The following is a 47668-nucleotide window of genomic DNA, read 5'->3' on the forward strand; positions in this document are numbered from 1 at the left end:
GGTTTTCTTGGAAACACTACTGGTAACCTTTGCTCCTAGCCTCTCCAATTTTGCCTTAGCATCATTACGATTCAGTTTCTCTAACTTTCCTGTTAATACAACAGTTAAACCAAAAAGTGCTGCGCTGCTATCCATTTTTTGCCCTAAATAAGCCAAATTAACACCAGCCGTTTTTAATTCCTGAACTAAAATTATGGCTGCCTCTTGTTGGAAATACTGAACCAGTGATTTCGCAATAACAAGACCAAGCCCATCAATCTTAGCAATATCGTCTATCTCAATCGTCAAAAGTGTTTCCAAATCGCCACAAGTGGCTAAAATCTGACGACTAGCCTTAGCACCAACATGGCGAATACCTAAACCAAACAATAATTTTTCAGCCGAATTAGCCTTAGATTGTTCAATAGCTGTTAGTAATTTATCAGCTGATTTTTCCTTGACTCCTTCCAATTTAAGGAGATCATCTTTTGTCAGACGGTAAATATCTGCCACATCATGGACAAGACCTGCAGAAAACAATTTCTCCACAATAGCAGGACCCAAACCAGAAATATTCATCGCATTACGACTCGCAAAATGCTCTAAACCACGTTGAATCAAACTTGGACACAAAGGATTAATGCATCGAAGGGCAACCTCATCTTCAAAATGAACTAAATCCCCTTGACAAGACGGACATTGGGTTGGTATCACTAGCGGTTCTTGCTCATCTCGGCTATCAAAAACCACTCGCAAAACAGCAGGAATAATATCTCCAGCCTTATAAACAATGACAGTATCACCTACACGAATATCTTTTTCAGCAATATAATCCACATTATGTAAAGTGGCACGACTAACAGTCGTTCCAGCCAACTGGACTGGTGTCAAATTAGCCGTTGGGGTAACCACACCTGTTCGTCCCACTGTCCAATCAACAGAAATAAGCTTCGCTTCTTTTTCTTCAGCTGGAAATTTGTAAGCAATCGCCCAACGTGGTGCCTTTACAGTGAAACCAAGTTCTTCTTGCATGGCTAACTGATTAACCTTGATAACGACCCCATCAATCTCATACGGCAGCCGATCCCTATCTGCTTCAACCGATTGAATAAATGCCCAAATCTCGTCCATGGAAGAAGAGAGATAGTGCCTATTGTTCACCGAAAAACCCAAATCTGCCAACTCTTTTAAAACCTTATCCTGATGACTGCTTATTGTTGGGCTAGCTTCTTGATATAAAAAAGTTGCCAATTGACGTTTCGCAACAATTGCTGTATCTAACTGTCTCAAAGTTCCTGCAGCAGCATTTCTAGGATTAGCGAATTCTGCTTCACCGTTTTCCCGACGCTCTTCATTAATTAGTTTAAAGGACTGACGAGACATATAAGCCTCTCCACGAACCGTGATATCTAGTGGCTGGTCAAGTTTCTGGGGAATATCTTTAATTTTCTTGATATTCTCAGTAATATTTTCACCGATATGACCATCTCCACGTGTGGCACCAACTTGTAGGATACCTCTCTCATAAACGAGAGAGATTGATAAGCCATCAATTTTGAGTTCTGCTAAATATTGAGCACTCGGAAATTCAGCTTTAACCCGCTTATCAAAAAGTTCTAATTCATTGCGCGAAAAAGCATCCTGTAAACTAAATAGTGGGTACTGATGCTGGTATTTGTCAAAACCGGTTAATATGGTTCCACCAACCTGCTGGGTCGGGCTATCTTGCAGCACATACTCTGGATACTCTTTTTCCAAAGCCACCAACTCATGATAAAGCTGATCATAATCACTGTCAGAAACCGACGGAGCATCATTGGTATAATATTCTTGACGGTAGCGATTTAATAAATCTGTCAATTCTCTTATGCGTTTTTCCATACCCTTATTTTATCACAAAAGAAGCCAAATAAGCTATTGCCTAATTGGCAGAAAAATAAAAAAGCCTACCCCTAAGTAGACGTTAGTCATTATCCTTTAAAAGCGATGCGCTTTGCTACCTTATCAATAACCATAGCCCCAACAAGAAGTGATACCAATTCTCCCGTAGCAGTGGTAAACCAAGTTAATAAAAAAGGTGCTCCAAAGAAATACAATTCCATCGCAACTGTAACCATAGAGGTTGCAAAAAAGAAAGAAAAGTAGAAGAAAGCTTTGTTAAGCATGCCGTTGAATAAATAATCCTTTTGATATTTTTCAAACAACAACACACCTAATGTGACAAAAACTAGAGTTGATCCCCCTCCAACAATAACATCAATCAAACCGAAACTGTAAAAATTAGCAATCATACAGCCTACAGTCACTCCAATAATGTACTTGCGATGATAAAAAGCTAGAAAATTCATCATTTCAGATACCCTAAACTGGTACATCCCATAAGAAATAGCATTCAAAGGCGGGGTAATGGTTAAGACCACATAAAGAGCAGCCACCAAAGCAATGTGAACATAGTCACGCACAGTAAGTTTTATCATTTTTTCTCCTTTAACGTCAGGATAACAACCTAAAGGTTTATCTACGTTTCGAATATGCTTGATGAAAGGGAACTAAGCACCAAGGGTTGCCAAGCAACTTCTATATTTTATCACAAAAATGGATGCATGACAAAGTCAATGCTAGTAACATCAGCTACCCTAAAACAGCAGCTAATAAGGATTTTCTGTGGTTTTCCAATACCAAAAGATTATAGTTATTATCGCATTAGAACTACATTATCACAGCTTTCTTGTGAACCATAAGAACGTTCAAAAATTGATGAAGAATTGATTTATACTCGTCTTATGAGGGGTGAGAAGGTAAGAATTAAACATCAGTTTGAAGCCTCTAAAGCTTATGAGAAGTGTTATACAGTGGTGACTGAATTTGCTTTGCCAGATGGAAATCATATCTGTCACTCGTTCTTGATGGGATTAGTCGTGATATTATCAACTTTACATGTCATGGTCACCAGATTTGAAACAAGTTACAACCGTGCTTGAGAAAACATTTCCAGCAAAAACTTACAAGGAAACCTGATAACCAAGAGTAGCAATACTAACATCAGTCTTATCATTAACCTTTATTCCATATTACACAAAGGCAACAGCCCAGATAATGCCACGACGGAAAGTTCCTTTGGTATTTTGACATCTGAGATGTTTTAGGGATATGAGGATACTTTTAAATTTCTCGATGGGCTAGAACAAGCTATTACAGATTATATTTTTCACAGTAACAAATCAGCCAAACCAAAACGAAAAGGACTTAGCCCTGTTCAATGCAGAACGAAATCCTTTCAATAATTATTTATCCAACTTTTTTGGGGAGTACACGTTCTTCGTCTTTTTATTCCTTTTCATAGCGCTTAATAAAAAGTTTAACAGAAGTAACTAAGCTAGTCATTCCTAAAATCGTCAAAATACTACCAACGTTTTCACCGACTTTAGGTAAGGGGTTGCTTTTTGATTTTTGATAAGCAGACAATAATGGTTTTGGAGTCTCTACTTCTTGTTTCTTCTTTATATCTGATATTGGATCCATTGGGCTTGTGGATACTTTACTTTCTTTTTTAAACGCTAATTGAAGCAATAATGGGTCATGGTCAGAGGCACGACCATGCGCTTCCATAAATGGTGAATTAACGTGGACCATGTCAAATTCATAGTGACCAAGCAAATGGCGTGACACCAACATATTATCTAGAGTTTGATTATTCCCTTGGTAGAAATAAGAATAACGGTCAGAAAGATCATGTCTACTAACCAAATTAACCATATTCCCTTCTTCAATCAGTTGAATGGTTTTAGTGAATTCATAATCATTAAAGTCACCCAACATGACAATATTAGCTTGATGTTTAGCCCCTTCTTTGGCAAATTGACTTAAAAGATTAGCTAACACATGCCGCCTTTTTTCTGATTTAAAGGTTACCGGCTGAACTCGTCCATAAAGGGCATTATCTCCACGTTTAGAATTTAAATGATTCGCCACTACAATAACCTTATTGCCTTGGAAAATAAATTCTGCTGCCAATGACTTGCGGACATCTTTCCAAGCCGCATTAGTTGGATCAATACGACCAACACTAAGATTTAATTCCCCATTTACCCAAGAAAGAGCATCCTTAGCACCACCTTTTGGCTTATCAGAAAGGCTAACACGCTCTGGCTGATAAAGAAAACCAGTACGAATATTCCCGCCAGGCTGACCACCATCATCATTATTTTCAGGAGCAATATCAACATAACGGTAAGTCGGACCACCTAATTTCTTAATAGCATCAATCAAACGTTGCGCACTTTGACTTGCATCTGTTGTGCCATCGTTTGTTGGTCCATTATTATCTTGTACTTCAATTAATCCAATAATATCTGGTGCATTTAAATCATGGATAAAGGATTCAGCAATCCGTTTCACTTTCTCATCCTTTGTCGTAGAAGGATTGGCTGAGAAATTTTCAATATTGTAAGAAGCAATGCTTAACTTGCTTAAATCTTTTTGGAGAATTGTTTTTTCAGGCTTTAGATGACCATCGTTTAAGATTGGCATCTTTTGACTATCATCAACAAACACTTTGTAATTGCCATAGCTATATGACACCGGACCAACTAATCTTCCTGTATAGAAATCACCTGCTTTAATGATTTGTTTGCCTTTTTTGAAGAGGACTGGAATAATATCCGTATTGTAGGCGGCGGCTGGAAGCAATACACCACCTGAATTATTCAAGGTTCTTGTACTAAAACCAGGCAAAACATAAATTTCTTTATTTTTCATTGGACCAAGAACTTTGGCATTATTCACTGCAACCAGCATACCTTCCATAGACTCCCAATAATCAATAGCATCTTCATGTGGATCAAAAACACGTAACCCATCATTATCAATAATATTAGCGGGAGCTATACGATCTTTGCCTAGAATTACAGGCTCTGGGACTTGAGCGGTTCCAGTCTTTGTCACCGATGTTGCAGCTATTTGTGTAATACTAAGATCTGTTTCTTGGCGATCCTCATAACCGCGACCAAAGTATTCTTCTACTTCTCCCGAAATAGTTAAAACATCACCAACTTTAACATTGGCATTTTTAGCAAAGACACGGATACCGTCTGAAGTTGCAATGTTACCATCACCCTTAAGATCTTGAACATAAAAATGAGTTGAGTCATCTAGATAAGTCACCACTACTTGCTCAACTGTAACCTTCTTTTTCAAAAGCGGAGATATGTGACCAGTTCCTTGAATATCACCAATTTTGACAACTTGACTAGCTAAACTCATGTCTTTTTTTCGAATAGCTTGCTTAGCAACTTCAAATTGTTCGAGAGCAAACGGTTTTAATTGCAATTTTCCTTCAAAAGTCGAATGAATAGCTGTTAAATGAATAAGATCCCCTTCACCAATCTTGGTTAGTAAATCAGAAGTCTTAATACCCGTCCGATTATCCAAACGTACCGCGACACTCTTCCCATTCCCATCCGTGACCTCAAAGGATGACGTTCCGTATTTATCTGACAATATTTTCCCAACTTTTACATGTGACAACTTGACTAAGGTTGAGGGATTTGTATTTTCTAATTCTGAAATAGTTGTTTCTTTAACAGGAGTAGGAAGCTGACCTGATAATTTTTTATGTGCAGTGATATTTTTCAACTGTAACTCACCCTTGAAATTAGTGAGTGCACCTGTTAATTGAATAATATCTCCACTGACATAACCCAGATTTTTCTCAGGGTAAATGTAGAGCCCTGTACCATTACTGTCTTGGATATAAAAGCCATTACCTCCCCAACCATTGACCACACTAATAATCTTGCCCGTAACAGTATAAGACTTACCTTCTGAACTGGTTCTTACTTCAGCAATTGGTCGACTACCATTAGCAGTTGCCAACACAGTAGGACTAACTTGTCGTTGTCTATCTGTATCTACAGGTTTCATCGTTTCAGTAGTTACTGTAGGCGTTGGCTTCGTATTTCCTATAGTATCTGCTATACCTTCTGCAATAGGCGATACCTCTCCTACACCATTAACAATAGACACATCCGTTCTAGAAGCTACTATCTCGTCAGCATAAACTGGACTTTTTTGCAGAACAACTTTCTCAATTACCGTAGGAGCAGCGACCATCGCTAGCAATGAAGCATAGGTGAAAATTTTCCTATTTAACATAAAAACTCCTTTTGTTTAATACACGCCTATTGTAACAAAACTGATAATTAAAATAAATACATTTTGAAACATTTTGTTGTCAAAAGTTAATGTTATGCCACATTGTAACCGCTGTCTCTTAAATTGATTTGTATATTTTAACTAAAAAACAAACATTAATCCCTTGGATACTCTTAAAAAAGCGATTTTTCTTATCATTCAACCTTTATTTTAGAAAGTTATCTGTTTTTCTCTCAAAAAAGCATTGATCTTATTGACTCACGATAAATGAGTCAATAAGATCAATGCTGTCTTTATTATCATGCCTTCTTTGTAGTAAGAAGACCTAAATTCTTTTATTTTTCAAAACCTTTATGGTTGGTTAGGTTTTAATAAGAAACTCGAAAGGGTTATAAAGGCTAGCGCCGTTAATAACAGAGCTAAGAGATATGGCCAGACTTGCGCAAGCCCCCCACCACTTTGGAAAATGGCTATGGTTGAGAGAACCCAGTTTTGCGGTAGTAATTTCCCAATAGCTTGCATGTATGAAGGTGTAATGGACAAAGGCCATAAACAGCCAGCCAACATGGAAGTTGGCATCACGATCAAGTTAGCCAACTGGCTACTTTGTTGCGTATTTTGTGTGACTGCACCAATCATTAAACCAAAACCTATCGCCAATAAACTAAAAAGTAAGAAAATTACTAAAAGCATCGGAGTAGGAATATAAAAGCTGACGTTAAAGACCTTCAACAAGCTAAACATAATCACAATTTGGATAGCAAAAGCGACAAGTCCAACACATACATAACTCAGCATGTACTGGAAGCGTGACAAGCGTGACAAGATTAAACGGTTGTAGATTTGACTAGACTTATCTGTCAAAATCCCCCCGTAAATCACACTAGTACTGCCCAACATTAAAATGAGCAAGAAACCGGTAGTGGTGGATGACACCGATTTACTACGTGAGCGGTCTGCCAACGTCTCTTGTTGAACATGGTAGTTTAAGCTCTTGTTTTTTTGTAAAAGCCGATCAAAGATGGTCTGATTCCCTGCAGCTACGTCACCCATGATATTGTAGTTTTCCAAAAGATAATTGGCTTGCGCCTTCACCCATTCTGTAATCTCGCTATTAGCAATGGCGCGAAGCTTGAGTTTTTGCGCTTTACCTGTCAATACTTTCTCCGAAAACCCTTTATCAATGGTCAGCACAGCCTCTAAAGACTTAGCTTGAAGGTAACTGTCAATGTGTTTTTCCTTTATTTTGGTAAAAACATCATACTTTTTCGTGTGTTTAAGCTGGGCAACAAATTGCTTCGAAATCTGACTTTGATCCTTGTCTAAGATACCAATTTTAGCCTGATTATTTCCCGAGAAACTCAAAGATAAAGCTAAAAGTGTTGTTAAAATAGGCAACAAAAGGAAGGTCACATAACTGGTTTTTTTCCGTCGTATTTTAACAAATAAAGTTTTTATAAAACGAATCATGTGGTCACCTGCTTTCTCATCCCTATCAAAGCAATTAGGACAAAGGCTGTTCCAAGACCAATATTAACCATCAACGTCACAGGGATTGGATTGGATTGCCCACCAAAAATAAGATAAAACAAACTATCATTAACCCATTTGATTGGAGAAATATTAGACAACTGATTGATAAAAGGACTATTTAAAGTTGCCAAAGGGACGTAACTACCTCCCAAAAAGGCAAAAATAGGGATAACCGCATTTGAAGCTACCGTCAAGAAAGCTTCATTCCTAATGCTGGTAGCCATTCCGATACCAATAGCCACGGATAAGTAAATCAAGGAAGCTGTCACACCAATAATCTGCCAATCATTAGTTCCCCAATTGACTCGCAACACAAATCTGGTAAAGATATAAAGGATGCCCAACTGGACTGTTGTAGCTAACATTGCCCCTATCAATTTCCCAAAGACGAGAAGACTAGGAGAAACACCTGTAAGGTGAATGCGATTGGTTGTACGTTGTTGACGATCTGATAGAACAAGATTCATCGCTGACATAATGCTATAAAATGTAATCATGGTGAACATAGAAATGGCATAATAATCAGCTGAGGTCATGCCCTTACTCGTTTGAACAGAACTTACCTTAATAAAATCCACCTTCCGCTTCTTAACCGCCTTTAACCGTTGAGGATACAGGTCCGCTATAGAATCATAAGTCTTCGCATTGTCCACGTAACTGGTCACCAACATATTAATCAAGTCAGCATTCTGCTGGTTAATCGCATTAGTTGTTACTTTGATGGTTTGATTGCTCTTTACTTCCAAAGTGGCTGTCAAAGCCCCTTCGCTAACTTTCTTTTTATCCACTTTAAGCGACTTACTAGGCTTAGCTTCTAATTTCAGCTCCTTATTTAAGACCTTTAAAAAGGCAAGAAAATTCTTCTGATAATCTGTTTTTTTTCCTTCCAAGTGGTAACGCACCGTTAACTTAGGAACTGTTGTCGCCTTATTAAAACTTGATTTAAAGGCAAAACTTAAAATCACAATCATTACAATTGGAAAAATAACCATCATCAACAAGGCGGTTCGATTTCGAAAAATCTGCAAACTCTCTTTTTTGATTAAATGTAATAAAACCATGATAACCTCTAATCTCTTAACTTCTTACCGGTTAAGTGCAAGAAGATTTCTTCTAAATTCAAGTGGTTATGTTTAATCTCACTAAATCCAATATTAGCCTCCGTCAATTGACGGACCACTGTCGCAATGTCACCATCTTCAATCACTAGAACAACTTCATCATCAGCAGTTACCAAGCTCCAACCCGGTTTATCAGACACATCCAAATCTTGAGAATCTGTCAAGGTTACCATAATCTGATTACTCAAGTTTGCAGCGTAGCGTTTTTCAAGTTCAACCTTATTGCCTTCTTCAATAATCTGACCGTGATCCATAATAAAAATATGATCACAGAGGGCTTCGACTTCTTCCATGTAATGGGTGGTATAGATAACCGTAGCTCCTTCTGCATTTAAGAGACGGATAGACTCTAAAATATGATTCCGAGACTGCGGATCAATGCCAACAGTTGGTTCATCAAAAATAATCAACTTAGGAGAATGAACCAGAGCACAAGCAATGTTTAAACGCCTTTTCATTCCTCCTGAAAATTGGCTAGGGAATTGTTTGGCCTGCGCCTGCAAACCAACAAACTCTAGACTCTTTAAGACCTGTTCCTTTAGCTGGCTTCCTTTCAAGCCATACAGGGAACCAAATAATTCCACGTTTTCATAAGCTGTTAGGTCAGGATAGACAGCAATGTCCTGAGGAACATAACCAATCTGTGAACTAATTTTTCGGATGGATTTCTGAGACTCTTGTAAAACTGTTACATCACCAGAACTCAAGGGAATCAGTCCCAAAATAAGATTAATCAAGGTTGATTTGCCAGCACCGTTTGGTCCTAATAAGCCATAAATATTACCTTCTTCAATTGTCAATGAGACATTGTCGACAGCTTTTTTGCCACCTTTATAGACTTTAACAACATCTGTTAATTGCACAAAACTCATATATTACTCCTTTTTTCAATATTACTGTTGCTCTTTAAAACTAATCATCAGATAAGTCAAGGTCAATAGTAGCAAACTAGCTAACCAACCATACAGTAGCGTAGCAGTAACTGCCCATAGCCCAATAACGGCAAAAAGACAGAAAGCCAGCAGCCAATTTAACCAACCTGAATAGCGACAAGCCTTGACCAAAGCATAGCCCAAAACAAGTAGCAGCACACTGATCGGTGTGCGTGTTCCTAAAAAGACTAGCAGACCAAAGTAAAAGATACTATCAACCACTGTGATCAGACTAATTACCAGTAAACTAGTCATTGGTCTATCTTTTTTAAAGGCCAACCAAGTTAGCTTTTTAAAGAGCAAACGACTATCCTTTTGGAGCACAAAATCAAAGAGAAGGACCAAAACCAAGAGTGTCATTTCAATCAATGCTAACAGGTATAAGACCATATAGCACAAGAGCTGCCATTGCCAGCTTAAGTGTCCCAAGAAAGACAGCAACTCCTCTAGAGTAAACTCAGCGGAATGCCATAGCAAGACTAAAGCAACAACCCCAAACTGAATCACACTCAACAAAACATCTAGCCAATCTTGGTAGGACAAGGCCCTTATCCATTTAAAGTGCCATCTCACTAAACGACGTCTCCGATGACTAGTCAACCAAAGAGTGATAAGACTTAAAATTGTTAGCAAGGCTGCTATCATCATTAATCCACCACCTTCTTATGTCTTGCTTGAAGATGACCAAGGCACTCCACCAACAAATTACTCGTAACATGAATGAGCATAACCAACCAGAGACTTCCCGTAAGATGATAAAGACTACCATAAATAAGCCCCGTTACCAGTTTGGCATAGAAAATAGACTTCCCCATCAATAAATGGTTTAAGGCATAACAACAACTTGTGGCGGCTAATACCACGATTAAAGGCAACTGCCATTGGACAAATAAGACATGAAACCATAAAAAACGATAAGTAATTTCTTCACAAACAGCTAAGAGTAACGGATAGCCCAGTTTGTCCCATTCTTGTGTCGTTCCAACAAAGGACAAATTCAATGGAAGCCACTGTTGCTTTTGCCAACAACGAAGCCCATGCAAGAAGGCTACTTCAATCACTAAGATCAAAACACTCAATCCTAGCCCCATGAAAATGAGTTTCCCATTAATTGCCCCAAAAGATAAACCTAGCTGAGGTGACAATAGATAGATACCCATTAAAGCGATCAAGTAGTAAACAAGAACCGCTCTTAGAAAACCAATCAGGTTAAACCCATAGCCGCCACTCACTTTCCCAAAAATAGCTTGCATCGGAATTGACGGGCAAACGGTTACTAGTAATAGGCAAAGGTTAAGGCATTGGGTGAACAAAGGCATTTGTGACACCTCCAAACTGTTTCATTCGCGGATGATTAGCAAAAGGAAAAGCTGGAATGCACATTTCGAGAAGTTCAGGGGTTAACACACGGGTCACATACCAACCTTTTTCTGATGCCTCAGGAGGGGTAATATCGAGAAAGACTGCATTTGGACTAACCTTTTTAGTATAAGCTAATAATATCTTCAAGTCCTCTTTCTTATCCTTACCAGAATGGTCTTCCAAGTCGCTAAGCAAGACTTCTCCTGAAATTAAAGGTTCAAAAGCCTGCCATTTATAGTTCTGATCTTTTGGATGGGCGTAATAGAACACATTGCTATCCAAATCTAAAAAGAGAGGCGCTTCACTTTCAATGTTTTGGAGAGCATCCTTTTTGTACAAGAGGTTATAGTAATAACTATAACTAATGGCTGCCGCTTCCATAATTCCTCTTAGCAAGGTATGTTTGGGATCTAAGCCTGCCTGCACACCAAACAAGAGATATGGACCTTCATTGTATTTATTTTTGAGGATAATCCCAAAGGTGTAAAGCGGGTTATCATCCCCTACGGTCATATCAATAGGAATAATCTCGTATAAACTTTCTTTTCCCAACCTAGCTTCTTCCAGAATCGCCTGAATGTCTGGGTCATCAATAATAATCTTAGGACAAGGCTTTTTCGTATGCCAACTCAGCATCATAGAATCAATTTGAATATATTCAATCACACTATTACACATAGCTGCTTCTAGGCTGGTATGAGATGCCGTCCCCGTTGAAAATCCTGGAATAACATGCTTTTCTCCCACAGCCTCATTAGTCTTATAACCAATGCAAAGCATTTGAGCCGGAACGTACATGTCTTGGTCTTCAAAAAACATAGGGCACTTGACCCACCCCAAGACATCATCTTCAGTCACCATTTTATCACACATGGTCATGTGCAAGTCTAGGCAGCGGTCAATTTGATCTTGGGTAAAGACTTGCAGGTATTCTAAAGGCATGACACGATCTGTCTGGCTCAATTCCTTATAGGAAGCATAGACAATCCGATCCGATAACAAATCACCAGAAATAATACTAGCATAACGTTCAATACTTTCCCCTAAGTATCTAATGAGGGCTTCTTCGTAATGGCTACCATAACCGATAATGTGATAACTGACCCGACTTAATTCCCCAATAAATTGCTTATGGTAATCAGGCATCTGACCAGTCACACTCTTTAAGTAAACATCGTGAGGATGATTACAGACAGGAACTTGCGATTGATTTAAAATACCTGTTCTGTTACCACTTAGACCTTTGAGTTCACCAAAAATATGATTAAAAGAAGGGTAATACTGTAACATCACTCTACCTCCTTATTCTTCACTAAGGAGTTTTCTAACAATCTCACGTGTTGAAATTTGCTGATCCTCATATTTTAACCTTGCTAGACTACCTTGTGCTTGGGAGTTTGACATTTTCAGAATGTCTTGAACCTGAATTTCAAGCGTTGGCAAATAAATACTTAACAAACGACCTTCAAATTTTGAACTTCCTGTTTGAGCAATAATAAACGCTTCGCTAACAACCAAATTCATCAAGACATTGAGCAAAGGAAGATAAGCTTTGCTGACCGCCTGTGTTGGTGGCAAGACTTGCTTAGCAAAGTGCTGGTAGAGAGCATGATCTTGTAAACGTGCCAGCACACGTCTTTCCAAGCTATCAAAATCAGCACTATGAGGAGGATTCAGAGTACAAGCATGTAAGAAAGGTCCATCCACAAAACCAAGCACTAATTGCTTGTTGAGGGATACGCTGATTTCGTTCAGATGACGTAACATCATGATATTCAAGCGCTCTTGACAAACGACAATGCTTTGATAACTTTCCAAAGCTTCAGATAAACATTTCATATGACGTTGATGGGTCAAGGCGTCCAAGCGAGACGTCACATCGGTTTGTTGAATCAGCATTTTCAAGTCGTCACTAGCCACCTGCAAATGCAACTGCAATTGATCAGCCAGTAACTTCGCTGACTCATTAACATAGGTTGAATCACTGATAAAGAGGACGGGAGCGGTATTTTTAGTGTGCCCTGCTTCTGCCATAAATCGAAAATTACCCATTAACACTTTCATGACATTTTCTTCAAGGGCATAATCATCTTCCAGCACAAGCACATCATTGTAATATAATGCTGTGATGACTTCCATTAACTTTGCAAATAAGTCGGCATCCAAGTCATTCTCATAACGCTCAGTATCAAGAATGCCTCCCTCAATCAAAGTTGAAACTATTTCTCGATAAGCCGTTTGTAATTCTTGAGGTTCTTGCGTGACATCTAGGACAGCTTCATTAAAATCCCAGATACCTTTTCTAAAACAAAACGTATCCTGAAATTGGACGATACGAACATTACTATTTAATTGGTATTTCATTGAGACTCCTTATTTCCTACAAGCGTCATGTGAATCACATGTTGACTTAGACCATCTAACCCTAATTTTTCTTGGAGGTATTCCTTGTTATAACCTCCAATATCAATACTGCCATAAACAAGAGCAGTTGCTGTCAGTTGAATATTTTGAGCTATCTCACCTGATTCAATAAAAGCATAGGCAGTCGCCTGATTGCCATATTTGCGCGTGTTTTTGAGGTAATGATACACATAAATGATGACAAGATTACAGTTCTCAGCATTAATAGCACCGAATTCTGCAAAGGCCCTAATATTCTCTTCAGAGCTAATATGGTAGCACCTTAACGCATGTTGATAAGGCAAATATTCATAGAAACCATCTTCGAGCTTACTGATGTTTCTAGCATAAAAAACCAAGGTAATTGGGTATAGACCACCACCAGAAGCACAGTTTCTTAGACTAACCTTATCTGACATTCCATCTTTAATTGTCGCTTCAGCACTAACACCACAAGCATAATAAAGGAGATTGGCCAGATCTTGGAAGGGCATTTCTCTATCGGAGAATTGCCGATGACTTCTTCTTTGAGTAATACAGGTAGAAAGTGCTGTTGTTACTTTCGTTGCTTTAGGTAAGGGAATAATGCCCTCCCTACTTTCAAAATAAGCACTACTTGAAAAAGTTGTTACCGCAGAATCTGTAAAAAAGTCGGCGACACTAGCTTGAAAGCCCAAATAATCATTATGAGCCTTATAATTCATCAAAAAACGTTGACTAAGGTTATCTGTCTCATTAGGCATTAAGTGCTGAGCAACTAACTGCTTTGACGTCTTTAGTACCGTTTGACGATGATAGCCTGATAAAGATAGATGATTGGTATTAAATTCAAATAATTGCTTTGCCTTTTCTGAAGTTAATGGGGGACGATCGTCTAAAACAGGTTTTTCTTTCGTAAAAAATGGCATCGTAATCTTTCCTACCTCATTCCACTAAACATATAGCAATTAGCAGGTACTGCTTAGTACCTGCTAACCACCTCGAGACATTGGAATCAAGACGATTACCACTATCTCATGTCCTAATACCCCTATTAATATCAGCCACATCAGCGGTTACTAACCGTAACTTAGTCGCTAGCAAACTAATCACACCGATGCCACCGTCAAATAGAGATATTAAATAGATTATTTACCTGGTGTAGGGGCTCCGCTACCGCCTTGAGCACTACCAGATCCAACATTCACTGAGAAGCAACAAGTACAACAGCAACAGCAGCAGCCTCCAGGCGCAACTTGAGTTGTTTCGGCTACACTAGTAGCTAAAATGTTTGAAGTAAATTGTAACATAACGCTTACCTCCTTATTCAACAAATAAACAACCGATAAGAATGCAAATAGCTTATCTTTTAAGCTAGGTTAAAAGAGTTATTACAGGACAAGGCTAGCTAATTTGTACTACTGTAATGGAACAACTATCTAATTCTTATCATCTATATTATAGTAAAAAAAGATTTAAATGTAAACCTTTTCTATATTAATTTAGAAAAAATTAAGCAAAAAATAATAATTTGAACAACCTCTCTTATAATAGACAGTAGAAAAAGCACTATGCTGTTCATATAAGGAGGTTCTTTTGTTAGGGCTAAAAAATCCACAACTCGAAGAAAATAATGCAATACATGCGCATTCTAAGATTGGTATCTCCTATTCGGAAGAAACATTATCAGCCTTGCACTCAACAGGGATAAACGAAAAGGCAAGACACGTCCACTACAACGTACTTGCCCAATAATTTAAAGCAGAACAGCCTCTCCAGAAACTAACAATAGAGGTCAGTTACGTTTACCACAATGTTCCTAAGTTCATGACAACTCTATTGTATGTTTATAAGCTATCAGACTTCAATGACAACCAACTAGTTTTTTAACAATCTAGACTTATTATTCAATGATACTTGGGATTCTACACGAATTTGTGTTCTTCATTCTGATCAAATACGATTCAACTCTATCTCAAAAAAGTTAGACCAGTATGCCATTACGATTTTTCATTCTGATAAGAGGAATTGTTATGACAATGCCTCCTGTGAGAATTTCTTCTCCCAACTCCAAAGTGAGCATTCACGATTACTTCCACCAAGTAGCAGAGAGGAGTTGATACAGCAAGTGAAAATTACATTGAGTGGTATAACTTTAGAAATATTAAAAGGTATGACTCCTATGGAATATAAGGAGACATACCTAACAAATTAATCTACTTTTTTACTGTCCATTTTACCTGGCTCTTGATAATTGGAACTGTCTTTTCTTAGCAATACCAGTTAAACCAGTTGAGTAATAATACCTTAGATTATTTTTTAAGGTTATCCCAATATCAAACAGTTCAATAAAATACACTAAATTATTAACCCACTTTTTACCTTTTTCATTCTAAAATGTAAAGTACAAACAAGTACAATATATTAGAGGGGCAGTAAAAAAGGTATTAAGTTTATGAGTTCAACAGGCAAGAAAACAGCACCTTAACGGGTGCTATGTTTTTATGCTTGTTCATGCTCCAAAGGAACAACAGCTAAGGTCTTACCAAGACTTGCCAATACTTTTAATACTGTATCAAGTTGTGGGCTTGTCTTTCCTGTTTCCATTCTAGCGATAACTGGCTGACTAACACCGCTAAGCTCCTCTAGCTTCTTCTGACTAATGCCCCTTTCATTTCTAGCCTCGATAAGCTCACTCATGATAGCCACGCGCATATCACTTTCCAAAATTTCTTCTTTGCTGAATAATTCAGCTCTTACATCTTTCCAGTTACTACCAATAGCATTATTTTTCATTGTCTAAACCTCTTTCTTTTAAATCTGCTAGCTCACGTTTAGCTTGCTCAATTTCTCTTTTAGGTGTTTTCTGTGTCTTTTTCATAAAATGATGCAGTAAAACAAAACTACCATCAATCCAAGCCACAAATAAAATTCTATCTCTAAGTGGTCTTAGTTCCCAAATTTCAGCATCTAAATGCTTAATATAGGGTTCGCCTGCGCGTGTTCCATGCTGGCTTAGTAGCTCAATATAATCATTGATTTTATTGAGCTTAATTCTACTATCTTTCCCTTTTTTACTGGCAAGCTCTCGCATATAATCTAAAACAGGCTCATTCCCATTCTTATCCTTATAAAAATAGATATTATGCACTATTAGCACCTCTTTCTAGGAACTATTATAACCTAAAAGTTATTATTTGTAAATACTTTTAAGTTATTAAAGCAAAAAATCAATTACTTAATACCAAAAACTATATAAAAAACTCCCTCGGTTAATTCCAAGGGAGCGGTATGATACTGAAAAGTAAAAGGCTGGGCGGCGTATCCAGCATCTCAGGTACCGCATCGGGTGTGTCGGGAGCCTTTCCGACCTCAATTACCATATTAGATTATACCAATAAATCGCATTTTTGTCCACTTTTAAAATAAAAGCACCTAGTTTCCTAGATGCTAGCACAATAGCCCGGATTCGAACCAGAATCTCCTCCATCAAGGCGTAATCCCTATATACTACTCCTTGTGCTTTAGAATATTATACCACACAATCAACTAGATACCTACCATCTCATGATATATTGCCATATTAGGTAAAGGCACAATGCTAAAATACAAATCAGAATAGGTATCAAACCACTTATTCAGCTTAATATAGGCTGATGATTGAGTAAGAAATAGTATCCTCTGACAAGCTCCAATAACATTCATACGATTATATACATAAACCTCTTTTACAGTCTCTAGCACATCCTCTAGGCTTGTCTGTACCCTAATATCTGTTATCTGCTTGATAGTAGCATATTTTTGATAAGCTAGCATATCTTGGTTTTTAGCAGCATCAAACATTTTACGCTCAAGGACACTATACTTGGGTTGTTCTTTATCTCGCATGAAATACCACTTGAGCCATAAAATCTTTTCTCGATGTATTACAGAAATACGCTCAATTTTCTTCTTGGTCATCTATACCTCCTAAGTTATCAATCTAACAACTCTAGCCATTCACTTTTAGAAATTGTCACATAGGGCTTGCTTAGCGCATGATACAAAGGTTCTAGACCTTTGTTAACCCTAATATAGTCCATATTGTCCTCATGGGTAGGAAAGTATAGTATTTCCGTTTCATCCTCGCTTAACGTGCGGTTAGCATCATCAATAATAACTGCAACTTCCCACTCACGCCATTTTTTAAGGTTCTCTAAAAGTTCAATATCACTAAATAGCTCGTCATCAATTCGAAAAAATTCCCCTAAGTCATTGTTACCTTCAACAATAATAAACTCTGGCAAATTTCTATTACTCAATAAATCCCTTAGTTCTTGTAACTCTTTGATTTCCTTTAGATACTTCTTCAATTTCCAACCTCAATTCTTCAATCTGCCTTACAACTCCAAAAATTTCATGGGTCTTATAAGATTGTTCAAGTATAGCCTTTGCTGCTTGAGTTCTTATAAACGGATTAACCTTGCTATCCATCATAATATCATTGAGTACAGAAACAGCGTTAGATGATGCTAAATAAAGCATTTGAGTTGTTTTATCCATCATCTCATCTTGCTTTATCCTCAATGTCTTTTTAACTGCTGCAACTTTTAGATACTTATGACCTGTTGCGCGTGATACCCCTGCTTTTTCGCAAGCTTTTTCTATCGTTGGCTCGGTAAGCATGGCATCTATGAATTTAATTTGCTTGGATGTAAGGCTATCATTTTCATTTTTTGCCATCTATTACCTCCTCATTATCAAAATAAAGGGTTGCCCCTTTATTTCCCTATGCTAGATAGTTCTGCAATTCTGCATCCATTGCCTCTGAATTACCCTCAACAATCATTTCATGCTGTACTAAATCAATCTTATCTCCATTAATAATTAAACCACCATGGAAATAATCAATTTTTCTATTAAGGAAATGTACTAGCTTTTCAAGGCGTTGTTGCTGGTTGAATTGCTCCATGTCAATTTCGATATATGCAAGGGTGGTATCGTTTTCCATAATATCCTCTAGTTTTCTAAGGGCTAAAGGTTTATTCTTATACTTTTCTAGGTATTCTCTCATTTCTGTCGCTGTTAATTTGATACTAGATAACAACGTTAACTCAGCTGCATCATCTGCTGTGATAGGTTCTTCTTTTAATTTATGGTTTGCTAGTTCAGCATTTTTCTCTTTTTCTAGTTGCTGATATAATAGCTGAACAGTATTTTGGGAATAGTTTTCGCCCTCTTTTTTATATTTCAAAAGTTCTTGTTCTGCATACACTTTCCCGATCAATTGTTTTTGTAACTTATCTTGAAAATCTTCCTGCATAGCGATATAACCACGCATATATTCTAATTTTTTCTTTCCAAATGCCTTGATGTCATTCTTAATTGTTGTTAGTGTCATGTTTTTCCTCCTTATGACAAAATAAAAAGAGGTATGACAAACAGACTACTAAAATCTGTATATCATACCTCTTGTTTATTCAAGTCAGTATTAAACTTTATTTGATATTGAAACTTCTTTCCAAACAATTTTGCCATCTTGTGCTTTTAGCGTGATTATACCATGTTTAGGAATTTCAATATACTTAATTGTACCATTTTTTGAGAATAAAACAAAGCCTTTTTCCATTAATTCTAATAATTTATTATCGTCATTTTCTGTCATTATAATCTCCTTTATTTGATTTTATTATAATCTGATAGTAGGTAGATGCTTGATACTACTGACTTTTCAATAAATACAAAGCCAACTTACTACCCTTTTTGTTACCCTGTTTGTAAGAATTCGATAGTTTTTTCAATTAGTTTTTTTATACCAAGTACCCTATGCTTAATGTTTTGTTTGGCGATGGAAAGCATAGGGGTTTAGGTAGGGTTCTTTTAGTTGTTTTCAAATCGGTTAGATTGCCACGCTTGATTTATTTGGTCAAGGTAAGCATGGCATTATTTCTCAAAGGGGCAATTTCTCCCCCCATGAAAAGTGTCTATTTTTGTTTAGGTTTGTAAGTTGGTTCATTATCAAGTATTACTTTTTAGCTGATTTATTGAGTACCGCTTATCTTTGATACTAAATACTTTAAAATAGTTATCCTCTAATCCTGTGCGGACACGACTTGCGACACGTTCGCTATAAAGGTTTGCTATTTCGTTATTGCTTAAATTGGTGGTTATGATAGTATTATTTCGATGACTAAGTACATCAAAAATAAACTCCTCCTCCCATGCTGACTTAGATTGACCCGAGGCGTTGCCAAGTTTGACCCCTAAATCATCCAAAATCAGATAATCAACCTCTTTTAGCATCCGCGAATAATAACCCTCTTTGCTAGTAAACTTAAAACTCTCTCGGATTTCTCTTAGTATCTCAGCAAGGTTAATAAACAATACACTTTTAGGCTCTCCTTTGGCTCTATACGCCTCGTTTAGCTCTTTGGCAAGAGAAATAACTAGATGAGTTTTTCCGACCCCTGTAGTGCCCGTTAGCAAAGTATTTCCATTCATGCCATCAAGATATTTCTGAGTTTGATTTTTTACAAAATCTAACAGCTGTTTTTCCTCTGGTGTCTCAATAATGAAATTATCAAAAGATACCCCTTTTAAATCTTCTGGGATTGTACTGTCACGCATAAGCACATTATAGGTTTTCTGATAGATACTAGCGTTTAAGTGCTTTTCTACCTCTTCCTGTTCCTGTTTGTCTATCTGCTCCTGGGCACATTCAGGACAAAACGGAGACGGCTTACGAGGTTTATCTTCCCCAGCGATTTTAACAACTCTATCAAGTTGCATTAACGGGATACCATGAATGGGGCAAGTCTCTGCTAGTGTCTTTGTGTTTGCGATAAATTCAGCTTGTGTTAGCATGTTTTAACTCCTCTTTCTAAAATGGATTTTCTTCTGACCAGTTCGCCTCCCATTCTTCACGAGTAAGCGGAACTGATTGTTTTGGTTGTTGTTTCTTAGCCTCACGCGCCTGTTTGGCATTTCTAACGAGTTCAACCGTTAGCAAGCCGTCTTGTTCCCAGCGTTTGAGAATAGCTTCAATATAGGCGAAATTAGCCTTTCCTTGACCTACTGCCTCTCTCAATGCCTCATGAATAACATCAGCGCTAAAATCTTCTAGCATATATTGCAATTCTTGTTGCTGAATGGGCGATAGGGCTTTGCCAGTTTCAGCCTCAAATGATTTATAGAGATTTACAAAATCTTGATTAAGGATAGGGGGAGTGGTAGGTGGTTGATTTTGTTCTTTTTCTACCTCTACTCTTTCTCTATCTCTACTCTTTTCTTCTCTACTCTTCTCTACGTAACCATCTTGTAACGGGGTTACGGTTTGGTGTAACATTGTTACGTCATTATTCTGCTTTTTCCTTTCTCTCATCCTTTCCATCCTTACTGCTGATTGAGTTTTTGAGCCTATCCGCTGCACTGCGCCAGGCAATGAAACTTCATCCTCTGATATTTCAACCAGTAGTCCTTTGCGTTTTAGAAAATCAAACACCGCACCAACATCCTCTACTGTCTCATCAATATCAAATGCAAGCTCTGATACAAAATCATCCTCAATACTTTCAAAATACAATGAGCCATTATTTTTTAGACTTTTCAGCAACAGTTTTAGATAAATAGTGGTATATACATACCCTGCTGCCATCCTTTTCAAGGCTTTCATTTCTTTTTGTTCAAAAAAATCATGCTCCATCTTCAACCACCAATAGCGTTTCTCTTCTGCCAAGTTTACTCCTCCCCTGTCGCTAAAAATTTCATTTTGTCTAGTTTCATTTACTTTACCTCCAAATCGTTCTATGACTTGATTTCGTTACACGCTCAATCAGTTCATTGTGCGCGTGTTTATCCACTTTGTCACTGATAAACACAATATCTAAACTAGGTGAATAATGCGCCTTACCTCTCCACGCATCACCATCAATAATAAAAACTTCCACAATAGACCTCCTAGCGTATTGTAAGAAAGTTAATCACATCAGAAACCTTAAAATAAAGTTTCTTACTACTCTCAAAGGGGGATTGATACGATACAAGTCCAACATCCATCCAATTTTTTAATGTTGTTCCGGAAATATCCAGCTCATCCTTAAGTTCCTTAGCCGTGATTAGACCGGTTTTCTTTTGCAACTTCTTCTCTAGCTCTAGTTTTTGTTGTGCCAGCTTATCAACCCTATCTAATAAGCCATGTTCAAATTCAACCGAAAATGTTCCCATACTCACCTCCTAGTTAAATTTCCTACCAGCAAGCCATACACAAACCCCATAATGCTCTTTTACGTGGTCTATGGTGTTTTCCTCCACCTTGTCAGTTTGTGGGCTAATATCAAGCTCTATATAGCTCTCATAACGCCATAATAAGAATAGAATAACCAAGCATACGATAATCAAGATAATACTTTCGGTAGGGGTTAAGTTTAACTCATTCATTCTTAGACCTCCTCATATAGCTTGTCATGTAATTCTTGTAAATCATTTGATAAACATTGGTTAAGGTCATACGCTGCATTCAGTGCTTTTACAGCTGCCAAATTTCTAATAGAGTTATCCTCTATGCTGATAATTGCATCGAATGCAATAGATTGTAAATCTAACGCTTTCTTTACAGCCTCTGCCATATCTGCTAAATCAGCAAACTTCTTTTTCTCATTTTCTAGTTCCTGTTGTGATTTAATTTCTTGCATTTTTGAATTTCTCCTTTATACTTAATTTGTTAGTTCTGCCATCATATCATCAGATAGTTTTTGCAATGCTTTTTGTTGTAACTCAATAGCTTTCAATTTATCTTTTACGCTGATAGCTGGTGTTGCTATAATCAATTCAATTTCAGTTACCTGTTTAAAATAAATTTCAGCTTTTAGCTTACGACCTACTGCTATATTTTTTCTTTCGTTTATCGTACCTTTTAACTCTAGGTCAGTAAGTTCAAAATTACTATAAATCCCCCTTGGCATTTATAATTGATTTTTCCATTCCTTTTCCAGTAAGCTAAGCCACCTTTAGCGGTTTCTTTACTTCTGAAACCTATGATATTTGTCAACTCTGCCAATGTTTTCCCCTCTGCTAGATGGATTTTTTCAGCAAAATCTAATAAAGTTACTCTAGTTTGTTTTTTCGTCATTTTTGATTTTCTCCTTTGTTTTTGGTAGAATTAAAATAAATATATTTGACAAGGGGTCTCTGATTTTTTCGCCCTTGCTAAATACCTAACAAAACCACGCGCCTTGCCTTTGCTTGAGTTTTGTTATTTTTCCTTAGCCGTGTACGTTGGTTTGGTCGCCTGTACATGGCTTTTTTGTTTGACTTAAATTTCTTCTACTAGCCAAGTCATCACGCTTTCATAGATGCGTTTGGGGCATTTATACTGACCTTGTTCGATTTTTACCAGTGTTTGCCTAGCAATTCCAAGTTTTTCAGCTAGTTTTGTTTTAGTCATTGAAAGCCGTGCTCTTTTTATTCTGACTTTTTCAGCAATCTCGATAGTAATAATCATTGATAACAGCTCCTTTCTTAACTTTCATTTTGAAAGTAATTAAATTATATACTTTCGTTTTAGAAGTGTCAACAGTAATATACTTCTTTTTTGAAAATTTTTTTAAACAAATATTATCAAATTTGTGTTATTATGGTATTAGGAGGTCTCAAAATGGGAAATCAATTAAAATCTTTAAGAGAAAAAAATGGTCTAACACTTAAGGAATTGAGTGCTAGACTAGAAAAAGATAAAGAATATGTTGTAAGCGATGGACAGCTTTCTTTGTATGAAAATGGTAAACGCTCACCAAGAAATGATGAATTTTGGAATATAGTGGCAGACTTTTATGATGTTCCTGTATCATATTTAAGAGATGGGGAGCAAAATAAATTTAACCCTTTTGGTTTATTCAAGCTAGGTCTTAAAAATTTAACAGCACCTATTGAATTTAAAAATGAAAATTCCGAAGAATACAATATTGAGTGGATGGTTGAGGCAAAAAAAGAATATAAAAATCTTGGTTTAGAGGATACTTTAATTGACTTAGAAGATTTTTACACTTTCTATGCTATGGAATTAAAAAAACCACTAAAAGAACTATTGGTAAACTTTGCTAAATCACCTAAAGAAAATCAAGAGGCAGTCTTATCCTTATTGAAAACAACAGCACAAAATCACAATAACTAACAAACCCCATGTATAAATACCTGACAAAACCACGCGCCTTGCCTGCTGATGGAAAGAAAGGTACAAATACATGAAAATCAAAGATAAAATCAAAAAGAACGGTCAAAAAGTTTACTATGCTAGTGTTTCTCTAGGTGTTGACCAACTAACGGGCAAGAAAGCCCGTACAACTGTTACAGCAACTACTCAAAAGGGGGTTAGGGTAAAAGCGCGTGATGCTATCAATGCTTTTGCTGCTAATGGCTATACAGTTAAAGACAAGCCGACAATTACAACATATAAAGAGCTTGTAAAAGTTTGGTGGGATAGTTACAAGAATACAGTTAAGCCAAATACTCGCCAATCTATGGAGGGATTGGTTAGGGTGCATCTATTGCCTGTATTTGGCGATTATAAGCTATCTAAACTCACTACGCCTATTATCCAACAACAAGTAAACAAATGGGCTGACAAGGCTAATACAGGGCAAAAAGGGGCATTTGCTAACTACTCCTTACTCCATAACATGAATAAGCGTATTTTGAAATACGGTGTTTCTCTACAAGTGATAACGTATAACCCAGCTAATGATGTTATTGTGCCACGTAAACAGCAAAAAGAAAAAGCTGGTGTAAAATACCTAGATAACAAAGAACTAAAACAATTTCTTGATTATCTCGATACCTTAGACCAATCAAACTATGAAAACCTGTTTGATATTGTCCTATACAAGACTTTATTAGCTACTGGTTGCCGTATCGGTGAGGCTCTAGCTCTTGAATGGTCTGATATTGACCTAGACAATGGTATTATCAGCATCAACAAGACAGTCAACAGATTTCAAGAGATAAACTCACCTAAATCAAGCGCTGGTTATCGTGATATACCAATAGATAATGCTACGTTACTGATGCTCAAGCAATACAAAAATCGCCAACAAGTGCAATCATGGCAACTAGGGCGGTCTGAAACGGTTGTATTCTCTGTATTTACAGAAAAGTATGCTTATGCTTGTAAATTAAGACAACGCCTAAATAAGCATTTTAAGGCTGCTGGCGTGACTAATGTATCATTCCATGGTTTCCGTCACACACATACGACAATGATGCTCTACGCTCAAGCTAGCCCTAAAGATGTACAATACAGACTAGGACACTCTAATTTGATGATGACAGAAAATGTTTATTGGCATACCAATCAAGAGAACGCAAAAAAAGCTGTCTCAAATTATGAAACAGCAATCAATAGTTTATAAGGGTTTCCCCATCTTGGGTTACCCTCTTACTATACCTAATTTTCACTAGGGGTAGTACAAAGGGTAGTAAATTCTAAAAAAGCACCTTGGGACGATGCCCCAAAGCGCTTAATATCAAGGGTTTTAAGCCCCTAACCCCATAAAGAGATTATTTTTTAAGGTTATAGAATGATTTGATACCTTTGTATTGTGCAACTTCACCAAGTTGGTCTTCGATACGAAGCAATTGGTTGTATTTCGCAATACGGTCTGTACGTGACAATGAACCTGTTTTGATTTGACCAGCGTTTGTTGCCACTGCAATGTCAGCGATTGTTGAATCTTCAGTTTCACCTGAACGGTGTGATACAACTGCAGTGTAACCAGCTTCTTTAGCCATTTCAATAGCTTCAAATGTTTCAGTCAATGTACCGATTTGGTTAACTTTGATAAGGATTGAGTTAGCCGCGTTTTCTTTGATACCACGAGCAAGGTATTCAGTATTTGTAACGAAGAAGTCGTCACCAACTAATTGAACACGTCCGCCTAGGCGTTCAGTAAGTGCTTTCCAGCCATCCCAGTCGTTTTCATCCATACCATCTTCGATAGTGATGATTGGGTATTTGTTAACCAATTCTTCAAGGTAGTCGATTTGTTCTGCAGACGTACGAACAGCAGCGCCTTCACCTTCAAACTTAGTATAGTCATAAACTTTACGTTCTTTGTCGTAGAATTCTGATGATGCGCAGTCAAAACCAATCATGATGCCGTTTTCGCCAGCTTCGTAACCAGCAGCCTCAATAGCTTTAAGGATAGTTTCCACACCATCTTCAGTTCCTTCAAATTTAGGAGCGAATCCACCTTCGTCACCAACAGCTGTAACAAGTCCGCGTTCTTTAAGGATTTTCTTAAGAGCGTGGAAAACTTCAGCACCCCAACGAAGACCTTCTTTGAAAGTAGGTGCACCAACAGGCATGATCATGAACTCTTGGAATGCGATTGGAGCATCTGAGTGTGACCCACCGTTGATGATATTCATCATAGGAGTTGGAAGAACTTTAGTGTTGAACCCGCCAAGATACGTGTAAAGTGGCACTTCAAGGTAGTCAGCAGCTGCACGAGCAACGGCAATAGAAACCCCAAGAATAGCGTTAGCACCAAGTTTACCTTTGTTAGGAGTACCGTCAAGTGCGATCATTGCACGGTCGATAGCTTGTTGATCGCGAACATCGTAACCGATGATTGCCTCAGCGATAATGTTGTTAACGTTATCAACAGCTTTTTGTGTACCAAGACCAAGGTAACGAGATTTGTCACCATCACGGAGTTCAACGGCTTCATGCTCACCAGTTGAAGCTCCTGAAGGAACCATACCACGTCCGAAAGCACCTGATTCTGTGTAAACTTCTACTTCAAGTGTTGGGTTACCGCGTGAGTCAAGGACTTCGCGAGCGTAAACATCAGTAATAATTGACATTATAATACTCTCCTTATGAGTTTTTATATTTTACATGCTAATAATACCACAAACGAGTGCCTTAATCAACTTAAAAAGCAACTTTATGAAAGGGAGATTCCGGTTTCAATTTCACATTCATTGTTTTTCGTTTATTTACAGAAAGTTTACAAACAGGACTAAATTGGTATTTTTACTCACATATGGGTATAATAAAAGAGACTATTAAGAAAATGAGAGATTTTTTTATGAAAACACTCGATGATAAATTGTTAAAAAGTGCTTTAGGTGAAAAACGTTTAAACCCTGATCAGCAGCGGTATTATTTAGGAACATATGCTGAAAGAGTCGTCCTAAACGCCCCACTAAAAGGAATTACACAAGAAGAGGTTAAGGCTTATTTAGAAAAAGAACTACCAATTCTTAGTATGCGTCACAAGCCTTTATTCCTAAAGATTTCCTCAAAATTAGATACCAACTACCAAATGGTTTACATGAAATTAGCCAAGCAAAATGACTTGCCTGCAACAATCATCACTGAAAAGAAGATGACATCTCCGTTTGCTCTTGTCCTTCATACAGATCATGCTCTAAACCTAGAAGAAACACGAATAGAAGTCCTATTAAGCCAAGCAAAAAAAGAAGAGGCTCTTACACCTCAAAAATCCGAAAAACCAAAATCATTTTGGCAAAAACTCTTTAACGTAAGATAAAACACAGCAGTAACGCCTGTAACTATCGCATTTTTGGTCAAACCTGTTCCTTGTTCTTACCCCTAAAATTAAAGATAATTCTGCCTAATTTATTGAGACTAGCTGAGACTTTGACTGATTGGTTTAATAAAAAATGCGCCCAATTCCCACTTCGTTAACACACAAAAACAAGATAAAACAACCCAATTCCTCTCTAAAATTTAGCTTTTCACCACTTACTCCAATAGCCGCAATAAACTAAAAATCCGCAACAGAGTTACGGATTTGAGAACTTAAAAACGAATACGTTCACGTGTTTTTTCATAGGAATTAACAAAACGTTCTGTAACCCCTGGCTCTACTGTCTCAAGTGCATAAGAAATTTCATCAAAGGAAGCCTGATAATCATTATCTACTTCAAAAAGTCTCAAAGCATGTTCAAAACTATTTTGAACACCTGCCTCAAATGAGCGATAGCGGTTAGAATACTGAAGTAATTGTTCTGTCAATATTGCATTTTGGACAACTTGATAAGTCAATTCCTCTAAATTGGCAATAGCAACAGTTGCCACTTCCGATAAGCGCGAAACAGCTTCAATATTAATCCGCCCTCTACTCAATTCATCCATCAAAGCTTCTAACTGAGAACTTGTTGTAAAGAAGGTGCTAAGGAAGTCTTGTGGAATTCCTGGTAAATGACGCTTTTCCATGTAGCGCTTAATCATATGAAGTTGTGTCACATACATTTCAAGATTGTGTCGCGCCTGAGAGTCTATTTTTTCAATATCTTTTAACGCTTCAAAAACATCAATTTGACCTGATTCGACTGATGATAAAGTCTTAATACTACGTTCAAAAATCACCTGTAATTCTGAAAAGGGTTTTTCTTGTCTTTCAAATTGTTCGGCAATTTCAAGTGTATTTTCTTCAATCTCCTTAATATCTTTATCAAAAGCTTTAACATTAAGTTTTCCACTTTCACTTAAAACATATTTGCGTGATAAACGAGAGATTTCATTTTTTAGTTGTTCGTTGTTACATTTCGCATGAGTTAGATATTTCGGCAAGATTTTACTGTTTTTAGCGGCTACTTTGTAGGCTACAATCTCACGCTCAAAAAGTTCATAAAGAGAATCAATACGTTCTTGAATATGGGTGTTTTCATCTTTCGCACGGTCTAAATCTAAAGTGACCAGCTCAGAAGCATTGGCACGGATAGATTCACGAATTTCTTGGAAACGCGCTTCAATGTTTTTTTCCGGGAAATGATAATTTTCTTCTAGCAACCGGCGATAACCTGATTCCAAATCATCTAGTTGATCTGGGAAATCGTCTTCAAGTTTAGCAACAATTGCTGGAATTTGTTCGGTAATTTGCCCTAGAGCAATGGTATGCTCTTCCGCTCGATCTAAAACTTCTGAAGCTTCCACAGGGTCACCCGAAGAATTGAGAGCAACAAATTGTGAAAACTCAGTCTCAATATTCTTCATTTGCTTATCAATTTCAGCCATTGTGGAGCCAAAATTATCTTCATTTTCCGAAATAGAGGCTTGCAATTTTTCATAAAGATCTAGAGCATGAGTCACACGAGCACTATTTTTCTCTTCTTGCTCTTTTAAAATACCAAGGGCTTCACGAATAGAAGCAATATCTTCTTCTACCAGATTCAGCTGACTCTCAACACTATTGATTTCATGCTTAGCACGGATAAAATTAAACGTATCATTTAAATTTTCAGCTTCAAAAATATGATTTTCAATATCGGCAAAAGAATTTAAGGTTAAATCGACCCACTTTTGATTCCACTCTCGAAAAGAGGTTTGGCTCTGACCAATCAAATGAAGCGATTTAACATCTTCAATTTCGTCATTAACAGGCAGGGCAAATAATGCTTGTTTTCTTTCTTCTAGACTGGCAATTAACGAACCATTACGTTTTCGTATAATGACACCAACTAGATAGGCAATAATCACTAATAGGACTATGGCCACAATCAGCAAGATAATTCCGCTTGACATCTGAATCTCCTTATTATTAAATGCGATTGATCAATGTCTACTTCAATAAAATCTGAAGCCATTTAATCGCCTTTTATTAAATTTTATCAAAAATACAGTATAGCGTTACGATTATAGCATACTTTCAAGTGCTTTTCAAAACATAATTGACTAAATATCAAGCGTACTATAAACAGCATTTTCCTCGATAAATTCACGCCTTGGCTCTACTCGATCACCCATTAACATGTCAAAAACTTTATCAGCTTCTGCAGCATCATCAACAGTGACACGTGCCATCAAACGATTTTCAGGATCCATTGTTGTCTCCCAGAGTTGATGATCATCCATTTCTCCAAGCCCCTTGTATCGCTGAACCGTTGGTCTTGAGCGTCCCTGACTATATTTTTCAAGAGCTGTTCTTAACTGTTCTTCTTGGTCAACACCCGGTTGAATGTATTCTTTAATTTCACTACCAACTTTGACACCGTAAATTGGTGGTTGAGCAATATAAACGTAACCTGCTTCTAAAACCGGTCTCATGAATCGGTAAATTAAGGTTAAAAGTAAGGTTCTGATGTGGGCGCCATCGACATCGGCATCTGTCATGATGACAAGTTTTTGATAGCGTGCTTTTGACACATCAAAGTCTGCTCCAAAGCCGGTTCCCATAGCTGTAAAAAGGCTTCTAATTTCCTCGTTAGCCAAAATTTTATCCATCGTTGCTTTTTCCACATTAAGAATTTTACCACGAATTGGCAAAATGGCTTGAAACTCCCGATTTCGCCCTGATTTAGCAGAACCGCCTGCTGAATCCCCTTCGACAATAAAAAGCTCGTTTTGACTAGCATCATTCGATGAACAATCTGCCAATTTACCCGGTAAGTTAGAAATCTCTAAGCCAGATTTTTTACGAGTGACTTCCCGTGCACGTTTAGCTGCAATCCTAGCTTTAGAAGCTAAAATCCCTTTTTCCACAATCTTGCGAGCAACTTGCGGGTTTTCCAATAAGAAACGTTGAAAAGCTTCACTAAATAGACGATTAGTGATTTTTACAACTTCAGAATTTCCTAATTTTGTTTTAGTTTGACCTTCAAATTGCGGGTTTGGGTGTTTAACAGAAATAACAGCCGTCAATCCCTCACGAACATCCTCACCCGTTAGGTTATCATCATTTTCTTTTAAAATCTTATTCTTTTTAGCGTAGTCATTAATCACTCGAGTGAGGGCCGTTCTGAAACCTTGTTCGTGTGTTCCGCCTTCATGAGTGTGAATGTTATTCGCAAAACTCATAACGGTCTCGTGGTAACTCGTTGTGTATTGCATTGCAACTTCTACGACAACACCCTCTAACTCACCATCTGTATAAATAGGAGTGTCAAAAATAACGTCTTTTTTATGATTCAAAAATTCAACATAGGAACCGATACCACCTTCATAATGGAAATGTTCTTCTTGTTCCATACCTGATCGTTTATCTGCAATCGAAATTTTCAGACCACGATTTAAAAAGGCTAATTCTTGAATACGTTTTGCTAAGACCTTGTAATCAAACTCGGTAGTTTCTGTAAAAATTTCCGGGTCTGGTGTAAAGTGAACAGTTGTCCCAGTTAAATCTGTTGTGCCGATTATGGCTAAATCATCCACAACGGCACCACGCTTAAACTCTTGGTAGTAGATCTGACCATTTTTATAAACACGAACATCTAGCTGAGTTGATAAGGCATTAACGACAGATGAGCCTACACCGTGTAATCCACCAGATACCTTATAACCACCGCCGCCAAATTTACCTCCCGCATGCAAGACAGTAAAGACGGTTTCAACCGCAGGTCGACCTGTTTTGGCTTGAGTATCAACCGGTATGCCACGACCATCATCCACAACGGTGATTGAGTTATCTGTTTCAATAAACACTTTAATATGGGTTGCAAAACCAGCTAAAGCTTCATCAATCGAATTATCGACGATTTCCCATACCAAATGATGCAATCCTTCTTTGGCGGTTGACCCAATATACATTCCTGGACGCATACGAACCGCTTCGAGGCCCTCTAAGACTTGGATTTGGCTTGCGTCATATTCTTGTGCTTTCTCTTCAACTTGGTTATTTTCTTCAATCATCTACGTTACTATCTCCAATAGGTTTTTTCTACCATCAACAAGCAAGGTATCAAAACCAGCTGCTTGTCCCGCCTGCTTATCAAGATCACGATCTCCAATAACCAAGCCACTACTAATATCATATTTCTCTTTTAAATAAAGCAAACTCTCTGGGCTAGGCTTACGTGCAAAACCATTAGAAGCCGTCACTACTTCTGTAAAATAAGACAACAGCCCTGCCCGACTTAAAAGTTGGTTTACTTGCTGATCACGATGGGATACCAAAAAATTACGAGAACCCGAGGCAACAATTTTTGTCAAGATCTCTTTTGTGCCTAAACACCAAATTGGATGTGCCAACTTAGCTGCTTCATTTTGCTGATACTTCTGCAAAAACTGTGGCTGCTCTGGGGCAAAACTGGCAACGGCAATTGCTGTTGATTCTTTTAGTTTTTGATAAACGGCATCATGGTCGCTGGGAAGATTAAAAAAAGCTAGGGTTTGAACAAAGGCCTGAGTTGACATGTTATAATTATCTAGCAACGTCCCACCCAAATCCCATATATAATCATGATAATTCATACCCTTTATTATATCATAAATGTGCTTAATTTTATAGCCGTTTCAGCAAATAAAAAGAGGTTGCTAGCAATATTAACAAGCACTAACTTCCTCTTTTTCAATGGTAGCGTAAACTTCTACTCAAATCCTTTTCACTTTTTTTATCACGTGCTAGGACATGTTGATAATTCATGGATAAAATTAAACCAACTCCAATCAAGTTTGAAATCAAAGCAGACCCACCCTGGGAAATAAATGGAAGAGGAATCCCTGTTAAAGGAAGTATGCCAACAGCCGCACCAATATTTTCAAAAATATGAAAGAGGATCATCATAATGAAACCGGTTGAAATATAAGTATAAAAAAGGTTATTAGATTCAAATGTTACCTTGAGCATTCGGTAAATCAAAAGAAGGTACAGCATTAACAGAATTGCCGAGCCAATAAATCCGAAATTCTCAGCAATAACCGTAAAAATCATATCACTTTCTCTCACAGGAACTGGTAAGTCTAAAACATTAAATCCTTTTCCAAGTAGACCACCACTTCCAATGGAAATCATACTTTGTGTCTGTTGATAAGCAATGGTTTCTGAAAATTCAAAAGGGGCAAGCCAAGCTAAAATACGATTTAATTGATAAGTATCCATTCCCAACCTCAAAAGCAAATCCTTACCTTCTGGAAATAAGAAAATGAGAAAGAAAATAGCTATCGAAATCATAACAACCAATGATATTGGAATAATCAGCCACCACGAGATACCTGAGATGAGCACAATACCCGCTAAAATGGCAATAAATACCATGGCGGTTCCCAAATCTTTTTGTAAGGCAAGCAAAACCATTACGGGAAGGCTCACCATTACGTAAAGACCTAATAATTTCCAATCCTCTTTAAACTGTGTTCGTTCCCTTTTTCCTTTGAACCAGACAGTCAATCTGGCCATCAGTAAAATATAAACAATCTTCATAAACTCTGAAGGCTGAAATAAGGTTACTGAACCAACTGTAATCCAGTTCTTAGATCCTGTTGCTGCTACCAATCGAGGGCTGAAAAAAATCAAAGGTAAAACCATCAAACCAAGACCAAGTAAGTAGAGCCAAGGAGTTAGCTTCCACAAGACTTCTGTACTAAAAAACATCAAAATAAAGGCTACCGCAACCCCAATGGCAATCCATAAAACTTGTTGTAACATGACTGTCGGGATGTTTTGCGGAAAATCATACCGTGTTGCCACATAAATCGAAATGAGTCCCAAAAGCAATAAACAAAAAACCGGGAAAATAATAGCGTAATCAATACGATGCTCAATAGATGTTCTGTTTGACAATAAGTTGACCTACTTTCTAACTAACACAAACCATCAGGACATTACTGACTTTAAGTACTCATGCCTAAAATGAAAAGAGCCCTTAGCCTAAGACTAAGGTAACACATCTTCATCATTTCCCTTGCAGACTTCTCTATGTAATCGTTAAGCCAAACAAAAGAAGATAAACAGCACAAGTATTTCCTTTTTTGATCAGCGCTTTATGAATAATTCTATCAGCTATCTAACTCACTAAAACTTGCCACAATCCCCTTTTATAGGTCTTTAACAAATGGTTTCTGGAGTTCAAAACGACCCAGAAAATCTATTATCCTCAATTATATCTAGCAGTGTCTAACAGTATTAATATTTGCCTACCATTATATAATATGATTCACTTATAATCAATTATAAATTATTTTTGCCCTCTGTTTATTTTACTGCTTTAATTCTACCTGTGCGCTTTCCGTTCCAACCGTCACAACCTCATCATCTTTTACTGTTCACGAGGCATATTACTGTATTACCTATGATAATATTCCATTATCAATCGCTTGCTTAAATGCGTCGTCTATTAGCATAAATCCATTGTTGATTTGGGTATTGTCTATCCAGAAACATTAAAAAATTTTAGCACATCATTATAGTCACATTAATTTTGCATTTTTTAGCCAAAAAGTGATATACTTAACTGGTAAATAAAAGGAGGACATTCCTATGTCTAAAAATTGGGGAAAACTGTTTAAAAGCTCAGTAGTTACTGTTTTAGTCGCCGTAATGCTCGGAGTACTTCCCATAAGTGATACAACTGCCAATATCACCTATGCAGAAAATGCTAAAACTTCATTGACATGGTCTTTAGAACAATATCCGGATTATTACAGCGTTGAAGGAAAGTCTCATATCAATACTGACGAATTTCCTAAACTGTATCGTACCACTGAAAAAGTTTACAAAAAAGGCGGACGAAGCACGAAACACATCACCGTATCAGATATTCAATATGCCACACTGGATGGCTATGGACGATCTGGAACAGCATTTGGTGTGATCACAAAAGATATGATTAATATGTCTGCTGGTTATCGTGAAAAGTGGGAATGTAAGCCTGAGCCAAGTGGGTGGTATTCTTATTTTTTCAAGGAAAATAACCAAAGAGCCACTGAATCTAACTATAATCATAGCCCCAAAACCGTCAGTAAGGTATCCAATAATAGAAACGCTAGCATTTTGCTAAGTAATGGCAACGTTCGTAACGGTTACCTATTTGATAGAAGCCATTTAATTGCCGATAGTTTAGGAGGGAAACCTTTTAGAAATAATTTGGTAACCGGTACACGTACTCAAAATGTAGGTAATAATGACAGAAAAGGGGGAATGCAATATATTGAAAATAAAGTTTTAGATTATATAAATAAAAACCCTAAAGTCCATGTTTACTATAAAGCAGTTCCTATCTATCAAGGAACCGAACTATTGCCCCGATTCGTTTTAGTCTCTGCGCTTTCCTCGGACGGTTATATTGATGAAACTGTCCGTATATTCAATACAGCTAACGGATTTAGCATTGATTACCAAAATGGTGGTTTATTAACAAAGTCTCCAGCAGATGATACGACAACTGGAGTTGATACAGATAAAAAAATAAGCAATGATGACCAAGAAAACGATAACTAAAAGATTTAATAGACCGATAATAATATCGGTCTATTTTTATCTCAAAATAATGTTGCAATATCAGGCGTGCGCATAAACATCATAGATGAGTTGAGCTATTTTGTGTGCCATTCAAGCATAATCAAACGTAAAAAGAACTCAAAAAGTGTTGGCTTTATTTCTAACTTCAGATATAAAATAGCTGACAACCAAAAAGGGAGGAACGGACCCTTACAACAATGACCATTTAAAAGGCTTTAAAAAATTTCCCGAAGAGGGTATTCTTACCAATCAGCAAATCAGGGAATGGATGATCTTAAATGACCCCTGCCGGAATCGAACCAGCAACTACTCCTTAGGAGGGAGTTGTTATATCCATTGAACTAAGGGGTCTATAAGAATAATTACCTTATCTATTGTAACCCAGAAAAAGGGGGAATGCAAGATGAAACCTTAGGCATTCTGAACTTTAGACATTGTCTCTAAAGAACAAAGCCAAAAAACATTGAGGGGCATAGATTGACTTGCTACTATCATCTCCTAACTTTAAAAGAAAAGAGGTTAGGTAACCCCAACCTCCCCATCACGTTGAACCTGAGTTCAATTAACGACGGATTTCTTTGATACGAGCAGCCTTACCTTGTAATGCACGCAAGTAATAAAGTTTAGCACGGCGAACTTTACCGTAACGAACAACCTCAATCTTGTCAACACGTGGTGTGTGGATTGGGAAAGTACGTTCTACACCGATACCACCAGAGATTTTACGAACTGTATACATTTCTGAAATCCCTTGACCTTTGCGCGAAATCACTACACCTTCAAAGATCTGGATACGCTCACGAGATCCTTCGACAACTTTTGCATGAACGCGAACAGTGTCACCAGGACGGAAGCTAGGAATATCAGAGCGAAGTTGACCTTCTGTCAAACTTTGAATTAATGGATTCATTTTTTTATTCTCCTATCTTACTAATCTTAAGTACCTGTCTTAGCGGATTAGCCGTAATGTCGTGTGTCCATCACACACGAATTTTATTCTACCAAAAAGCATACGTATTGTAAAGTTATTTTTTATTTTAAGCATGACAAACGCATGAAGAAAAATTTATCATGATTTTTCTGAAAAGGCGAATTATCTTCCGAAATTCAGAAAACTCTTTGCTTTTTTTCAGAAAGCATCGTTTTCTAGTTAAATTTCTAGGAAGAAAACTATTTTGGCAACTTTATATATTCATAATCAAATGAAAATTTAAACTTGCAATAGCTCTTTGCCGTTTTCATTATTTTTTCAATAAAAGATTTTCTTCGTGCGTTTGTCGTGTATTTTAAGCTTTACGACTTTCCCGATTGCTATTTATTACTAATTGCTTTTTGATGGCAATAAATGGACTGGTTACGACTTACCGTATAAGCGCTTGCTGAGACAATGAAATAAGCTAAAACATTTTCAGGACCAAATACCTCAATACCTATAAAAATAGGCGCTAAAAATGTATTTGTAGCACTGCCAAAAACAGCTACATATCCTAATGCAGCAACCAAAAGCACAGGCAAGCCAAAGTAAGGGGCTAAAACAACTCCCAAACAAGCGCCTATTGAAAAGAGAGGGGTGACTTCTCCACCTTGAAAACCTGCTGATAATGTTACAATCGTAAACAGCCATTTTAATAACCAATCATGACACATTATGGGTTGATTAGAAAAAACTGCATTGATAAGATTAGTCCCTAGCCCACTATATCTGCCGTAATAGCAAATCAAAAGGCTGGCTGACAAGAAAAAACTACTAAGAGCAATCCGATAGTAAGGATTGCTAAGCCCTTTACTAACAGCGATTTTCAACCTGTTGAGGGAATAGGCAAAGGCATTTCCTACCATTCCAAAAAGAATGCCTAGACAAATAAGTTTGGCAAAATGAATCGGGGTTATCACTAAAGATTCATTAATTAAAACAGTAAATTTTTCCAAACCTAAAGTCTGCGAAGTCCAGGAGGAAATATAGGCTGCAAATAAGGAAGGGATGAGCGCTGAATAGCAGATTGTTCCTAAAAAAATGACTTCCAAAGAAAAGGCAACTGCCGCAACTGGTGTCTGAAAGAGTCCTGCAAAACCAGCTGCCATCCCCATTAATACAAGTTGGCGTGAAACTTTTTCAAATCTTCCAAAGTGCCTGCAATAATAAGAAACGGTTGCTCCAATTTGAACAGCAACACCTTCACGACCTGCACTAGCACCAAATAAATGCGTTAGCCAAGTTGACAACATAATCAGAGGAATCAACACAAGAGGAATCCTGTCTTTTTGACCAGATCCTACTTCAAAAATCAAGCCCATTCCTTGATATCCTTCTTTGCTAAACGTTTCATAAAGTAGGACAATCACAAGACCAATTAAAAAAAGAAATGGTAGCAAGTAAAGCAGATGTTGCTCTCTAAAAGTTGATACTATCAACAGACCTTTCCCAAAGATAAAATCAATGGTACCAACAACCAGTCCAATAGGTAGTGCTAAAAAAACAAGTCCCAAATCTTGTTTGAAACGACACCTAGAAATAATTGGCATTAATTTAATCATCCGTACCACCATCTACTAGCTGGTGTGATTGGTAATGTCTCGAAAGGGTCATTATTGTTTTAAATATTTCATGAATCGCTAATTCAAACGATGGTTCTTTGACCAGTTCAGAAACTTTTGTTAAGATTTGGTCCTCCCTAGCTTGATCAAGAACAGGCAAATGATTAGCTAGCTTATAAGCGGTGATCTGAGTAACCAATTCCATACGTTTTTCCAATAAAGCAATCAATTCTTGATCTACATGATTGATCTGTTCTCGGATTTCTTCTAATGTCATCGCTTTCCCTTTCTTATTTTCTTCGATTATTTTTTTATTATAAGGAATTATTCTGTTGGTGACAAGGTTTGTTCTGATTATACTCTCAGCTTGGAAACGGAGACTGATTCATCTTTAGATGACTAACCAAATAATCTAAAAATGCCAAGGAATTTATTTCCCTGACATCTCCCAATAAAAAGATTTATAAGCTATCAACAGCCTGCGATAACTGTTCTGCAAAAGCTTCCAGATGTTCAATATCGTCCTCTTCTGCAGCTAAATCTACTTTGACTGCAGAAGCCCCTTCAGTTGCACCAGTCAAGGCAAACTGCTCTACAAAGTCATCAACAGATTTACAGAAGTAATCATAGAAGGTATCACCAGAACCAACCACTCCATAGAGTTTCCCTGTTAAATCTAAACCTTGTAGATCCTCATAAAAATCAACGATCTCATCTGGCAAATCACCATCACCATAAGTATAAGTTGCAACGATTGCAATATCAGCATCCTCAAATTCTGAAGCATCAACTGTCGTGCATTCGTCAATGTCAACATCATGACCTAATTCTTGCAATTTATTTGCCACAATTTCAGCGATTTCTTCAGTATTACCTGTCATGCTGGCATAAACGATTTTTGCTAATGCCATAATTTCCTCCCAAAATTACTAAACTGATTTTATTTTAACACACTTTTTGGGGAAAAGCACCAATTCTTTAGAGATAAGCCCGGTAAGATTTTTCAAGATGGCTAAGAAGCTCTTCTTTTTCAGCAGAACTAGCAAAACTCGCTTGAATAGCATCTTGATTGTGTAAGAAAAAATCAGCTGCACTTGTCTTAAAATGTTTGATAAAAAGACGGTATTCTTGATTTAAATTAGTATCGGAAACTGTTCGGTTATCTGTGTTAATCGACACCTTAGCTCTTGCTGCTTTCATCTCTAGGTAAGGAAAATCCTCGAGAGACTTCGCTGCTTTGGTTTGTAAATTACTAGTCAAGCAAAGTTCTGCAGTCACACCATTTTCAATAAATTTGGTAAGTAAAGCTTTTTGACGATGGATAGCAGTCACATGTCCTAGGCGCTTTATTCCCAAATCAATAGCATCTGAGATATAGTTAGGGCAACCACATTCACCAGCATGTAACGTAAAGGGAAGACCCAGAGCCTGGGTTTTACAAATAACAGATTCTAACACGCTAGGAGGAAAATCCAGCTCATTACCAGCAAAATCAAAGCCAACAAGCCCTTTTTGAGCTAGCGAAACAACATGTTCAAAAATCGCTTGACTTGTTTCTTGAGACGATTGGCGAATGCCACAAACAATCGCTTTACCAATAACACCAAATTCTTCCTGACCTTTTTGAATTCCAGCCAAGACAGCTTCAACTACCTCTATGGCCGTCAGTCCTTGATCCATGGAAAGTTCTGGCGCAAAACGGATTTCAATATAAATAACCTGATCAGCTGCTGCTTGTTTCATCACATCATAAGCGGCAAGCTCTAAAGCTTCTGGAGTTTGCAATAACGGTCTAATAAAGTCAAATGTTTTTAGATAGTCCATCAAAGATTCACAGGTTTCAGGTGCGGTTACCAGTGTCTTTAGGGTATCATCATCTTCAGGTAAACTTATCTGAGCCAAATCTGCTAATTGGCGAATCACCTCTAGAGAGAGAGAACCGTCAAGATGGCAATGCAATTCTACCTTAGCCATTTTTTCTACGTCTATCATTTCCAAGCCGTATCTCCTTGTAAAGATTTTTTTAATATCATATCAAAAATGAATGAAAAAGCAAGGGGTTTCAACGATATTTTTTACCTAAATATTTGTATTTTTAGATCTTTAAAAAAGCTGATAAATCAATCTTTTAACAAAGATCGCCTAAAACCGAATATTGTGATTAAAAAGCTGTTTACTAGCAAAATTTTGTGTCTTAACACTGTTTTTGATCTGTTTAAGCACATGAAAAACCGAACATGAGTGCTCTATAGCAAATTAGTTATTTCCTAATCCTTCAACCTATTTCAAAAAGAGACACGAACACTACCAAAAGTCATTTGAACTAAGCTTACAAAGAAGGACTAAACTTATCAGCTTTACTAGCCCTCCCCAAAAAGCTAAATGTCTTGTTATTCTTCGCCTATTTACCACGGACCAAGATCTCCAGTTATCAGTTTTCTTCTTTCTTGGTTAGCCAACACTCTTAGAGAAAACATGCTCTCTTTATGCTATAATGGGAGAAATAAGATAATCTTTTTGGAGAGGTTCTGTGATGTGGGTACTAAAAACATTTGATCAATTAACGACTGATGAACTCTTCCAGATTTATAAAGCGCGGGTAGCTGTTTTTGTGGTTGAACAAGCTTGTGCTTACCATGAGGTTGATAACTTTGATAAGGAGGCACTCCATCTGTTTTCGATGGGTAAAAATGATATTAAAGCCTATTGCCGCTTGATTCCTACTAAAGACCAAATCAAATTAGGGCGAGTTCTTGTCGCTCAAGATGCCCGACGAAATGGTCTAGCCCACGATTTAGTTGCTAAAGCGCTAGAACACGCTAAAGATCAATTCCCAAACTTGCCCATCTATGCACAAGCACAAGCCTATCTAGAACGATTCTATGCTTCGTTTGGCTTTAAGCCAATTTCTGATGTTTACTTAGAAGATGATATTCCTCATCTTGATATGATGAAAGATTAAGGACAATAACTAATAATGATGACAACTTTTGACACGATTTTAAAAAAGATTAAAGCTTATGACACAATTATTATTCATCGCCATCAAAATCCAGATCCGGACGCCATTGGTAGCCAAGCTGGTTTAAAGGAGATTATTTGCCAAAACTTTCCTGATAAGAAAGTGTTCTTGACAGGTTTTGATGAACCTAGTTTGGCATGGATTAGTCAAATGGATCAGGTGGGTGATGAGACCTATGACGGTGCTTTAGTGATTGTCACAGATACTGCTAATCAGCCTAGAATTGATGATGACCGCTACACAAAGGGGCGTTTTCTCATTAAAATTGATCATCATCCAAATGATGACTGCTATGGTGATCTTTATTATGTGGATACCAAAGCTTCTAGCGCTAGTGAAATCATTGCTGACTTTGCTTTTAGCCAAAACCTAAAACTGTCTGATAAGGCAGCTTGTCTCTTATACACTGGCATTGTTGGGGATACTGGACGATTTCTTTATTCTTCTACCAGTCGTAAGACACTTGCTATTGCCAGCCAGTTAAGAGCCTATCATTTTGATTTTGCAGCCATTTCAAGACAAATGGACTCATTTCCCTTTAAAATCGCAAAACTGCAAGGTTATGTTTTTGATCACCTAATAGTCGATGATAGCGGAGCTGCTTCTATTCTACTTAGTCAAGAAACGTTACAGTCTTTCAATGTCTCTTTAGCGGAAAGTTCTGCTATCGTGTCGGCTCCTGGAAAAATTGATACAGTTCAGGCATGGGTCATTTTCATTGAACAAACGGATGGTAGCTATCGGGTACGCTTGCGTAGCAAAGAAAAGGTGATTAACGAAATTGCCAAACGCCATGACGGTGGTGGGCATCCTCTTGCCAGCGGTGCTAATTCAGCTAGTTTAAAAGAAAATCACCAGATTTTCCAAGAATTAATAACTGTTTGCCAAAAAATCTAACTTTTTTTCTGAATAATAATCAAAAAAACTTGTCAAGTGGCACAAGTTTTGCTACACTAGAGTGGTTAATAACTATGATACAGGAAGTGTCATGGCAGAAAGGAATTTTTAAGATGAGAAAAGACATTCATCCAGATTATCGCCCAGTTGTTTTCCTTGATACAACTACAGGTTACCAGTTCCTTAGTGGCTCAACAAAGAGTTCTAAAGAAACCATTGAGTTTGAAGGCGAGACTTACCCGCTTATCCGTGTGGAAATTTCATCAGATTCACACCCATTCTACACAGGACGTCAAAAGTTCACGCAAGCAGATGGACGTGTGGACCGTTTCAACAAAAAATATGGTCTCAAAGACGAAAACGCAGCAAAATAACAAGCAAGGCATTATTACTAAAAACCTTCCTCATTTGGGAAGGTTTTTTTGCTTGTTAAACCTCTCAAGAACTGTCAACAATCCTAAACACCAAAATTCCTAATGTTTTTGCTGGAATCTCAACGCACTCTAGAAGTTTTTTATCGTTTTTGTCACTAAGAGCAATTACTTAGGTAAAAACTAACTATTTCTTAAATGACTCCTTTTAATCGTCTCCTCGGTGACAAATAAGAGCATTAATGTGATGAATATTCTCGCTTGCAAAACTTTTTAGATCAATCGCTTCTCCCAATAAATTAGCGTTAATAAAGGCAATCACCATCGGCATATTCATCCCTGCATAAAGGTCAAATTGGTGACCTTCCATCAAGAGACGACTAAGCACATTGCAAGGACTTCCTCCCATTAAATCAGCAAAGACAACAATATCTTCCAATCCTTCAATGGTTGCTAAGAATTTGTGACGAAAGTCTTCTAGACCCTCAGAAGGTAATAAAGAAACCGTTCGTATGCTTTCTTGTGGTCCCATAATCATTTCGGTACTAGCTTTCAAAGCATCACAAAATGGACCATGACTGACTAATATTAATTGTTTTCCCATTATTTCATCCCCATAACAAAGTGACCAAAAGCAGAACAAGTGATCGCCAAAATGATAATAACTAAAATAGCTTTTGTAGAGGTCATGCCTTTACGACCAAGTAACCAGTAAACAAAGCCTGTAAATGCGGCTGGAACAAGGCGTGGAAAGATCATATTGAGTAGATTTTGTACATCTAATCCTGCTCCCATAGGAATTTTGAGGCTAACTTCAAAATTAATCATGCTGGCAATGAGAGCTCCTACCATAAAAACACCCATCACCGAAGCTGCATCCACTATTGCTGTTAAATGGTTACGCATGGTTGTTACCAATTTTGTTCCTTGTTGATAGGCAATTTCTAGCTGCTTCCACCGGAAAATATTAATAACCCAAGCCACTGCCACCCAAATAAAAATGCCAAGAGGATTATTTTCTTTGGCTAAACCTGCTGCAAGTGACCCCATGATGGTTGGAACAAGAGAGGCAAATAAAGAATCTCCAATTGGTGCAAACGGTCCCATAAGCCCCGTCTTGATCCCATTAACTGCGTCTTTAGAAGCTAAGCCTTCGTTTTCTTCAAGAGCAAGATCAATACCAGTAATAATGGTATGAAAGAAATTTGATGTATTGAAGAATTGTGTGTGAGTTTTCATCATTTCTTTCAGTTCAGGGGTGCCATCTCCATACACTTTTCGCAGCTGTGGCAAAATGATATAGAGGTAACTGGAACCTTGCATTCGTTCGTAATTCCATCCCCATTGGAAAGTAAAAAGACTACGTTTATTGATTTGGTTAAAATCCTCTTTGGTTAATTTGTAGTTAGATTTCGTCATCTTCAATTTCCCCACTTTCTGACACATCAGCTTTTGTTTCAACCAGAGTCATCTTCTGATTATTTTTATAATGAAGTGTTGCAAGAGCTGCACCAATAATAGCAATCCCAATCATTGGAAGTCCTTTGAAAGGTGCACCATTAAAGACTGTTGTTTTTAATTCAGATTCTCCAATAATGCTGGACAAGGTCCCCGCCACGGTTTGCAAATTAGTGTAAATAACGGTTAACATGGCAGTAATTCCAAAACCAAGGGCTAAATAATGAATATTACGTTTAACTGGCAAGTAATGAAGTAAAATGGCAAATCCTAAACCTGGTAACATCATACCAGCTAATTTTAAGCCATCTGCCAACCATTTAACGCTATCAACCCAATCAACCAAACTTTGAACAGCACCTGCCCCAAAAGCAAGAGCAATGAAAACAGGAAGAGCACGAGATAAAGCCCATGGCAAAGCGCCCATGAGATAATTACGCTCAATTCCCTTATAATTGAAATTGTCGACATGACGATCAATACGATGGGCAAAGAATGTTGTTGAAAAACGACCAAGAATATCCGTATAAACTAGCAAAGCTGCTACAGGTACCGCAATAGTAGAAACAGCCAGTTCCGCATTAATTCCTTGGGCAACTGAGAAAGCTGTTGCTAACACAGCACCTGATGTTGCATCAATACGAGAGGCGCCACCAAAGGTGCCAACACCAAGTACCATCAGTTGCAAACTCCCCCCGATTAAAAGACCAGTTTTTAAATCTCCCATGATAAGACCAGCAATAAAGCCTGCAAAAACTGGTGAACCAGCTGACGTATTAATGGTTAACTCATCCAGAATTTGATAAGCCGAATACAAGGTTAGAAGTAAAATTTGCCACCATTGAATCATAATGATTTCCTCCAAAAATAAGTTAGTTAAGGTGTACAGAATTATCTTACTTTATCCAATAAAGGCATAAAGTCTGTAGGCACATCGCCCGGCACCATCTGTGCAATAAGATGAGTGCCTTTAGCATTAATTGCATCAAAGGCTTGAATATCCTCATCAACCACATTAATAGAACGAGTAACTGAACGGGTTTCTGGGGTCTGGGACATATTCCCCACATTTAATTCTGAAATAACTACCCCTTTTTCAAGTAACCCTAAGAATGTTTTTGGGCGTCTCGCCACAATTAATAAGCGTTGCGACTCATAACGACCTGCCAAGATATTGGCAGATGCCTTATCAATACTTAAAACAGATAATTTAATGCCCGCTGGAGTAGCTAATTTTAAGGCTGTTTTTTCCAAATCACTATTAACCACCTCATCATCAACAACCATGATGCGACTAATGTTTAATTTAGTCGTCCATAAGTTAGCTACCTGACCATGAATTAACCGACCATCAATTCGTGTTGCTACAATTGTCATCCTTTTTCTCCTTTTATGATTTTATAAATGGGTTCTTTGGTTAAATGAAGGATCTCACTGTATTGCCCTTCGGTTTCAAAAATAATGAGACGATTGGTTCCTCTTACCAATAACCCTTTTGGTAAATAAAGGGATAAGGTTGGTCCCAACTGCCAAAATCTTCCTAGATGAAAACCATTAATCAAGGCAATGCCTTTACCAAACTGACTAAGATCAAGATAAGTATCTGCTAAATCTTGACACTCAAAATCATAAGCATAAAAACTTGGCAAACCTTGTGTCCACCCTTCTGAAAAATCGACCCAGGACAAGTCTTGAAAATCAAGCGGAAACTGCTCCCACTGACCTATAAAATGCAAGTCAGCCATCACTCCTCGTCCTAATCCCTTGTGCTGACTGGGTGCCGCTAATTTATGACCATAACTCACTCGTCCCATATTTTCAACTAAAATCGCCAATGTTGTGTTTGTATTTTCTTGATAAATCTTAATATCTTGTCCAATCTCCTCTTGATACTGTGTTTGCACAAGCTTTTGATCAAGAAAAATTTGAATACGGTCTCTCGCATCAATGACCCGCAATCTTTCTTGATCGGCATATTTGGAAAGCTGGGTGCAGTACAACATGTAGCCTAAAGGATGGTTTAGCTCTTCCATAGATTGTGGGTAAAAAGTGTTTTTGACACCGCTTACATTTTTTAATATCTGAAATAATCCTACTTTTTCTGTTAAGACAATGTCACTGATAGCCATTGTTTGACTTCTTATAGGCTCCTCAAATGATAACTGAGGATAACTTTTTCGCAAGGCTTTTTGTAATAAATCATATTTTAGGGTAGGATTTCCCGCTTCATCCAAAAGTGCATCGTAATCGTATGAGGTTACTTGAGGGAGATCTTTTTGTATCCTAGCTGAAGAGCCATTCATAAACCCAAAATTAGTCCCACCACAAAACATGTAAAGGTTAAGACTTCCTTGCTCAATCATTTCCATAATACTTGCTACAGTCTCTTTAGGATCGCGACGAATGATTGCTTCACCCCAACGGTTAAACCACCCCAGCCAAAATTCCATACACATGATTGGCCATTGCTTCTCGTGCTTAGCCATAAAATCTCTTAGATTAGCCACATTTTGAGACGTTTTAGACCCAAAGTTTCCGGTCACGAAAACATCATCTTCAATAAGACTCCCTGCTTCTAAAGTAGCTGACCACGGTCCATCTGAAGTTAAGAGAGGCGCCTCAATACCTCTGTTTAGCATCATATCTTTCAATGCCCTTAAATAAGTTTTTTCCTCGCCATAGGAGCCATACTCATTTTCTAATTGAAACATGAGTATATTGCCCCCCTTATCTAGTTGACGCTTCGCTAATTTGGGCAAAAGCACATCATAATAATCTGCTACATGTGCTAGATAGGTTGGATCACTTGAGCGTATACGACAGTTTTCTTCCAGTAACCAAGCTGGTAAACCACCGAATTCCCACTCTGCACAGATATACGGAGAAGGTCTGACAATGGCATATAGTCCTAATTCCTTAGCCATATCAAGAAAGGCTTCCACATCCGCAAGACCTTCAAAGTAAAACTGTCCCTTTTGTGGCTCATGACTGTTCCAAGGAATATAGGTTTCAACCGTATTAAATCCCAATGCTTTTAAATTGTAGAGTACCCGATACCAACTATCAGGGACAATTCTAAAATAATGAACCGCACCAGATAGTATTTTAAAAGGTTCTCCATCAAGATAAAATGCTTCTTTTACTTGAAATCGTTTCACATTGCCTCCTTTACCCTAATATCATTTTGGCAAGACCTATTCCCCTAATTGAAACACGTTATCTTGTCACTTTTTTGTTATAATAACTAGTAAATAATACTTAAAAGATGAGATGCCATGCCAATCAAACGTCCGAAATATCAACAAATCAAAGAAGAATTACAAAATCAAATTTTATCAGATCATTACCATGTTGGTGATAAATTTTTTACAGAAGCTGAATTGATTGAGCGCTTTCAAGTTAGTTCTATCACCATTATCCGTGCTCTATAAGAGTTAGAGAAAGAAGGCTTTATCAAGCGCCAGCAAGGGCTTGGTAGTTTTATTGCCAGAACACAACGAAAAAAACTGGTTCAATTTGCCTACCTAGATAGCTTTCAGGAACAGACAGAAAAAGTTCGGGTCCTTAGTCTCCGTAAAGGAAATGATCCTTACTATTTAAACTTGCTTGATCTTCATAAAACAGAATTTTATTACATTATTGCTAGAGAACGTACCATTAATGACGCCCCTTACCTCTACCAATTCTCCTACATTCCTCATGATTATTTATGGTCAGAAGAATATGATTTGGCTGCTTACCGCTCTCTCTATAAACGCTTTTTCCTTGACTACAATATTCAAATGGCTGGAGAAACCTTTACCCAACAAACTCGTCTGATCACCCAAACGCCACAAGAGGTCAAAGACTTTCTTAATCTCTCTAATACGATTCCTTGTGTATTGCAAACCAAGACAACACGTTCCAAAAAGAACAATCGGGTCTTAGAGTATGCTGAAGTCTACAAACATTGGAAATTCTTTAAATACGAATTATCTTCTAGCGATTGCCAATAGGAAGTGCCGTATCTTGACCCCTTTTACTAGGAATGTTGTTTCTTATAGATGATAAGGTCTGTGCCTTAAGGAAAGACAGCATATCTTCTTTATATTTTATCAGTCCAAGGACTAGCAGTTTTTTCAAGAACCTTGTTCAGCTCATCAATGTTTTGGAAACCTTCTGTTCGTAACCAATTCCTAGCTGCTGCCTCCCCTTCTGTAATGTAAACAGGCACTACCCCTGACCAAGTCGCACGACCACAAAGCACTCCATTAAATTTGGCTCCTGCTTCTGACGCAAAACACAAGGTCTCTTGGAATTGTTGAGCAGATACACCTGCACTCAAATAAATATAAGGCAAATGACTAGCCGCTTCCTGATCACAAAAGGCTTGTGCCGCTTCTTGACGACTATAAACCACTTCTCCTCTGGAAAAACCTTCTACATAGGTCATATTGACTGGCACTTCCACCTTCAAAACATCAACCCCATAGCGATCATCTGAAAAAACCGCCATTGCCCCATTAACCTTATGTGGTTTAACCTTGGCATAGGCTATACTGCTAGTGTCTTTTATCCCCTCATCGTAGCTTAAAATTTCAAGGAAAAAGGGAATATCCTCTGCTAAGCATTCTGATCCGATCCGCTCTATGTAGACCTGTTTTTGCAGATTTGTCTGCTTGTCACCATCCACATCATAATAAAGCAAGAATTTAACAGCATCAGCACCCGCTTCTTTTAGGCGTTTGACTGACCATTCGGTGAGACA

At 37.6% G+C, this 47668-nt stretch carries 52 protein-coding genes, 1 tRNA gene, 2 pseudogenes and 1 riboswitch (1 of these 56 only partly in view); of the genes and pseudogenes, 10 read left to right on the plus strand and 45 right to left on the minus strand.

Annotated features, from left to right (window positions below):
- Together ligA and H346_RS0101385 are read right to left on the minus strand one after the other, a co-directional pair.
- Positions 1-1860, minus strand: partial view of an NAD-dependent DNA ligase LigA gene (gene ligA / locus H346_RS0101380; protein ID WP_027969498.1) — the 5' portion only. Its footprint begins 99 nt before the window's first position; only the first 1860 of its 1959 coding nucleotides appear in the window; its start codon is at positions 1858-1860; its stop codon lies beyond the left edge, outside the window.
- A gap of 89 nt (positions 1861-1949) precedes the next feature.
- Positions 1950-2456, minus strand: coding sequence for a QueT transporter family protein (locus H346_RS0101385; protein WP_027969499.1), 507 nt, complete (start codon positions 2454-2456; stop codon positions 1950-1952).
- A riboswitch (PreQ1 riboswitch) is annotated at positions 2454-2571 on the minus strand. It overlaps the preceding gene by 3 nt.
- Positions 2572-3044: 473 nt before the next feature.
- On the opposite strand from H346_RS0101385, the pseudogene H346_RS11105 reads away from it, so the two are divergent.
- Positions 3045-3263, plus strand: a pseudogene (locus H346_RS11105) (IS3 family transposase); the annotation flags it as partial.
- Positions 3264-3306: 43 nt separating this feature from the next.
- On the opposite strand, the gene H346_RS0101390 reads toward H346_RS11105, so the two are convergent.
- The 10 genes from H346_RS0101390 to H346_RS10145 all read right to left on the minus strand — a co-directional run bounded on the left by H346_RS0101390 (position 3307) and on the right by H346_RS10145 (position 14772).
- Complete coding sequence (locus tag H346_RS0101390) at positions 3307-6132, minus strand: endonuclease/exonuclease/phosphatase family protein (protein ID WP_027969500.1); 2826 nt, start codon at positions 6130-6132, stop codon at positions 3307-3309.
- A gap of 351 nt (positions 6133-6483) precedes the next feature.
- A complete protein-coding gene (locus H346_RS0101395) occupies positions 6484-7602 on the minus strand; it encodes an ABC transporter permease (protein WP_027969501.1) in 1119 nt (372 codons plus the stop codon).
- The gene (locus H346_RS0101400; protein WP_027969502.1) at positions 7599-8726 is read right to left on the minus strand and encodes a SagG family ABC transporter permease subunit; all 1128 of its coding nucleotides are present in this window, start codon (positions 8724-8726) and stop codon (positions 7599-7601) included. The genes H346_RS0101395 and H346_RS0101400 overlap by 4 nt, the downstream gene beginning before the upstream one ends.
- 8 nt (positions 8727-8734) lie before the next feature.
- Positions 8735-9658 (minus strand): ABC transporter ATP-binding protein, encoded by a 924-nt coding sequence (locus H346_RS0101405; protein ID WP_027969503.1) that lies wholly within the window; start codon positions 9656-9658, stop codon positions 8735-8737.
- A 21-nt stretch (positions 9659-9679) separates the two neighbouring features.
- Positions 9680-10366: a SagF family protein gene (locus H346_RS0101410; RefSeq protein ID WP_027969504.1), complete on the minus strand. Its 687-nt coding sequence runs from the start codon at positions 10364-10366 to the stop codon at positions 9680-9682.
- A complete protein-coding gene (locus H346_RS0101415) occupies positions 10366-11037 on the minus strand; it encodes a CPBP family intramembrane glutamic endopeptidase (RefSeq protein ID WP_027969505.1) in 672 nt (223 codons plus the stop codon). Before H346_RS0101415 ends, H346_RS0101410 begins: the two co-directional genes overlap by 1 nt.
- Entirely contained in the window at positions 11012-12370 is a 1359-nt protein-coding gene (locus tag H346_RS0101420; protein ID WP_027969506.1) for a YcaO-like family protein, read from the minus strand. Before H346_RS0101420 ends, H346_RS0101415 begins: the two co-directional genes overlap by 26 nt.
- A gap of 12 nt (positions 12371-12382) precedes the next feature.
- Positions 12383-13444 carry a streptolysin associated protein SagC gene (locus H346_RS0101425; protein WP_027969507.1) on the minus strand — a complete coding sequence of 354 codons (1062 nt, stop codon included), beginning with the start codon at positions 13442-13444 and terminating at the stop codon, positions 12383-12385.
- The gene (locus H346_RS0101430; RefSeq protein WP_027969508.1) at positions 13441-14391 is read right to left on the minus strand and encodes a SagB/ThcOx family dehydrogenase; all 951 of its coding nucleotides are present in this window, start codon (positions 14389-14391) and stop codon (positions 13441-13443) included. Before H346_RS0101430 ends, H346_RS0101425 begins: the two co-directional genes overlap by 4 nt.
- 219 nt (positions 14392-14610) lie before the next feature.
- A complete protein-coding gene (locus H346_RS10145) occupies positions 14611-14772 on the minus strand; it encodes a streptolysin S family TOMM toxin (protein WP_083940707.1) in 162 nt (53 codons plus the stop codon).
- Positions 14773-15058: 286 nt separating this feature from the next.
- Here H346_RS10145 and H346_RS10430 point away from each other — a divergent pair, with 286 nt between their 5' ends.
- Positions 15059-15217 carry a hypothetical protein gene (locus H346_RS10430; protein ID WP_156888826.1) on the plus strand — a complete coding sequence of 53 codons (159 nt, stop codon included), beginning with the start codon at positions 15059-15061 and terminating at the stop codon, positions 15215-15217.
- Between the two features lie 747 nt (positions 15218-15964).
- Here the strand turns inward: H346_RS10430 and H346_RS0101440 are convergent.
- The 16 genes from H346_RS0101440 to H346_RS0101520 form a co-directional block, all read right to left on the minus strand.
- Complete coding sequence (locus tag H346_RS0101440) at positions 15965-16258, minus strand: helix-turn-helix domain-containing protein (protein WP_027969509.1); 294 nt, start codon at positions 16256-16258, stop codon at positions 15965-15967.
- Positions 16248-16613 carry a type II toxin-antitoxin system RelE/ParE family toxin gene (locus H346_RS0101445; protein WP_027969510.1) on the minus strand — a complete coding sequence of 122 codons (366 nt, stop codon included), beginning with the start codon at positions 16611-16613 and terminating at the stop codon, positions 16248-16250. The genes H346_RS0101440 and H346_RS0101445 overlap by 11 nt, the downstream gene beginning before the upstream one ends.
- Before the next feature lie 398 nt (positions 16614-17011).
- Positions 17012-17422 carry a hypothetical protein gene (locus tag H346_RS0101455; protein WP_027969511.1) on the minus strand — a complete coding sequence of 137 codons (411 nt, stop codon included), beginning with the start codon at positions 17420-17422 and terminating at the stop codon, positions 17012-17014.
- 17 nt (positions 17423-17439) lie between these two features.
- Positions 17440-17763 (minus strand): hypothetical protein, encoded by a 324-nt coding sequence (locus tag H346_RS0101460; RefSeq protein ID WP_051188342.1) that lies wholly within the window; start codon positions 17761-17763, stop codon positions 17440-17442.
- Positions 17756-18184 carry a hypothetical protein gene (locus H346_RS0101465; RefSeq protein ID WP_027969513.1) on the minus strand — a complete coding sequence of 143 codons (429 nt, stop codon included), beginning with the start codon at positions 18182-18184 and terminating at the stop codon, positions 17756-17758. Before H346_RS0101465 ends, H346_RS0101460 begins: the two co-directional genes overlap by 8 nt.
- A gap of 46 nt (positions 18185-18230) precedes the next feature.
- Entirely contained in the window at positions 18231-18842 is a 612-nt protein-coding gene (locus tag H346_RS0101470) for an RND transporter family protein (RefSeq protein WP_027969514.1), read from the minus strand.
- 90 nt (positions 18843-18932) lie between these two features.
- Entirely contained in the window at positions 18933-19106 is a 174-nt protein-coding gene (locus H346_RS10590; protein WP_167320965.1) for a hypothetical protein, read from the minus strand.
- Positions 19107-19459: 353 nt separating this feature from the next.
- Positions 19460-20305 (minus strand): ATP-binding protein, encoded by an 846-nt coding sequence (locus tag H346_RS0101480; RefSeq protein WP_027969515.1) that lies wholly within the window; start codon positions 20303-20305, stop codon positions 19460-19462.
- A 16-nt stretch (positions 20306-20321) separates the two neighbouring features.
- On the minus strand, positions 20322-21176 hold the full coding sequence (locus H346_RS10435) for a DnaD domain protein (protein ID WP_027969516.1): 855 nt from the start codon (positions 21174-21176) through the stop codon (positions 20322-20324).
- A gap of 52 nt (positions 21177-21228) precedes the next feature.
- A complete protein-coding gene (locus H346_RS10595) occupies positions 21229-21387 on the minus strand; it encodes a hypothetical protein (protein WP_167320966.1) in 159 nt (52 codons plus the stop codon).
- Between the two features lie 10 nt (positions 21388-21397).
- Positions 21398-21664, minus strand: a complete 267-nt coding sequence (locus tag H346_RS0101495) for a hypothetical protein (RefSeq protein WP_027969517.1) — start codon at positions 21662-21664, stop codon at positions 21398-21400.
- A gap of 9 nt (positions 21665-21673) precedes the next feature.
- A complete protein-coding gene (locus H346_RS0101500) occupies positions 21674-21877 on the minus strand; it encodes a hypothetical protein (protein WP_027969518.1) in 204 nt (67 codons plus the stop codon).
- Positions 21878-21879: 2 nt separating this feature from the next.
- Positions 21880-22131, minus strand: a complete 252-nt coding sequence (locus H346_RS0101505) for a hypothetical protein (protein ID WP_027969519.1) — start codon at positions 22129-22131, stop codon at positions 21880-21882.
- Positions 22132-22152: 21 nt separating this feature from the next.
- Positions 22153-22401 (minus strand): hypothetical protein, encoded by a 249-nt coding sequence (locus H346_RS10600; protein ID WP_051188343.1) that lies wholly within the window; start codon positions 22399-22401, stop codon positions 22153-22155.
- Positions 22359-22568 (minus strand): hypothetical protein, encoded by a 210-nt coding sequence (locus tag H346_RS0101515; RefSeq protein ID WP_027969520.1) that lies wholly within the window; start codon positions 22566-22568, stop codon positions 22359-22361. The genes H346_RS10600 and H346_RS0101515 overlap by 43 nt, the downstream gene beginning before the upstream one ends.
- A 183-nt stretch (positions 22569-22751) precedes the next feature.
- Positions 22752-22940: a helix-turn-helix transcriptional regulator gene (locus tag H346_RS0101520; RefSeq protein WP_027969521.1), complete on the minus strand. Its 189-nt coding sequence runs from the start codon at positions 22938-22940 to the stop codon at positions 22752-22754.
- Positions 22941-23093: 153 nt separating this feature from the next.
- Between H346_RS0101520 and H346_RS0101525 the strand changes: the two genes are divergently transcribed.
- Both H346_RS0101525 and H346_RS0101530 read left to right on the plus strand, forming a co-directional pair.
- Positions 23094-23609 (plus strand): helix-turn-helix domain-containing protein, encoded by a 516-nt coding sequence (locus H346_RS0101525; protein ID WP_027969522.1) that lies wholly within the window; start codon positions 23094-23096, stop codon positions 23607-23609.
- A gap of 70 nt (positions 23610-23679) precedes the next feature.
- Complete coding sequence (locus tag H346_RS0101530; RefSeq protein ID WP_027969523.1) at positions 23680-24843, plus strand: tyrosine-type recombinase/integrase; 1164 nt, start codon at positions 23680-23682, stop codon at positions 24841-24843.
- 148 nt (positions 24844-24991) lie between these two features.
- Here H346_RS0101530 and eno read toward each other — a convergent pair whose 3' ends face one another.
- Positions 24992-26299: a surface-displayed alpha-enolase gene (gene eno, locus H346_RS0101535; protein ID WP_003047814.1), complete on the minus strand. Its 1308-nt coding sequence runs from the start codon at positions 26297-26299 to the stop codon at positions 24992-24994.
- 227 nt (positions 26300-26526) lie between these two features.
- Here eno and H346_RS0101540 point away from each other — a divergent pair, with 227 nt between their 5' ends.
- A complete protein-coding gene (locus H346_RS0101540) occupies positions 26527-26991 on the plus strand; it encodes a DUF1694 domain-containing protein (RefSeq protein WP_027969524.1) in 465 nt (154 codons plus the stop codon).
- 272 nt (positions 26992-27263) lie between these two features.
- On the opposite strand, the gene ezrA is transcribed toward H346_RS0101540, so the two are convergent.
- The 4 genes from ezrA to H346_RS0101560 form a co-directional block, all read right to left on the minus strand.
- A complete protein-coding gene (ezrA, locus tag H346_RS0101545; RefSeq protein WP_027969525.1) occupies positions 27264-28988 on the minus strand; it encodes a septation ring formation regulator EzrA in 1725 nt (574 codons plus the stop codon).
- 150 nt (positions 28989-29138) lie between these two features.
- Entirely contained in the window at positions 29139-31091 is a 1953-nt protein-coding gene (gyrB, locus tag H346_RS0101550; protein WP_027969526.1) for a DNA topoisomerase (ATP-hydrolyzing) subunit B, read from the minus strand.
- Positions 31092-31652: an HAD-IA family hydrolase gene (locus tag H346_RS0101555; protein ID WP_037562444.1), complete on the minus strand. Its 561-nt coding sequence runs from the start codon at positions 31650-31652 to the stop codon at positions 31092-31094.
- Positions 31653-31749: 97 nt separating this feature from the next.
- On the minus strand, positions 31750-32961 hold the full coding sequence (locus H346_RS0101560; protein ID WP_027969528.1) for an FtsW/RodA/SpoVE family cell cycle protein: 1212 nt from the start codon (positions 32959-32961) through the stop codon (positions 31750-31752).
- Between the two features lie 696 nt (positions 32962-33657).
- Here H346_RS0101560 and H346_RS09540 point away from each other — a divergent pair.
- Positions 33658-34617 (plus strand): DNA/RNA non-specific endonuclease, encoded by a 960-nt coding sequence (locus tag H346_RS09540; RefSeq protein WP_037562445.1) that lies wholly within the window; start codon positions 33658-33660, stop codon positions 34615-34617.
- 300 nt (positions 34618-34917) lie between these two features.
- Here H346_RS09540 and H346_RS0101570 read toward each other — a convergent pair.
- From H346_RS0101570 to add, 6 genes are all read right to left on the minus strand, one after another.
- Positions 34918-34989, minus strand: a tRNA-Arg gene (locus tag H346_RS0101570).
- A gap of 211 nt (positions 34990-35200) precedes the next feature.
- A complete protein-coding gene (gene rplS, locus H346_RS0101575; protein WP_027969529.1) occupies positions 35201-35548 on the minus strand; it encodes a 50S ribosomal protein L19 in 348 nt (115 codons plus the stop codon).
- A gap of 401 nt (positions 35549-35949) precedes the next feature.
- A complete protein-coding gene (locus H346_RS0101580; protein ID WP_027969530.1) occupies positions 35950-37173 on the minus strand; it encodes a chloride channel protein in 1224 nt (407 codons plus the stop codon).
- Positions 37166-37450 carry a chorismate mutase gene (locus H346_RS0101585; protein WP_027969531.1) on the minus strand — a complete coding sequence of 95 codons (285 nt, stop codon included), beginning with the start codon at positions 37448-37450 and terminating at the stop codon, positions 37166-37168. Before H346_RS0101585 ends, H346_RS0101580 begins: the two co-directional genes overlap by 8 nt.
- Positions 37451-37634: 184 nt before the next feature.
- Positions 37635-38084 (minus strand): flavodoxin, encoded by a 450-nt coding sequence (locus tag H346_RS0101590; RefSeq protein WP_027969532.1) that lies wholly within the window; start codon positions 38082-38084, stop codon positions 37635-37637.
- A 67-nt stretch (positions 38085-38151) separates the two neighbouring features.
- On the minus strand, positions 38152-39165 hold the full coding sequence (add, locus tag H346_RS0101595) for an adenosine deaminase (protein ID WP_425262073.1): 1014 nt from the start codon (positions 39163-39165) through the stop codon (positions 38152-38154).
- A gap of 541 nt (positions 39166-39706) precedes the next feature.
- Between add and H346_RS0101600 the strand changes: the two genes are divergently transcribed.
- The 3 genes from H346_RS0101600 to H346_RS0101610 all read left to right on the plus strand — a co-directional run bounded on the left by H346_RS0101600 (position 39707) and on the right by H346_RS0101610 (position 41466).
- On the plus strand, positions 39707-40135 hold the full coding sequence (locus H346_RS0101600) for a GNAT family N-acetyltransferase (RefSeq protein ID WP_027969534.1): 429 nt from the start codon (positions 39707-39709) through the stop codon (positions 40133-40135).
- A 15-nt stretch (positions 40136-40150) separates the two neighbouring features.
- Complete coding sequence (locus H346_RS0101605) at positions 40151-41092, plus strand: DHH family phosphoesterase (RefSeq protein ID WP_027969535.1); 942 nt, start codon at positions 40151-40153, stop codon at positions 41090-41092.
- 113 nt (positions 41093-41205) lie between these two features.
- The gene (locus tag H346_RS0101610) at positions 41206-41466 is read left to right on the plus strand and encodes a type B 50S ribosomal protein L31 (protein ID WP_027969536.1); all 261 of its coding nucleotides are present in this window, start codon (positions 41206-41208) and stop codon (positions 41464-41466) included.
- A 205-nt stretch (positions 41467-41671) separates the two neighbouring features.
- Here the strand turns inward: H346_RS0101610 and H346_RS0101615 are convergent, their stop codons facing one another.
- Genes H346_RS0101615 through H346_RS0101635 form a run of 5 tightly spaced genes read right to left on the minus strand, consistent with a single transcriptional unit; the run spans position 41672 to position 46079 of the window.
- Positions 41672-42067: a PTS sugar transporter subunit IIA gene (locus H346_RS0101615; protein ID WP_027969537.1), complete on the minus strand. Its 396-nt coding sequence runs from the start codon at positions 42065-42067 to the stop codon at positions 41672-41674.
- Positions 42067-42882: a PTS system mannose/fructose/sorbose family transporter subunit IID gene (locus H346_RS0101620; RefSeq protein WP_027969538.1), complete on the minus strand. Its 816-nt coding sequence runs from the start codon at positions 42880-42882 to the stop codon at positions 42067-42069. Before H346_RS0101620 ends, H346_RS0101615 begins: the two co-directional genes overlap by 1 nt.
- On the minus strand, positions 42869-43771 hold the full coding sequence (locus H346_RS0101625; RefSeq protein WP_027969539.1) for a PTS mannose/fructose/sorbose/N-acetylgalactosamine transporter subunit IIC: 903 nt from the start codon (positions 43769-43771) through the stop codon (positions 42869-42871). Before H346_RS0101625 ends, H346_RS0101620 begins: the two co-directional genes overlap by 14 nt.
- A 41-nt stretch (positions 43772-43812) precedes the next feature.
- Positions 43813-44298, minus strand: a complete 486-nt coding sequence (locus H346_RS0101630) for a PTS sugar transporter subunit IIB (RefSeq protein WP_027969540.1) — start codon at positions 44296-44298, stop codon at positions 43813-43815.
- The gene (locus H346_RS0101635; RefSeq protein ID WP_027969541.1) at positions 44295-46079 is read right to left on the minus strand and encodes a glycoside hydrolase family 35 protein; all 1785 of its coding nucleotides are present in this window, start codon (positions 46077-46079) and stop codon (positions 44295-44297) included. Before H346_RS0101635 ends, H346_RS0101630 begins: the two co-directional genes overlap by 4 nt.
- A gap of 117 nt (positions 46080-46196) precedes the next feature.
- Between H346_RS0101635 and H346_RS09545 the strand changes: the two are divergent.
- Positions 46197-46916: pseudogene (locus H346_RS09545) on the plus strand (GntR family transcriptional regulator).
- 89 nt (positions 46917-47005) lie between these two features.
- Here H346_RS09545 and H346_RS0101645 read toward each other — a convergent pair.
- Positions 47006-47668, minus strand: a 663-nt coding sequence (locus H346_RS0101645) for a tagatose 1,6-diphosphate aldolase (RefSeq protein WP_027969542.1), incomplete at its 5' end; no start/stop codon positions are given.

The organism is Streptococcus castoreus DSM 17536, assembly GCF_000425025.1.
Taxonomy (GTDB): domain Bacteria; phylum Bacillota; class Bacilli; order Lactobacillales; family Streptococcaceae; genus Streptococcus; species Streptococcus castoreus.

Bases quoted from the DNA above. Each gene is read 5' to 3' on its own strand.
- H346_RS0101385 (WP_027969499.1), bottom strand. From the start codon at position 2,456: ATGATAAAACTTACTGTGCGTGACTATGTTCACATTGCTTTGGTGGCT.
- H346_RS0101390 (WP_027969500.1), bottom strand. From the start codon at position 6,132: ATGTTAAATAGGAAAATTTTCACCTATGCTTCATTGCTAGCGATGGTC.
- H346_RS0101395 (WP_027969501.1), bottom strand. From the start codon at position 7,602: ATGATTCGTTTTATAAAAACTTTATTTGTTAAAATACGACGGAAAAAA.
- H346_RS0101400 (WP_027969502.1), bottom strand. From the start codon at position 8,726: ATGGTTTTATTACATTTAATCAAAAAAGAGAGTTTGCAGATTTTTCGA.
- H346_RS0101405 (WP_027969503.1), bottom strand. From the start codon at position 9,658: ATGAGTTTTGTGCAATTAACAGATGTTGTTAAAGTCTATAAAGGTGGC.
- H346_RS0101410 (WP_027969504.1), bottom strand. From the start codon at position 10,366: ATGATGATAGCAGCCTTGCTAACAATTTTAAGTCTTATCACTCTTTGG.
- H346_RS0101415 (WP_027969505.1), bottom strand. From the start codon at position 11,037: ATGCCTTTGTTCACCCAATGCCTTAACCTTTGCCTATTACTAGTAACC.
- H346_RS0101420 (WP_027969506.1), bottom strand. From the start codon at position 12,370: ATGTTACAGTATTACCCTTCTTTTAATCATATTTTTGGTGAACTCAAA.
- H346_RS0101425 (WP_027969507.1), bottom strand. From the start codon at position 13,444: ATGAAATACCAATTAAATAGTAATGTTCGTATCGTCCAATTTCAGGAT.
- H346_RS0101430 (WP_027969508.1), bottom strand. From the start codon at position 14,391: ATGCCATTTTTTACGAAAGAAAAACCTGTTTTAGACGATCGTCCCCCA.
- H346_RS10145 (WP_083940707.1), bottom strand. From the start codon at position 14,772: ATGTTACAATTTACTTCAAACATTTTAGCTACTAGTGTAGCCGAAACA.
- H346_RS0101440 (WP_027969509.1), bottom strand. From the start codon at position 16,258: ATGAAAAATAATGCTATTGGTAGTAACTGGAAAGATGTAAGAGCTGAA.
- H346_RS0101455 (WP_027969511.1), bottom strand. From the start codon at position 17,422: ATGACCAAGAAGAAAATTGAGCGTATTTCTGTAATACATCGAGAAAAG.
- H346_RS0101465 (WP_027969513.1), bottom strand. From the start codon at position 18,184: ATGGCAAAAAATGAAAATGATAGCCTTACATCCAAGCAAATTAAATTC.
- H346_RS0101470 (WP_027969514.1), bottom strand. From the start codon at position 18,842: ATGACACTAACAACAATTAAGAATGACATCAAGGCATTTGGAAAGAAA.
- H346_RS10590 (WP_167320965.1), bottom strand. From the start codon at position 19,106: ATGACAGAAAATGACGATAATAAATTATTAGAATTAATGGAAAAAGGC.
- H346_RS0101480 (WP_027969515.1), bottom strand. From the start codon at position 20,305: ATGCTAACACAAGCTGAATTTATCGCAAACACAAAGACACTAGCAGAG.
- H346_RS0101495 (WP_027969517.1), bottom strand. From the start codon at position 21,664: ATGGGAACATTTTCGGTTGAATTTGAACATGGCTTATTAGATAGGGTT.
- H346_RS0101500 (WP_027969518.1), bottom strand. From the start codon at position 21,877: ATGAATGAGTTAAACTTAACCCCTACCGAAAGTATTATCTTGATTATC.
- H346_RS0101505 (WP_027969519.1), bottom strand. From the start codon at position 22,131: ATGCAAGAAATTAAATCACAACAGGAACTAGAAAATGAGAAAAAGAAG.
- H346_RS10600 (WP_051188343.1), bottom strand. From the start codon at position 22,401: ATGCCAAGGGGGATTTATAGTAATTTTGAACTTACTGACCTAGAGTTA.
- H346_RS0101515 (WP_027969520.1), bottom strand. From the start codon at position 22,568: ATGACGAAAAAACAAACTAGAGTAACTTTATTAGATTTTGCTGAAAAA.
- H346_RS0101520 (WP_027969521.1), bottom strand. From the start codon at position 22,940: ATGATTATTACTATCGAGATTGCTGAAAAAGTCAGAATAAAAAGAGCA.
- H346_RS0101525 (WP_027969522.1), top strand. From the start codon at position 23,094: ATGGGAAATCAATTAAAATCTTTAAGAGAAAAAAATGGTCTAACACTT.
- H346_RS0101530 (WP_027969523.1), top strand. From the start codon at position 23,680: ATGAAAATCAAAGATAAAATCAAAAAGAACGGTCAAAAAGTTTACTAT.
- eno (WP_003047814.1), bottom strand. From the start codon at position 26,299: ATGTCAATTATTACTGATGTTTACGCTCGCGAAGTCCTTGACTCACGC.
- H346_RS0101540 (WP_027969524.1), top strand. From the start codon at position 26,527: ATGAAAACACTCGATGATAAATTGTTAAAAAGTGCTTTAGGTGAAAAA.
- ezrA (WP_027969525.1), bottom strand. From the start codon at position 28,988: ATGTCAAGCGGAATTATCTTGCTGATTGTGGCCATAGTCCTATTAGTG.
- gyrB (WP_027969526.1), bottom strand. From the start codon at position 31,091: ATGATTGAAGAAAATAACCAAGTTGAAGAGAAAGCACAAGAATATGAC.
- H346_RS0101555 (WP_037562444.1), bottom strand. From the start codon at position 31,652: ATGAATTATCATGATTATATATGGGATTTGGGTGGGACGTTGCTAGAT.
- H346_RS09540 (WP_037562445.1), top strand. From the start codon at position 33,658: ATGTCTAAAAATTGGGGAAAACTGTTTAAAAGCTCAGTAGTTACTGTT.
- rplS (WP_027969529.1), bottom strand. From the start codon at position 35,548: ATGAATCCATTAATTCAAAGTTTGACAGAAGGTCAACTTCGCTCTGAT.
- H346_RS0101580 (WP_027969530.1), bottom strand. From the start codon at position 37,173: ATGATTAAATTAATGCCAATTATTTCTAGGTGTCGTTTCAAACAAGAT.
- H346_RS0101585 (WP_027969531.1), bottom strand. From the start codon at position 37,450: ATGACATTAGAAGAAATCCGAGAACAGATCAATCATGTAGATCAAGAA.
- H346_RS0101590 (WP_027969532.1), bottom strand. From the start codon at position 38,084: ATGGCATTAGCAAAAATCGTTTATGCCAGCATGACAGGTAATACTGAA.
- add (WP_425262073.1), bottom strand. From the start codon at position 39,165: ATGATAGACGTAGAAAAAATGGCTAAGGTAGAATTGCATTGCCATCTT.
- H346_RS0101600 (WP_027969534.1), top strand. From the start codon at position 39,707: ATGTGGGTACTAAAAACATTTGATCAATTAACGACTGATGAACTCTTC.
- H346_RS0101605 (WP_027969535.1), top strand. From the start codon at position 40,151: ATGATGACAACTTTTGACACGATTTTAAAAAAGATTAAAGCTTATGAC.
- H346_RS0101610 (WP_027969536.1), top strand. From the start codon at position 41,206: ATGAGAAAAGACATTCATCCAGATTATCGCCCAGTTGTTTTCCTTGAT.
- H346_RS0101615 (WP_027969537.1), bottom strand. From the start codon at position 42,067: ATGGGAAAACAATTAATATTAGTCAGTCATGGTCCATTTTGTGATGCT.
- H346_RS0101620 (WP_027969538.1), bottom strand. From the start codon at position 42,882: ATGACGAAATCTAACTACAAATTAACCAAAGAGGATTTTAACCAAATC.
- H346_RS0101625 (WP_027969539.1), bottom strand. From the start codon at position 43,771: ATGATTCAATGGTGGCAAATTTTACTTCTAACCTTGTATTCGGCTTAT.
- H346_RS0101630 (WP_027969540.1), bottom strand. From the start codon at position 44,298: ATGACAATTGTAGCAACACGAATTGATGGTCGGTTAATTCATGGTCAG.